This window comes from uncultured Vagococcus sp. (assembly GCF_963518325.1).
Lineage (GTDB): Bacteria > Bacillota > Bacilli > Lactobacillales > Vagococcaceae > Vagococcus_D.
This window is the reverse complement of sequence record NZ_CAUQJB010000037.1, coordinates 1-45681: the sequence shown is the minus strand read 5'-3', so window position 1 is coordinate 45681 and position 45681 is coordinate 1. Positions and strand designations below refer to the sequence as shown.

At 36.0% G+C, this 45681-nt stretch carries 49 protein-coding genes and 1 pseudogene; 44 read left to right on the top strand and 6 right to left on the bottom strand.

From position 1 onward, the window contains the following. Positions 1–824 precede the first annotated feature (824 nt). Positions 825–1520 carry a response regulator transcription factor gene (locus RWN13_RS20570; protein WP_399553706.1) on the top strand — a complete coding sequence of 232 codons (696 nt, stop codon included), beginning with the start codon at positions 825–827 and terminating at the stop codon, positions 1518–1520. After that, the gene (locus tag RWN13_RS20565) at positions 1498–3651 is read left to right on the top strand and encodes a HAMP domain-containing sensor histidine kinase (RefSeq protein WP_314067582.1); all 2154 of its coding nucleotides are present in this window, start codon (positions 1498–1500) and stop codon (positions 3649–3651) included. Before RWN13_RS20570 ends, RWN13_RS20565 begins: the two co-directional genes overlap by 23 nt. Before the next feature lie 48 nt (positions 3652–3699). Here RWN13_RS20565 and RWN13_RS20560 read toward each other — a convergent pair whose 3' ends face one another. The 4 genes from RWN13_RS20560 to RWN13_RS20545 form a co-directional block, all read right to left on the bottom strand. Then, complete coding sequence (locus RWN13_RS20560; protein ID WP_314067584.1) at positions 3700–4560, bottom strand: DegV family protein; 861 nt, start codon at positions 4558–4560, stop codon at positions 3700–3702. Positions 4561–4574: 14 nt separating this feature from the next. Beyond that, on the bottom strand, positions 4575–5114 hold the full coding sequence (locus RWN13_RS20555; protein WP_314067580.1) for a DUF1836 domain-containing protein: 540 nt from the start codon (positions 5112–5114) through the stop codon (positions 4575–4577). Positions 5115–5297: 183 nt separating this feature from the next. Beyond that, positions 5298–5486 carry a hypothetical protein gene (locus tag RWN13_RS20550; protein ID WP_314067579.1) on the bottom strand — a complete coding sequence of 63 codons (189 nt, stop codon included), beginning with the start codon at positions 5484–5486 and terminating at the stop codon, positions 5298–5300. 111 nt (positions 5487–5597) lie between these two features. Beyond that, positions 5598–6365, bottom strand: a complete 768-nt coding sequence (locus tag RWN13_RS20545) for an SDR family NAD(P)-dependent oxidoreductase (protein WP_314067578.1) — start codon at positions 6363–6365, stop codon at positions 5598–5600. Positions 6366–7390: 1025 nt separating this feature from the next. Between RWN13_RS20545 and RWN13_RS20540 the strand changes: the two genes are divergently transcribed. After that, the gene (locus RWN13_RS20540) at positions 7391–8251 is read left to right on the top strand and encodes a helix-turn-helix domain-containing protein (RefSeq protein WP_314067577.1); all 861 of its coding nucleotides are present in this window, start codon (positions 7391–7393) and stop codon (positions 8249–8251) included. Positions 8252–8704: 453 nt separating this feature from the next. On the opposite strand, the gene RWN13_RS20535 is transcribed toward RWN13_RS20540, so the two are convergent. Next, positions 8705–9001 (bottom strand): hypothetical protein, encoded by a 297-nt coding sequence (locus RWN13_RS20535; RefSeq protein ID WP_314067575.1) that lies wholly within the window; start codon positions 8999–9001, stop codon positions 8705–8707. A gap of 109 nt (positions 9002–9110) precedes the next feature. Then, complete coding sequence (locus RWN13_RS20530; protein WP_314067573.1) at positions 9111–9491, bottom strand: hypothetical protein; 381 nt, start codon at positions 9489–9491, stop codon at positions 9111–9113. Positions 9492–9968: 477 nt separating this feature from the next. Here RWN13_RS20530 and RWN13_RS20525 point away from each other — a divergent pair, with 477 nt between their 5' ends. The 41 genes and pseudogenes from RWN13_RS20525 (at position 9969) to RWN13_RS20325 (ending at position 44718) form a co-directional block, all read left to right on the top strand. Further along, positions 9969–10595, top strand: coding sequence for a pentapeptide repeat-containing protein (locus RWN13_RS20525; protein ID WP_314067572.1), 627 nt, complete (start codon positions 9969–9971; stop codon positions 10593–10595). Between the two features lie 486 nt (positions 10596–11081). Beyond that, a complete protein-coding gene (locus RWN13_RS20520; RefSeq protein ID WP_314067570.1) occupies positions 11082–13709 on the top strand; it encodes a MucBP domain-containing protein in 2628 nt (875 codons plus the stop codon). A 124-nt stretch (positions 13710–13833) separates the two neighbouring features. Next, a complete protein-coding gene (locus RWN13_RS20515) occupies positions 13834–14124 on the top strand; it encodes a WXG100 family type VII secretion target (protein WP_314067568.1) in 291 nt (96 codons plus the stop codon). Between the two features lie 69 nt (positions 14125–14193). Next, positions 14194–17448, top strand: a complete 3255-nt coding sequence (gene esaA, locus RWN13_RS20510; protein WP_314067566.1) for a type VII secretion protein EsaA — start codon at positions 14194–14196, stop codon at positions 17446–17448. Continuing rightward, a complete protein-coding gene (locus RWN13_RS20505; RefSeq protein ID WP_314067564.1) occupies positions 17445–17900 on the top strand; it encodes a type VII secretion EssA family protein in 456 nt (151 codons plus the stop codon). Before esaA ends, RWN13_RS20505 begins: the two co-directional genes overlap by 4 nt. A 4-nt stretch (positions 17901–17904) precedes the next feature. Further along, on the top strand, positions 17905–18177 hold the full coding sequence (locus RWN13_RS20500; protein ID WP_314067563.1) for an EsaB/YukD family protein: 273 nt from the start codon (positions 17905–17907) through the stop codon (positions 18175–18177). Then, positions 18167–19369, top strand: a complete 1203-nt coding sequence (gene essB / locus RWN13_RS20495) for a type VII secretion protein EssB (protein WP_314067562.1) — start codon at positions 18167–18169, stop codon at positions 19367–19369. The genes RWN13_RS20500 and essB overlap by 11 nt, the downstream gene beginning before the upstream one ends. A gap of 11 nt (positions 19370–19380) precedes the next feature. Then, entirely contained in the window at positions 19381–23817 is a 4437-nt protein-coding gene (gene essC / locus RWN13_RS20490) for a type VII secretion protein EssC (RefSeq protein WP_399553707.1), read from the top strand. Positions 23818–23841: 24 nt separating this feature from the next. Further along, the gene (locus RWN13_RS20485) at positions 23842–24285 is read left to right on the top strand and encodes a DUF5082 family protein (RefSeq protein WP_314067558.1); all 444 of its coding nucleotides are present in this window, start codon (positions 23842–23844) and stop codon (positions 24283–24285) included. An 11-nt stretch (positions 24286–24296) separates the two neighbouring features. After that, entirely contained in the window at positions 24297–24572 is a 276-nt protein-coding gene (locus RWN13_RS20480; protein WP_314067556.1) for a TIGR04197 family type VII secretion effector, read from the top strand. Positions 24573–24590: 18 nt separating this feature from the next. Further along, on the top strand, positions 24591–26093 hold the full coding sequence (locus tag RWN13_RS20475; RefSeq protein WP_314067554.1) for a T7SS effector LXG polymorphic toxin: 1503 nt from the start codon (positions 24591–24593) through the stop codon (positions 26091–26093). Between the two features lie 7 nt (positions 26094–26100). Next, positions 26101–26868, top strand: a complete 768-nt coding sequence (locus RWN13_RS20470) for a hypothetical protein (RefSeq protein WP_314067553.1) — start codon at positions 26101–26103, stop codon at positions 26866–26868. After that, on the top strand, positions 26852–27298 hold the full coding sequence (locus RWN13_RS20465; RefSeq protein ID WP_314067552.1) for a hypothetical protein: 447 nt from the start codon (positions 26852–26854) through the stop codon (positions 27296–27298). Before RWN13_RS20470 ends, RWN13_RS20465 begins: the two co-directional genes overlap by 17 nt. 4 nt (positions 27299–27302) lie before the next feature. Beyond that, positions 27303–27812, top strand: coding sequence for a DUF5085 family protein (locus tag RWN13_RS20460; RefSeq protein WP_314067551.1), 510 nt, complete (start codon positions 27303–27305; stop codon positions 27810–27812). Positions 27813–28477: 665 nt separating this feature from the next. Next, positions 28478–28783 carry a hypothetical protein gene (locus RWN13_RS20455; RefSeq protein ID WP_314067550.1) on the top strand — a complete coding sequence of 102 codons (306 nt, stop codon included), beginning with the start codon at positions 28478–28480 and terminating at the stop codon, positions 28781–28783. 205 nt (positions 28784–28988) lie between these two features. Beyond that, a pseudogene (locus RWN13_RS20450) lies at positions 28989–30251 on the top strand (FtsK/SpoIIIE domain-containing protein); the annotation flags it as partial. A gap of 90 nt (positions 30252–30341) precedes the next feature. After that, positions 30342–31091: a hypothetical protein gene (locus tag RWN13_RS20445; protein ID WP_314067549.1), complete on the top strand. Its 750-nt coding sequence runs from the start codon at positions 30342–30344 to the stop codon at positions 31089–31091. Positions 31092–31108: 17 nt separating this feature from the next. After that, positions 31109–31567, top strand: coding sequence for a DUF5085 family protein (locus tag RWN13_RS20440; protein ID WP_314067548.1), 459 nt, complete (start codon positions 31109–31111; stop codon positions 31565–31567). Further along, positions 31564–32121 (top strand): DUF5085 family protein, encoded by a 558-nt coding sequence (locus tag RWN13_RS20435; protein WP_314067546.1) that lies wholly within the window; start codon positions 31564–31566, stop codon positions 32119–32121. The genes RWN13_RS20440 and RWN13_RS20435 overlap by 4 nt, the downstream gene beginning before the upstream one ends. Before the next feature lie 373 nt (positions 32122–32494). Continuing rightward, positions 32495–32743, top strand: coding sequence for a hypothetical protein (locus tag RWN13_RS20430; protein ID WP_314067544.1), 249 nt, complete (start codon positions 32495–32497; stop codon positions 32741–32743). Between the two features lie 58 nt (positions 32744–32801). After that, positions 32802–33917, top strand: coding sequence for a hypothetical protein (locus RWN13_RS20425; RefSeq protein WP_314067543.1), 1116 nt, complete (start codon positions 32802–32804; stop codon positions 33915–33917). After that, the gene (locus tag RWN13_RS20420) at positions 33889–34128 is read left to right on the top strand and encodes a hypothetical protein (RefSeq protein ID WP_314067542.1); all 240 of its coding nucleotides are present in this window, start codon (positions 33889–33891) and stop codon (positions 34126–34128) included. Before RWN13_RS20425 ends, RWN13_RS20420 begins: the two co-directional genes overlap by 29 nt. Positions 34129–34149: 21 nt before the next feature. Next, positions 34150–34803, top strand: coding sequence for a hypothetical protein (locus tag RWN13_RS20415; RefSeq protein ID WP_314067540.1), 654 nt, complete (start codon positions 34150–34152; stop codon positions 34801–34803). A 20-nt stretch (positions 34804–34823) separates the two neighbouring features. After that, on the top strand, positions 34824–35333 hold the full coding sequence (locus RWN13_RS20410; RefSeq protein ID WP_314067539.1) for a hypothetical protein: 510 nt from the start codon (positions 34824–34826) through the stop codon (positions 35331–35333). Positions 35334–35422: 89 nt separating this feature from the next. Beyond that, entirely contained in the window at positions 35423–36184 is a 762-nt protein-coding gene (locus tag RWN13_RS20405) for a hypothetical protein (RefSeq protein ID WP_314067538.1), read from the top strand. A gap of 268 nt (positions 36185–36452) precedes the next feature. Further along, positions 36453–36749 (top strand): hypothetical protein, encoded by a 297-nt coding sequence (locus RWN13_RS20400; protein ID WP_314067536.1) that lies wholly within the window; start codon positions 36453–36455, stop codon positions 36747–36749. A gap of 184 nt (positions 36750–36933) precedes the next feature. Beyond that, positions 36934–37410, top strand: coding sequence for a hypothetical protein (locus RWN13_RS20395; RefSeq protein ID WP_209530860.1), 477 nt, complete (start codon positions 36934–36936; stop codon positions 37408–37410). Further along, complete coding sequence (locus RWN13_RS20390) at positions 37397–37777, top strand: hypothetical protein (RefSeq protein WP_314067534.1); 381 nt, start codon at positions 37397–37399, stop codon at positions 37775–37777. The genes RWN13_RS20395 and RWN13_RS20390 overlap by 14 nt, the downstream gene beginning before the upstream one ends. Positions 37778–38036: 259 nt before the next feature. Continuing rightward, complete coding sequence (locus RWN13_RS20385) at positions 38037–38420, top strand: hypothetical protein (protein ID WP_314067533.1); 384 nt, start codon at positions 38037–38039, stop codon at positions 38418–38420. A 14-nt stretch (positions 38421–38434) separates the two neighbouring features. After that, positions 38435–39088, top strand: a complete 654-nt coding sequence (locus RWN13_RS20380) for a hypothetical protein (RefSeq protein ID WP_314067531.1) — start codon at positions 38435–38437, stop codon at positions 39086–39088. A gap of 102 nt (positions 39089–39190) precedes the next feature. After that, positions 39191–39601, top strand: a complete 411-nt coding sequence (locus tag RWN13_RS20375; RefSeq protein WP_314067530.1) for a hypothetical protein — start codon at positions 39191–39193, stop codon at positions 39599–39601. A gap of 37 nt (positions 39602–39638) precedes the next feature. Then, entirely contained in the window at positions 39639–40175 is a 537-nt protein-coding gene (locus tag RWN13_RS20370; protein WP_314067528.1) for a hypothetical protein, read from the top strand. A 145-nt stretch (positions 40176–40320) separates the two neighbouring features. Continuing rightward, positions 40321–40566, top strand: coding sequence for a hypothetical protein (locus tag RWN13_RS20365; protein ID WP_314067527.1), 246 nt, complete (start codon positions 40321–40323; stop codon positions 40564–40566). A gap of 229 nt (positions 40567–40795) precedes the next feature. Then, a complete protein-coding gene (locus tag RWN13_RS20360) occupies positions 40796–41239 on the top strand; it encodes a hypothetical protein (protein WP_314067526.1) in 444 nt (147 codons plus the stop codon). Between the two features lie 4 nt (positions 41240–41243). Continuing rightward, positions 41244–41588 (top strand): endonuclease V, encoded by a 345-nt coding sequence (locus tag RWN13_RS20355; protein WP_314067525.1) that lies wholly within the window; start codon positions 41244–41246, stop codon positions 41586–41588. 64 nt (positions 41589–41652) lie between these two features. Further along, a complete protein-coding gene (locus RWN13_RS20350; protein ID WP_314067524.1) occupies positions 41653–42306 on the top strand; it encodes a hypothetical protein in 654 nt (217 codons plus the stop codon). Positions 42307–42326: 20 nt separating this feature from the next. Continuing rightward, on the top strand, positions 42327–42785 hold the full coding sequence (locus RWN13_RS20345) for a hypothetical protein (protein WP_314067523.1): 459 nt from the start codon (positions 42327–42329) through the stop codon (positions 42783–42785). 3 nt (positions 42786–42788) lie between these two features. Continuing rightward, on the top strand, positions 42789–43205 hold the full coding sequence (locus RWN13_RS20340) for a hypothetical protein (RefSeq protein ID WP_314067522.1): 417 nt from the start codon (positions 42789–42791) through the stop codon (positions 43203–43205). Beyond that, positions 43205–43357 (top strand): type II toxin-antitoxin system HicA family toxin, encoded by a 153-nt coding sequence (locus RWN13_RS20335; protein WP_314067520.1) that lies wholly within the window; start codon positions 43205–43207, stop codon positions 43355–43357. The genes RWN13_RS20340 and RWN13_RS20335 overlap by 1 nt, the downstream gene beginning before the upstream one ends. A 73-nt stretch (positions 43358–43430) precedes the next feature. Continuing rightward, positions 43431–43826, top strand: a complete 396-nt coding sequence (locus tag RWN13_RS20330) for a type II toxin-antitoxin system HicB family antitoxin (RefSeq protein WP_314067519.1) — start codon at positions 43431–43433, stop codon at positions 43824–43826. 586 nt (positions 43827–44412) lie between these two features. After that, positions 44413–44718, top strand: coding sequence for a hypothetical protein (locus RWN13_RS20325; RefSeq protein WP_314067518.1), 306 nt, complete (start codon positions 44413–44415; stop codon positions 44716–44718). The last annotated feature ends 963 nt before the right edge of the window (positions 44719–45681 follow it).

Below are 45681 nucleotides of genomic sequence, written 5' to 3'. Positions count from 1 at the left end.
AGTTGTTTTGTTATGTGGAAAGCTGTCAAACCCTTGATAACTATCAGTCATTCGGTTGAAAGTAATTAATGAAAGGTTGTTTCAATCAATCCCTTTAAAAGCGACATGCCAGCGATTGGGTATAGATGAGTTGTTATTTCTTCAATCGATCAGAGTGTTATGACTAACGAAGCATAGCACGTCTAAAATGTTATCCAAACCACTGTCAAAGAAACGACGATGTCCGTTTAAAGCGTACATTAAAAGAAGTTGTTTTGTTATGTGGAAAGCTGTCAAACCCTTGATAACTATCAGTCATTCGGCTGAAAGTAATTGATGAAAGGTTGTTTCAATCAATCCCTTTAAAGGCGACATGCCAGCGATTGGGTACAGATGAGTGGTTATTTATAAAGTGAGAGTAATAAATTAGGCATACTTACTATTGTTTATACCATACCCCATTGTAGTTGTCGAAATGTTAATTTTCCAAAAAGAGGTTTAACTTTCCAAAAAAGCCCTTTGAGTGGCAACGATTTTTTAAAAATGGCGGTAACTCTAAGCTATACCGACAGAAAACTTTATTTTTCTGGAAAATTAGCAGCAAATCTGGAAAGTTAGAGGCAGTGGTTTATTGGAGGCGTGTTAAGCGTTGGGCCATTAATTTGTCAGTCGGTTGATGATTATAATGAGTTCTACTTTTTTTCAGCTTACAGACGTGATATGTTTAGAAGTGATAAAACCTTCTTTAAGAAAGTTTTAAGAAAATGTCGGAGAAAAACTTAACAGTTAGTCGCTATAATTGCCATAAGATGACCGAGTTTATTAGTAGGAGACATGGAGGAGAAATGATGGAAAAAGTTATTTTAGTCGTAGATGACGACGTTGAAATTAGACAAGCCATTCGCATTTATTTGGAACAGGAGAACTATCAAGTAGTTGAAGCGGGAGACGGGCTAGAAGCGCTGGCAGCCCTAGAGGAAAGAACGGTTCATTTAATTATTTTAGATATTATGATGCCTAACTTAGATGGGATTATTACCACTCATAAAATACGGGAAGAAAACAATGTGCCTATCTTAATGTTAAGTGCCAAGAGTGAAGACATCGATAAAATTCATGGGCTACAAGTAGGGGCCGATGATTATTTAACCAAACCGTTTAGCCCGATGGAATTATTGGCTCGGGTCAAGTCTATGTTACGGCGCTACTTAACATTAGGTGAATTTGAAAAAGGGTCAAAGGATGTATTGCGCTTAAATGGCTTGGAATTGGATAAGGTGGCCAAAAGCATTAAAGTAGAAGGTCAGGAAGTTAAAATGACTAAAACCGAATTTAAAATAACCGAGTTACTGATGAGCCATCCAGGACGTGTCTTTTCGATTGATGAAATCTATGAATCTGTCTGGGAAGAACCTAGCTTTAATTCAGACAATACTGTCTCAGTTCATATCCGAAAAATTCGAGAGAAGATAGAGTTGAATCCTAAGGAACCGAAAAATTTAAAGGTGGTGTGGGGCGTTGGCTATAAAATGGAAAAATAGTTACACACTTTTTGTGGCAACCTTCTTATTAGTCATCGGTAGTATGATGATGTTAAATAACAGAGGAAATAACTACGATAGGGTGAATAAAGATTATCAATTAGAAAATGAGTTAGGGCCTAAATTTGTCTTGAATTATGTGGAAAAATTAGACGAAAAAAAACTGTCTACGGATTTAGTTAGCAGTTATTTGGTGGATAATTATCGTTATGAATATGGAGATCTTGAATCACAAGTCCAAGATATTAACAGTCAATATAAAGGGTTATTAAAAGCGGCTAAAGAAAAAAAGGAAGATAAACTGGTTAATACGCTGACAACAGAGCGGGATGAAAAATTATTAGACATTATATCGAATTATACTAGCAATGAGGCGGTTAAGAAAAAAATCGTTAAACGAGACACGGAACGCTTGCTGAAAGCTCAGCCAAAAGCGATCAAACGATTAAAAAACACAGATACGACCTACGTTGATGATAATTATGTTTATTATTTTACAGGAGACGATGGGTTTGTTGTGACTAATTTAGGGACAAAACCACTTAGCCGTAAAGAGAAAGACATTAAGGCGGCCATCAGTAAAGAAAAAGTCTTAAGTGTGGGTAAAACAGCCATTTGGGCTCCTTTTCCAGAAGAATTATTGGAAGTGACCACGCTTACTGAAAGTGAAGTAGGGGGCGGTTTTTCAATGACTGGTTATGTGGCCACTCGGAAAGGCTCTGATGTGGCTGCTATTAATCAAAAAGCGACTCAAGAGGAAAAAAAGCAAGACCTGATTTTTATGGTTGGTTTGGCTATTTTTGTAGTAGGGGGGATTTTGGCATTGCGCTTTATGTGGGAACCTGTTTACTTTAGTGAACAAGCTGCCTTTATCCAAAGAGTCCCATTAGATGTTCGCTTATTACTATTAGGCTTATTGGGGTTCATTGCCTTAATCACCTGGCAGATCTCACCAGGCCTACCTATTATGTCCATGGGGACCGTATTCTTTTTCCTTTTTGCTTATGGTGCTATTTTTTGCGGCTTATGCTTAAGTAAAAACATCTGGTTAGCGATTAAGAAAACAGAGGGCTACCCAGATTTTCCCACACAAGCAAAACAAAGTTTATTAGTTAGGGGAAACCAAAAAATCCGCCGCTTAATTGGACGCTTACCCGTTACCTTAAAACTATTATTCGTACTAGGTTATGTATTAGTGGTCAGTTTGTTTAGTTTCTTTATTACGGTGATAGGCTCTGCTGGAGAATTTGCTTTGATAATTTGGACGATGATGATGCTCGTTGTGGCAGTCCCTCTCATTATGAGAGAATACCGCTTAAAGAAGCTATTAATACGTCCCCAAGACATTCTGGAACGTAACCAGGAAGAAGCTCAACCGACGGAAATTTGGGAGGATGTTAGCGAAAATTTAGCTCATATCGATCAAATTATCAGCACGACTCACGATAATCGTCAACGAAGTGAAAACCTTAAGACGGAGTTGCTGACCAATGTCAGTCATGATTTGCGCACCCCACTGACATCAATTATTTCTTATGGGGACCTGTTGACAAAAGAGAATCTCAAAGAAGAGGATCGTCAGGAATACACGGCAATTATTAATCGCAAAGCCATGCGGATGAAAAATTTAATTGACGATTTATTCGCTGTCACCAAAATGAATAACGGCGAAATTAAGTTGAGTAAAAAGACCATTAATCTTGGCCAATTACTGCAACAATCGATTGCCGAATATGGTGAAGAGTTCACGGAAAAAAACTTAAAACTGATGTACAGCAAGCCAGAAGAGCCAGTGATGCTGGCGATTGATGGGGATCGGATGTGGCGAGTATTTGATAACTTAATCGGTAATGTCATCAAGTATGCGATGCCTCAGACGCGAGTGTATTTAAAATTAGAAGATCTGGGTCACGAGGTTAAGGTTGAATTGAAAAATGTTTCCCTTCATGAATTAAATGAAAATGCCAGCAGTTTGGTGGAACGCTTTACTCGTGGCGATGAGGCTCGCAATACTGAAGGGTCAGGCTTAGGTCTAGCCATCGCCAACTCGATTATTAATTTACACGGTGGGCGTTTTGATATTGTGGTAGACGGTGACATGTTTAAAATTATCATTTACTTACCGAAATAGAGAAACAAAAAGAAGAGGTTAGGACAAAGGTCCTGCCTCTTCTTTTTATTAGTCTGTTCGTAATTGGACACCCATGCCAATCACCCCAGGGCCGGTATGAATACCGAGAGCGGGGCTGACTTCATCAAAGAAAAAGTCTTTAATATGTGGCAAGCGAGCTTTAACGGCTTCAGCAAACTCACGGGCTTCCTCAATTGAATTCCCATAGGCCACCCCAATATCGTAGGAAGTGTGACTGCCGATAAATTCCTCAGCCACATGGAGCATTTTATCCAAGCTACGTTTCCGTCCACGGGCTTTGCTAACGGTGTGGTAAATACCATCTGGGTTACAAGAAATAACCGGATTTAAGTTAAGAGCTGTGCCGAGGATGGATGAAACAAGGCCAATCCGGCCACCTTTTTTCAAGTATTCTAAGGTTGGGATACTAAAGAAAACCCGAGTGTTGAGTACATTTTTTTCTAGTTTTTCTTTAAGCTCAGGTAAATCTAAGCCTTCGTCAATCAGTCGTTTAGCGTAAACACCTTGGAGACCGCCACCGATTCCGATGTTTTTTGTGTCAATCATCAGAACATCAATTTGAGGGTAATCCTTACTCATCAATTGTAAGATGTTGTGAGTGCCACTTAAACCACTGGAAATCGTGGCAATAACTAATTTTTTATAGCCATCGGCTAAAATTTTCTGAAAAACATCACTAATGGACTGACCATCTGGCAAGGAGGTTGAGGGAATTTCCACGCTGAGACGGTCATAAATTTCTTTTGACGTAATGGTCACTTTATCAATATAGGTTTTATCTTTGTAGATGACATTTAAGGGAATGACGTAGACACCCTCTTTTTCCAATACGGAAGGAGGTACATCCATCCCTGAGTCTACTAATAGTGCAATTTTCTCTGTCATAATTAAGAACTCCTTTTTTATATCGTGTTTGCTTTGTTTTTGGCTAGGGTGTGTAACGTATTTTCAGCGACTAATTTTGAAGTAAGGGCAATGGTTGCCATTTGAATGGGCAGAAAATCAATGTCTACTACATTTAGTTCAAATTTCTCAGTCTGGTCATCTACTAGAAACAGCCGGATGGTCTCTTCCATTTGAGTACAAAATTGATTGTAGGCTTTTTGATAATCACCGCTATCAGTCTGCCAATCAATCCCAAGTTGAACAATGGGCAAGTCAAAGGCTTGCTTTAAAATGGTGATAATGACGAGACGAGCCAAATGACGCTGGTTATATTTTTTCTTTTCAGGTGGTGGGATTAATTTTTGTTTGACATAGTTATTAACCATGGCTGCAGTGAGTAAAGGGTCAGCTTGTTGATCGACTTTAAAGGGACTGGTGTATCGCACTACGAGAGTGACCAGTTGATCCATGTAAATCTCAATATCGGGCAATTCATCCCAGCGAGGTAGATGAATTTCTCTTAGACTATCTTGCCAATTCTTTTGATTATTTTTCATAGACATCTCCTAAACTATTTCATCTAGTCTTCAAAACTATATCACATAATTATCGATAAATAAAGAGCCTCGCTTTCATGATCACAAGGCTTAGTTAAAAGTTAATCTTTATGAATGCTTTTGACGTGTCAGGTAACTAAAAAAAGCAACCACATCGACCTGTGAGTTGCTTTATCAATCAGATTATTTACCGCTAAAAAACCCTTTTACTTTGTCTATCAGTCCGTCAGCATTGTCGCCGAATAGTCCAGATAAATCATGGACTTTATCGCCTAATTCATCTTTGTGATCTTCAATAAATTGTTTAGCTTCTTCAAATTTATCAGAATTAATCAGTTCTTTCACCCTTGCTACTAATTCATCAACATTCATAATGCTCAACTCCTTCTTGATTGTATCTAAATCATAGCATGGTAACGTTTTAATTGACAAATTTATTGCCCGAAAAATCACTTGTTTTTTTTGTAGTTATTTGAAAAGCGGTTATGATGTGGGTTTGCCAACATAATGAAGGAGTGGACCTGTCAGTTCAAGCTCAAAATTATCACGATTAACGCGACCGACAACGGCGGAGCTGTCATATAAAGCCATTAAAAATTCAGCCATTTCCTGGCTGGTATGATAGTGACCAAAGCCTTTTTGATAGTCATAGTTGTCGGTGTCGTTGGCGACATTGGCAAATTCAGTTTCGGTTGCAGAAGGGGCCAAAACTTTAGCTGTTAATGGTGCACCTAAACGCTTGAGCTCTAGAGCAATTCCTTCGGTCAGGGAGCTGACAAAAAATTTAGTGGCACAATAAGTCACCGCGTTAGGAACGATGGTGTAACCGCCAGAAGAAGAGACATTAATCAATTGTGCTCCTGGCACATCTTGATAATCACGAACAAAGAGTGTTGAAAAAAGCGTCAATGCTTCAACGTTTAACTGTAGCATATTGAGTATTTTGTCTAGAGGTTGTTGGGCCATCAGATCATAGTGACCAAATCCGGCATTGTTAATCCAAGTATTAAGGGAATAAGTGGCTAATTCCTGATACAATGCCAAGCAGTTCTCAGTGTTGCTCAAGTCACAAACCTTTAAAATGACTTCAAGCTCTGGCTGAGTTTCGTGTATTTCCTCTTTTAGTAAGTGCAAGCGTTCTTCACGACGGGCGATTAGAATCAATGGCTGTTGACGATCGGCGAAGGCCAGAGCTGTTGCATAGCCAATACCAGAACTGGCGCCGGTAATAACCGTATAGGTTTGTCTCATTGTAAGACTTCCTTTCTTTGTAAGCGACATAGTATTAGCATACAACTTGGAGTTTACTCCAAGTCAAGGGGATATATTAACATTTGTGAATCGTTAGCTTGTTCTTAGTAATTAGCAACAGGAGACGAAGGGAGCTGATATTTTAATAGCGTCATAATTATATTATTTAGGATACTCTAATTGAAAAGTTAGTCACACGTTTTTAATCAGACTATTAATATACCTATAGATGCCTATACTAAAATATATTGTAGTGACAAAGCTTTGTCATACTTATTCAGCATTTAATCACCGTTCATTAATCGTTTTTCACTTATTTTCTTCTTCTGACAAGTATGATAAGAATTATTTACAATCATAAACTTATAGTTCCAGCTTTCTTGATGCATGCTTGAATCAACTTATCTTTGCAATTCTGAAATCTTTTGAAAAGTTTGCACTATCCTTGATTTCCGTATCCACCAAGCCATTAACTATAAAAGGACACAAAGTTTTTCTTAAGCTATCAATGTTAGTACAATAGACAAAACCAAACCACTGATTATCATCCATTGCTAAAGTTTGCTATCAAGCCGGGGTGCTGAATGGCGTTCAGTATGTGGCGATAGCGCCAAAGGAGGAGAAGACTTTATTAGTGGCTATTCTCCAGCAAGGCTGTATAGGCCTTGCAATATAGAGTACCGTTTAAAGTAGAGGGTGAGTATAGCTTGCAACGGATATTTATGCGGTGTAATAGATTCATTGGTAGATTATTAAATAATTAAAAAATAGGAAAAGGGGCTGTCGCAAAATTAGATGACTAATTTTGCGACAGCCCTCTTTTACTTCGTACAAACGAGATTACGTCGACTAGTGCAGATTTTTTATCCGATAACGACTAATCCTCCGCCACGCGGGCTGATAATAATTCCCATGGTTTTCCCTCCTTTCTAAAAAAAGTTGATATACCTTAGATATTACTATACTATGTAAGCATATCGGTCATCAATATTCATTTAAGAATATAATTGAATGGAGGGTGTATTATGTGTTATGGTGAAGTATTTAGAAAGATGAGAATTGAGAAAAAAATGACAATTGTAACTGTAGCAAAAGGTATCTTATCAATTGCTCAACTATCAAAATTTGAACGAGGGGAGAGCAACTTATCTATTACAAAATTTGGGCAATTACTAGAGAGAATCAATATAACTGTAGAAGAATTTGAGTTTCTCAGCAGTAATTACAAAAATAGCTCGTTGAAACAATTAGTAATAGATATAAAGCAGGCATATACCAACAGAGATCCCGAAAAAATGATAGCGCTCGCAGATGAAGAATTCAAGAAGTGGGAACTTTCAGGTAATAAAAATAGTCAATATAATTACATCATGATCTCCATTATGAATGACGAGCTGAATGATTTAAAAAAAACTCAAACCTGTGAAGTAGAACTACTCATCGATTATTTATTTTCCATCGAGGATTGGACGTACTATGAAATTGTTTTATTCGGTAATTCCATATCAGCCATGCCAATACAAACAATAATAGTGTTATCTGAAGAACTTTTTTATAAGACAAAAACCTTTCACACTAATGATAAACACCTGAAATTGGTCCTTCGCATTCTACTTAACGCTAGTCTTATTTGTCTTTTAAGTGATGAAAACGCGAAAAGTCTCCATTTTCAAACATATATTTCCGAATTGATTAATTCAGAAACTTATTTATATGAAAAAAATTTGCTGATGTTCTCGCATGGACTCTATCTTTTAAAAACAAACCATATATCTGAAGGGATAAAAAAAGTAGAAACCGCCTTAGAAATATGTAGAGTTTTGAATTCACATAAATTGGTCGAGAGCTATTCTACGTATTATCATGAAATAATGGCCACGCTGTAATTATATAGGTTGGCTCATTATGATTTCTCATCTGTTAAACAAAGAAATGAAAAATGAGTGACAGGGCATATTGGATTTGAATAAATTCGTTATTGAATTGCGTAATTCGCATAATCAAATTTTAGAGACTGCTTAAATCGATGATCAGTTCTTGGTGGAGAAGCGGGTTTCAGGGTCAGGGGTTAAATCGCTATTGAGAACCGAAATATTACTAAAGAGGAGAGCCTTTGATGCGTGTCAAATTTGTAGGGGATAGCTGTGTTATAACACAGTAAGAGACAAAGCATTTTTTGATTAGGAGCGACTTAATTAATCCTAATGGATCTGGTAAGGCTGGGTGACGGCGACAATTCAGAGACAGGACAGTTATTTCTAGTTCTTGATATAGGAGTTTTTGTCTTTGCTTAAAGAGTTTCGACAGAACGCAACGTTTTCCTAATCGTCTCCTTGCTTTTAATCATCTTTTCTTACCAGTACACAATAACCATTTTTAAATGTACGATCGTAACGAGATAAACAGTGGATGATGTGTTTCTCTGTTTTTGAAATATGATCTTCTTTGTATTGTTTACTCTTTGAACGCCAACTAAATAACCATAAAAGTGGACCTCCCAAAAACCAAAAAAGAGTCTCCGAATTTGTGGCACAATATTTTGATAAGTTATAAATAATATCGGCTTGTTCACCGATAAATACATAGTCTTCTTTATTTTTTTTAAGTTCTGTATACAAGTTCTCTGTGATATTCAACGTAACGCTCACCTTCTGTTTCACTATTTATTTTTTTTCATGGGTTTAACAATGATTCGTTTTCTGTTACATCGTACTCTATTCTCCCTCGCACTATGCGTAATAAGAACTACTCCATACGTGAAAATAAACTAGACGTCTCATTGACAGAATTTTTTAGGCTAAACTCATCGGTATTGTCTATCTTAATCGTTAAAAGATATTTGGTAGGGGGAGTTGGCGTATACTCTAAAATAGCTAGGACCCATCTTTCAATTTGTGGTGTCGATAATTGTGTTTCTAAGAGAGGTTCTTTTGTTTCCGGGAGAGAGCTACTACTTGTTTGCGGTAAAGATGTCTCAGCTGTTTTCACATGTTGATAAGCCTTGGTCCCTTTTTTAGGATCTTTATTGCCTAAAAAAAAGAAGAGTGAAGTAACAAGAATGATCCCAACAAGAATGAAGAAAAAGGATCTTTTTCTGCTTAACCTTTCCTCATTTTCCAATCCCATTAACAGTTTAGTTAGTCCTAATCGAACGTCAGGGTCAGTCGCATGGTTAATTTCTGAATGTAGTAACGCTTTATTATTTTTGTCATGTTAGAGACTCCTACTTCTTTTTTCTCCATGTTTTATTGACTTTAAACGAACCTTTTATAATTAGAGTATCTTACTCAGTACAGTATAGCGATAATCCGTTAAAAGAACAATTGATTTTAAGGAAAGGCTCCCAGCAGATGGATTATCTTGAAGTGACGTTGACTAGAGGGGAAATAAGCAAAGTAAAAGCTGCTACAAAAGGTAGTGGCATGTAGGTATATTCTAAGCCATATTCACTTTTACTCTTAGGGAGAAAATGTCTTTAAAAAGTTAACAAAGACAAAAAAAAAGTCAAAGGAGAAGAGGTTCTTTTTTTTGAAAGAATGATACAATAAACGAGAGGTGGTGAGCCAAATGCCGCATATCAATACATTACAAGGAGGAATCAACATGGATCAACCACGAATTCCCGATAGATTAACCCCTACTAGTTTTGCGACATATCTTGATCTGGAAGACCCTGAAATTTATCAAGGGGAACTGTCCCAAGAAGTGTATGAGTCAATAAGTCTTAAGCAACTGCAAATCGCTCAAAGTCGACTGAGTAATTTAACCCTGCTTAACAGTGATTTGGAAAAAATAGAAGTGATTGATACAATTTTTACAAATTGTGATTTTTCGAATTCAGACTTATCGAAGTGTTATTTTAATCGAGTGGAATTTCATGGCTGTAAGTTTTTAGGCACTAAGTTTCCAGAGTCTTATTTGAACCATACATTGTTTAGAGAATGCAACGTGTCCTTGAGTATGTTTGAAGGCTCTAAGCAACAGCATGTAACCTATGACAGCTGTAATTTAGAGAGCGCAGACTTTTATAAACAAGACTTCAACCAAGTTAAGTTTTTGAGTTGTTCATTGGAACTGACAAACTTTGAAGGAACCCTTTTAAAAGGGGTGGACCTAAGTAGTTGTCATTTCGAACAGCTAACAGTTGATTTGGATCGTCTGAAAGGTGCCACCATAAGTGAAGAACAAATGGCGATTTTTATAAGCAAATTAGGGATAAAAGTGAAATAGTTCTCGGGGAATGGCGACATTAGTTGCCATTTTTTTTTTGGTAGATGAGAGGGCCTGATATTATGAGTTATTTGGACTATTAAATAGTTAGTCTTTTGAGTGTTTTAACGATGCTTTCAGATAATAGGGCAAAAAAGTTAACCATTTTTTATTGATAAAAAAGGGATAAAATCAGAGTTTTTCAATTAACGGGTGATTATTAAATAACTATAAATTTATAAAATGTTTTTGGTTTTTTGTTATTGAATATAGTTTAATTTAATGATTAATACACAGAAGTCGCAATTAAATCAGAGATAGGCTTTATTAAAGGGATTAAGAGTGTTTAAGCCCTCTATTTATGAGTTAATCCTGAAAAAAAATAGCATGAATATCAAAAAAAATGGATGTGTTTGAAAAATTATGTTAAAAACGATTGAAAAACGCTCCATTTTAGATTATTATTAAAATAAGAATAATTACTGTTTGAAAAAAGGAGCAAAAGGTTTGAAAAATAATGGTTTAGCAAAATTGTTTACAGGTTATTTTATTTTAAGCTTGGTGTCTCACCCTGTTTTGACCCTTGCCAGTGAAGTGGCAAGCGATGGAGCGGAGAAAGTCGAAACGGTTGAAACCAGTTCTGCAGTAGAGAGCAGTTCAGAGCAAGAGGTACCAACAGAGGAAAGTTCTCAAACGACGGAGATTCCAGCCAGTAGCGAATTAGAAACAAGTAGTGAGCTTGTTGAGATACCCTTTGTGGAGAGTCAAACAACTGAGAGCAGTGCTGCTCCAGCAAAGAAAAAGAAAAAGAAACAATCATCTGGGGTCTCTTCAGCTACTTATGAAGATGGGATCACCATAGATGAGGCCCATTTCCCAGATCCAATCTTCAGAAGTTGGGTGATTAGTTGGTTAGATAACGGATATAAGGAAGATGATCCGATTGACTTTGACGCTAAAATTAACCCAATTGCCAGAATTGATTTAGCCAATATTAAAAGCTTAAAAGGCATTGAGTATTTTGGTGAGGATATTAAGGAATTGTCTCTCAAAATCTCTGGTTTTAAAGATTTAGACGTGAGTACCTTGCCTAACCTGGAAAAGTTAACTGTGGATAAGGAGACTGACTTAACAACCGTTGTGTTTGGTGAGCAACCTCTTTTAAAAAATGTCGTTATAATGAACTCTAATTTAACTAAAATTGATGTCAGCAGTCTTAAAGGGTTGAAAGTTTTAAACTTAAAAGATTCAAGTGTTTTGTCAGACGTTCAGTTAGGTGAACTAGCAGAGTTGGAAGAATTAGGCTTAACGGGAACCGTGATCAAAACGTTGGATGCCAGTAAAAGCCCTAAATTAAAACAACTAGAACTAGAAGGTGTTGCCAGTTTAGAAACGTTGGATTTAGAATCTAATACCCAAATTGAGCGGCTGGTTTTATCTGGAACGTCTTTAAAAGCTTTAAATGTTGCCAATGCGACGAGCTTAACGTATTTAGATGTATCCAGCACGGAAATAAAAGACCTGAATGTTGAAGCAACTACTAAACTGACCCATTTAAATGTGTCTAAAACGGCACTTACAGAGCTAAATGTGGAAACTGCAATATCCTTAATTGAGTTAAGCGTCTCAGATACGGCACTGACCGAACTAGATGTGACTAAAACAACTAATTTAACAAAATTAGTTGCGAACAATACTAAAATCACGGAATTAAATTTAATTAAAAATAGTAGTTTAGCTGAAGTTCAGGCGGAAAATGCCAAGTTAACAACAGTGGATGTGTCTGGTTTAGCTAGTTTAAAAACCTTAAAGTTAGCTGGCAATCCAAAACTTGCGACGGTGCAGTTTGGTGCTAACAAAGTGTTGGAAACTATTGATTTATCTAAGTCAATTGTAGCGAAAATTAATCTAAAGGATGACACCACACCAAATCTAAAAGAGTTAATCTATAAAGATGGCGGTGCTGGCAGTTTAGTTATTAATGGTTTAAAAAGACTAACATTGATTTCCATGAATGGTAGTAAAGAATTAACTAGTGTAGTGATTGATGGCGCACCATTGTTAAAAGATCTGTTACTGGAAACAGCCAATGGGCTTACTGGTGTGACATTGGATGACGTTCCAAAGTTGGAGACGTTGAAAATCACGAATCATCAAATGAAAAAAATTGATTTAGCGTCAGCTCCTGAGTTAAAAGTACTTAACCTGCGAGGCGGATTGTTGGAAACACTCGATCTCAGTTCGAATGATAAATTAACGGATGTTAATTTAAATGAGAACAAGTTGTCTCATCTGAACACAGAAAAGAATCTTAGTTTGGCAAGTTTCCAAGCGGATAAACAAACACCAGGAATGGTGGTTGAATGGAAGAACAACGCCTGGGAAATTTCCTTTGATGGTAAAATTGACAAGGAAGACTTTAAGAACATTGTGTTAAACACCGACAATTTATCCAACCGTTTAGTTTGGGATCATGAAAATGGCATTGCTCGTTTTAATGGGTTTGGTGACGGTGCCCCAACGGCATTAGTGTATACCTATCAAACCAATAATCCAAAGGATGCAGTGGTCAGTGTTAATGCGAAGTTGACACCAAAAGAACAGTTTGGCAAAATCGTGGTTAATTATTTTGATCAAACGGGCAAAAAAATAACAACGGTAGAATCAGATGAGTATATTGGCAAAGTAGGGACGACTCTGAATCTAAATACAAATCCGCAGAACGAACCTAAAAAAATAGAAGGCTATACCTATGTCAAATATGAGTACATTGAACCTGTTGTACTTTCATTACGCAGTTTGTCTTATCGAGCGGCAGTGGCACCGTCTGCTTTACCATACAAACAAGGTGTTGGAACGGTGAACTTAACTTATCAAGCGACTAATGCCCCAGTTCCCATTGAAGAAGAGGATGATGATAATGGTACCGTTGGAAATAGCAAAGGCACAAATACTGGCTCAGGTCTGTCGACTAAAGGAACGAACAGTGGCTCAAGTAAATTAGGGTCATCAGGCAGTTCCAGTTTACCTAAAACAGGTGAGTTGGTTGCTGAGAGTATGATGTGGTTAGGAACAGGTATCTTAGGTATGATGGTGCTTATGATGCATAAAAAGAGGATTAATGATCAGTTGTAATTAAATGTATTGCTAATTCGTTTAATCATCGAAAAAAAATAGAATCATTTTAAATGTGTATTGTAATGGTTGTTTATATAACGTACAATAAAAAAGTAACTAACTAAAATTCGGAGGTACGAAAATGAGTCAAATTAAATTAACACCAGCAGAACTAGTAGCATCCGCATCAAAGTACAAACAAGGGTCTCAGAATATCACTGAAACACTTCAAATGTTAACACAAGAACAAGAAACAATCAGATCTAACTGGGATGGAGCGGCATTCAGAAGCTTTGATGACCAATTCCAAGCCTTAACTCCAAAAATTCAAGAGTTTTCTCAATTACTTGAAGACATCGATACACAACTTAAGAAAGTTGCTGAAATCGTGGAACAAACAGATAGAGATATTGCTTCACAAATTAATGGCTAGTTAAACCGAAAAAGGGGAGGGAGAATGTTCCCTTCCCTTTTTAATTTTAGTCTTAAAGAGGGATGAAAAGTGAATAAAAAGAAATTTTTTTCTGGTGTGAAAATAATTCTGTCAATTTCGATACTACTTTTTTTATTCATTCAATTGAACCGGGAAGTTCAACAGAGTGAACAGTTACAAGAGAAGAAAGCCAAAGAAGAGATCCGACTTAATGTGGCGCTTGTCAATGAAGATGAAGGTACCCTGCTAGGAGAGAAAGATATTCAACTAGCAGCTAACTATATAAAGAAAATTGAAAAAGATGAGGCTCATAACTATTATGTTGTCAGCCGCGGGATTGCGGAAAATGGCTTAAAAAATGATAAATACCAATTGATGATTATTATTCCAAGTAATTTTTCAGGGAAGTTACTCTCGATTCAAGAAAGTAATCCTGAAAAGCTAAACATTAATTATAAAGTGAATTCAAATGGGAATGCAGAAATCGAAAATGAATCCAATAAAGTGGGAACTAAGATTGTCAGTGACTTGGATAAGCAACTGGTAGATATGTACACCGCCAGTGTCTTGGACAATCTCTATAGCGCCCAAGTAAACATTGGCAAAGTAGCCAAAAATCAAGGCGAATACGTGGCTAACTATAAAAATAACGTGTTTCAGCCAGCCGTCGATTTTCAAAATTACTTGCCAGCGCTAGTCAGTCAATCGTCCAGCGCTAGCGGTTATAATGATGCCTTAACTAAATCATTGGAGTCTTATACCGACAGTTATGGGTCATTTATTGATTCGCAAAAAAGTTATGACACTCAGTTAGAGGAATTATTAGCCAAACGAGCGGAAGATAAAATCACCTATGAGGAATTTTTAGTGGCCTTAAGCGAGATGGATACGACCGTTTTAAGTGACGAAACGAATGCCATGTACGAGGAACTACGTAGTTTGGATATCTTTTATCAAACAAATCTAGGGGATAACTTAACCCAAGATGCCTTTGTGACGCAAATAGGCGATATTAAACAAAATTTTATGGCGATACCCAATGACAAAGATACCCCAACCATGGATGAGTTGTCCTTAGTCAAACAAATCGAAAAAGGCAAACAACGATTAGATGTGGATGAAGCAACCATTAAAGCCCGTTTTTCTGATCAAATGATGATGTACTTTTTTGGGAATGTTGAAGGAGAAAGAGCGAAAGAGTTAAAGCTTAAGGACCTTTTCCAAGAGGATGAAGGGAATAGCATTAAGAGTGCGGAAGCCAATAAAGAAATTCAAGACATTATCAAAGCGTATAAAGAGTTTAAGAGGGAGCAGTACGATAAGGAAATTAGCGCTCGCACACAGAGCTTAGCTGATTTAGAAAACATCTACAAGACCTTACCCTCTAGTGGGATTTCTGACTTGGTTGCACGACAATTGACGGAGAGTGAACAAACTGAACTTAATCTAGCAATGGCACAAATTGATCAAAAGATTAGTGACATTGAAACGAAAACAGGGGAAGAGTTTCCGCGGGCTTATGATGATGAGTATGAAAGTCAATTGGTGAAAGAATTCACCGATTATGAAGAACTTGTGGGACCCAATAGTAGTTTGTTAGGAAAAGAATATGAAGTAATGTTTAAAATTCCGGGATACGAAGATGTGAGGGGAATGATTACTCCTAATGCGAATGTGGTGATTAAACGGGTAGAAATGCCAACTGAAACGTATTCGAAACTCAGCGATTTAACTGATTTTCATTTCGTGTTACGAGAGACAGTTGCCAAACCAATAGACGTTGAGGTTAAGGTGGTTTATGAATTTATTAATATGCCCGCAATCACCAACCATGAGACAGAAACGGCAGATGATATCAGTGTTACTTTCCGCTTGTCCCAATCACTTATCGATCCGGGGTTTGGTTATGAAGGCTTATACTCTGCCGCATTGCCTGTCGATTATGCGTGGCTTCATTCAGACAAATATTTAAACGCCATAGCGGATGCGGCTGCAGCGAAAACCAAACTATTAGAAGTCTACCGTAAAGTTAATTTACTATTCGAAACAGTGGTCGTCGATCAAATTGATGACACCATTAGTGAAGAACTATTTACCGAAGATCTGTTTGAACAAAGTGTTTACAGCATGATGGAAGATTTGATTTATTATTGTTTTAAAGAAGAATTTGCGGAGCAGTTAAAAGTCTTTCAATATTTGGAAATAAAAGCTGGAACCATTGCTCAGCAATTTGGGCCTCTTGAAACCCGCTTAGGTGAGATTAACCAAAATACTTTGGCGCTACAAAAGAATGTGTCCTCTCAATTGGATAGCATTGAGCAAATCAGAAGTTTATTGTCCAATGTGCAATCGAATGAATCGAAAGTTAGTTCAGTCAATGAATCTACCGATATGAGCATCAGTGCCAATAAAGAGACCATGGCCAGCTTGCTGGAAACCAGTCAGGGAATTAAAGAATACTCTGAAAGTAATATTAAAGAATCAGAATCGGTTAAAGAGGTCTTCACCGAATTTAATACCGAAGTCGAATCAGCGGAACAAACAAGTAAAGAACTAGCTGACAACGCCAACAGTGTGTTAGATAAATTTGAAGAAGAGCTAGCCAATAACAATAATTTTTATGGCACATTTGCCACCGTCATGAGCCAAGCTCAACGAGATGGGGTGCCTAATGAGACTTTCTTAAAATTCTTGGCAAATCCAATAACGGCCACACATGAATCCACCGTTAAATCAGCGGAAGTTTACAAGCCTTTTACTTGGATTTTAATGTTGTTTGCTGTGAGTTTATTTACCGCCTATGCCTTTGCCACGCAAAACTTAGGTGTCAGAGTCAAGGAGTTGTTTGAGCGCGATCGTTTGTGGATTTCAGATAATATTCTGAATACGGTCTTTGTGGTCGTTTCAGGTACAATCTTAGGGTTGATTTTTAGTGTTCTAAGTGAGCAAGCCTTAGGGATTTCCCAAGAAGAGAAGTTGCTGTGGGTGGTTGTGATTACCTCCATCATGCTAATCTTTACGTTGATTAATCATTTCTTGATCAAACAATTGAAGATTTTTGGCTTAGCCATTAGTTTATTCTTACTAACGAGCTATGTCTTCTTAACAAGTGCCGTTGGCAAGACCTCCGCTTTAAATGAATTTGGGGCATTTATCAAAAAAATCAACCCACTGTCTCAAAGTGAAACGATTTTAATGAGCTTTTTCTCCAAACAATCCATTAGCGGTTTTACCATGATTTTGTTAGCCTTGGTCATCGTGGTTGGGATCATCCTAAACTTAGTTATTTGGCGCTCGCAAAAAGTCCAGGAGGCAGTCGAATGAAAAAAATAATGATTGCCAGCCTATTTCTGTTCTTGCTAGTCAGTCATCCAGTGCCGGTTCGTGCACTGGATGAGATTGAAGAAAATAATTTGGAATTAAAGGTTGAGCGGATCGAATCTGATGGTGAAGATAAAAAAGTGACCAATCAAAAAAACAATGAGCAATTATTTAATGAGCAGAACATCAAAAAATTAGCAGAAGCCAAAAAGAAAGCGGACCAGGAGGTCTTAGAGACCAAGGAGTCACTTTTCAAACAAAAAGCGATAAAGCTTAAAGCCCACGATAAAAATGACGTGTTTCAAGCTGAAGCGAAAATGTATTATATGGGAGACGCTCAGGACAAATTAAAAGAGAGTAAAGACACGAAGATGAACGTTCCATCCTTATTAGTTGGTTTAGGGATTGTCATAATAGGAACGACGGGTGTCTACTTTTATATGAAAAAGAGGTAAGAAGATGTCAGGGAAAGATGAACATATCAATGTGACGCTAAACTATCAAAATGGCCAATTACCACCAGTTGATCTAAGAATACCGGTTAAAATTAGTATTCATCAGCTGGTGAAAGAAGTCAATAAAATTTTTGGTTTTGATAACAGAGCGCCTAAATATCAAATTAAAGTGAAAAATAAAGGAATCTTGTTGGATGAAAATCAGGTACTAAAGAACTACCCGGTAACAACTGGCGATATTATTGAAATTTTGGAGGAAGCCCCGTATGACAACTAGTGAATTTGAATTTGATAAACACCCCTTTACCATAGAAAAAGAAGCCACCACTTGGGAATTGACCTTAAAACAAAGTGACGTATTGGTTCATGATGAAAAAGATTTGTCGATTTTAACGTTGAGCAATGCCCAATTATTACCATCTAGCTTCCATTGGGAAGAAGATAGAGTCACCTTTACTTATTTTATTGACCCGGAATATGTGAATGCGGATAGGTTAAAAGGTCAAGAGAGACCTCAAAAATTACGAGCCTTGATTAATCTAGGTGAAATGAAAGACTTGTTGGCATTGCCCATTAGCTTTTTTATCCATCCTGAAAATGTCTTATTTGACAGCAACTTAATGCCTAAATTGGCTTATCGGGGGTTAAGCGGCAAGATGCCGCCCAAGGCGATTACCGAAGAGGATTTATTGAGACAATACAAGTGTTTCATCTTGTCTTTGATGGAAGGCAAAAAGAGCTTTTCTGAATTGTATGATGGCAATTTGGATACGTATCGTGGCAGTAAATTTGCCAAAGCGGTGATGGGGGCAGAATCTTTTGAGCCATTGATTGCTTATTTAAAAGAGGCCTACCAACAAGATGTAGCCGACGATCAACGCCGCATGAGAAAAGTACCAAAGCGCAAATACCGGGTGTATCAACAACTGGCTATTTGGTTTGGGGTGCTGGCGATTCTTTTGGCGATTCCCGTTGGTTATTTCCTGTTTTTCAGAGAGCCATTTCAAGCGAAGATTTTGTCCGCTGATACTGCCTTTTTGAAAAATGATTATGAAGCCGTAATTACCACCTTGGAACCGATTGAAACCAACGCCGTTCCTTATTCACAAAAATACACCTTAGCCTATTCCTTTGTTCAAGGGAAAGATTTTTCAGATAAACAGAAGACGATTATCTTAAATAACATTAGCTTAAAATCTGACGAAGATTATTTAGGCTATTGGATTGAAAATGGTCGCGGTAATCTGGATGAAGCCTTGGATATTGCCAAAAAATTAGAAGACTCTGATTTGATTTTATATGGCTTAATGCAAAAAATTGAACAAGTCAGAAATGACTCTGATTTAAGTGGAACCGAGCGTGAAGAACAAATTGATAAATTTGAAGGCGACTATAAAAAATACGACGAAAAACGTGAAAAAAGCTTGAACCCTGAAGAAGCTGCCACTGATACGTCTGGAGGCCAGTAGACATGACAGAAATGATCTTAACCCTCTATTTAGACGGTTACCGCTATCAAAAACACTTGGAGCCAGGTAATACCTATCAGTTGGCCCATGATATTTTAGTCACTGTGGGGAATCAGGAGACTTTGTCTGACTGGGCCCTGTCCTATGAGGACGGCTGGGTTCTAAGGTCGGAGGATCAAACCCTAACCTTATCAGAGGGCCAGCAGGACTTTCCAGCCCTTGGTGACGTGGCTATCTGGTTGACCCCTGCGGCTCCCTTGGAAATTTACGATACCTTAGGGAAAACGGAATTGCGGATTGGCACTGATAAGGGCGCTGATTTAACCGTGACAGCGGATATTCAGGTTGTCCTGACACAAGTCGAAAGAGGCTGGCAGGTTACTAATCTAGGAGGCCCCTTGTATCACAATAACAGTCTGGTTGCGTCAGCCGACTTCCTGTTGGAGATGGGCGACGAACTGGCTGTCGGCAGTCAGTTGATTAAAGTGTTTGAAAAGGAACTGTTGATTTCCAGTCATCTGGTGACTCACAACAGCTTAAGTCAAATTTTTACCTCCCGTTATATCACATACGCTGATTATCCAGACTTTCATCGCTCGCCGCGGATTATTTATCGTGAACCAGAAGGGGAAAAGGCTGTTAATCCACCGCCGGAAGAAATCAAAAAACCAACGGATCAGCTATTAAAAACCTTAATTCCACCAGTGATTATGTTTATTATGACACTGGTCATGGCCTTTATTATGAAACGTGGCATCATGGTGATTGCCACTGCGGCCACAACTTTAGTGACGATTGTTTTCTCCATTACCAGTTTTATTAAAACTCGCAGAGACTATAAGCAAGATGTTATCGATCGTCGTGAAAGCTATGAATTATACTTAACCCTCAAATCAATTGAAATGCATGAATTAAATGAGGAACAAAAAGCAGGGCAATTGTATCATTACCCATCGATTGAAGAGTTAACGGTCTTAGCTAAAACTTATAACCACCGTATTTACGAGAAAACACCCTTGCATTTTGATTTCTTGTATTACCGTTTAGGCTTAGGGGACGTGGCGACTTCAAGTAAAATCAAGTACTCGAATGCTGAGCGTGAGAAAAAAGGCGATGATTTAGAAGAGCGTGGCTTTGAGCTTTATCAAAAGAGCTTGACGATTACCGGCATGCCTTCGACCGCTAATTTAATGAATGGCCCTGTGGGGTATATCGGCCCTCGCCCTCTAGTCATCGAACAGCTGCAACTATTAGTTAACCAGCTGGCGATGTTCCACAGCTACCATGATTTACAGTTGGTGACGATTTTCCCAGAAGAAGAATTACCAGAGTGGGAATGGATGCGCTGGTTGCCACACGCTTCCTTACAGGAGATGAATGTTCGTGGGTTTGTTTACAACCAACGAAGCCGTGACCAAGTGTTAAATAGTTTAAACCAAATCTTAAAAAACCGTCAAAATACCTTAAATGAAGAAAAAAACAAACGAGACAGCACAATTTTTTCTCCTCACTATGTGGTCATGGTGACGGATGAAAAACTGATTCTCGACCATGTCATCATGGAATTCTTTACAGAAGACCCATCTGAATTGGGCTGTAGTGTGATCTTTGTCCAAGACGTCATGAGTAGCTTGTCGGAAAATGTCAAGACGGTCATCGATATTCGCGACCGCAATACTGGGGTACTAGTCTTAGAAGAAGGCAATCTAAAAAGTGACACCTTTGAGCTGGATCATTTCCCAGTGGACTGTGACAAAGAGGAACTGCCACGTTTGTTGGCGCCGTTAAATCATCTGCAAAATCTTAAGAGCAGTATTCCCGAGACCGTGACCTTTATGGAATTATACGGTGTGGAGCGCTTTGAAGAATTAAATGTCCTAAGTCGTTGGGCGGAACACTCGCCCCATAAGAGTTTAGCCGTTCCTTTAGGCTTACGTGGCAAAGACGATATCGTCAACTTAAACCTTCATGAAAAAGCCCACGGGCCTCATGGGTTGGTCGCTGGGACCACTGGTTCTGGTAAATCGGAAATCGTTCAAAGTTACATCATTAGTTTAGCCGTCAATTTCCATCCTTATGACGTGGCGTTCTTGCTGATTGACTACAAAGGTGGGGGCATGGCCAATTTATTCCGTGATCTGCCTCACTTACTGGGAACCATCACCAACTTGGATGGGGCTCAAAGTATGCGTGCCTTGATTTCGATTAATGCCGAACTAAAACGACGTCAGCGTCTCTTCTCAGAAAATGACGTCAACCATATTAATCAGTATCAAAAATTATATAAGAGTGGCGACGTCAAGGAACCGATGCCCCATCTCTTCTTAATCAGTGATGAGTTTGCGGAATTAAAGTCGGAACAGCCTGAATTTATGGCGGAACTAGTGTCCACTGCCCGGATTGGTCGTTCTCTAGGGATTCACTTAATCCTAGCGACTCAAAAACCATCAGGGGTCGTTGATGACCAAATTTGGAGTAACTCGAAATTTAAATTAGCCCTTAAAGTAGCCGATCGTTCCGATTCTATGGAAATGTTAAAAACCGCTGATGCCGCGGAAATTACCCAACCAGGTCGTGCGTACCTACAAGTCGGTAACAATGAGATTTACGAATTGTTCCAAAGCGCTTGGAGTGGTGCGGATTATCAACCGGATAAAGACGATCAACAAATTGAAGATCACACAATTTATCGCATCAATGACTTAGGTCAGTACGAGATTCTCAGTGAGGACTTAAGTGGGTTGGAAGATGTGGAAGACGTGAAACAAATCCCGACTGAATTGGATGCGGTGGTTCAAGGCATTAAAGTCATCGTGGAGGAACAAGCCATTGAGACCTTACCAAGCCCTTGGTTACCCCCATTGCCTGAGCGGGTGTATTTACCTGATTTGCAAGACCTTAACTATCAGGCGAACTGGCAAGGAGAGAAACAACCACTGGTGCCAGTCTTAGGAACGATTGATTTACCAAGCCGTCAAGCCCAGGAAACCCTGGCCATCGACTTAAGTAAAGACGGCCATCTAGCCGTGTATTCAAGCCCAGGTTACGGGAAATCCAGCTTTATTCAAACCATCGTCATGGGACTGGCCCGGATTCACAACCCTGAGCGCCTCCACGTCTATCTACTGGATTTTGGGACCAATGGCCTACTGCCATTAAGAGCCCTGCCTCACACGGCAGACAGTATGACCGTTGACGATGAAGAAAAAATCGGCAAGTTTGTCCGCCGGATGGAAGCCGAAGTCAAACGCCGTAAAAAACTCTTAAGTGAGTACGCCGTGGCCAGCTTAAGCATGTATGAAAAAGCCAGCGGCAACGAAGAACCAATCATCTTCTTACCAGTCGATGGTTACGAAGGCATTAAAGGCAACAAGTTTGAAGAAATACTGGAAAAAATGATTACCTCGATTGCCCGTGAAGGTGCGGCAGTGGGGATTCACTTACTGATTTCGGCTGGTCGTCAATCGGCTATGCGGGTGCAGTTACAAGGGAATATCAAAGTCCAAATTCCGTTAAAACTCAACGATGACAGTGAACCACGTTCCGTCGTTGGTCGAACCGATCTAATCATCGAAGATATGCCAGGACGGGGCCTCTTTAAAACAGAAGACGGCGCTCAATCAATCCAAGTGGCTTTACCTAATCGAGGGGAAGACCCATTGGAAATCATTGAGGGCATTAGACAAGAAGCCCAAGAGATGGCGGAGTATTGGTCTGGTGAGTTACCAGAGGAGATTCCGATGGTGCCGGAAGTGTTGTACTTTGATGAGTTTAGGAAGAAAAAACAAGTTCGTGAACAGGTTGAGATGGGGGCTTTACCACTTGGCGTAGATTTTGAAGAGGTAAGTTCCGTACCTTTTGATTTAAATTATTGTGGAAATTTAGCAGTTTTTGGCGAACAACCTCGAACTTTGTTTCTATTAAAAAAATCTATTCTTCGAGGAATAAGCTTAATGGATTCAAATATCGATACCATGATTATTGATAATGATAAGTTACTTGAACATGTGCCAGGAGAGTTCAATGCAAGTATTGTAAATGAAGAGTTGTTTTCTGAAGTAAAGGAAGACTTGCTTTTTGAAATCCAAAAAAGGCAAAACGCGGATGCACAAACTTTAAATAAATGGTTAGTCTATATAACGAATATGGAAGTTTTTGAAAAGAAAGCACTCCTAACAGAGGAGGAATTTTTGACCTTAATAAATGCAGGGACAGAAGTAGGAATCCACTTCGTTATTGCAGGTGATCATCAATATATGGCCAAAAATCGAATTGGTTTGCCACGACTTATTAAGGATAATATAAAAACAGCTCTATTTAATTTAAAGGTATCTGATCAAATGTACATGGATAAACCATATAACTCTAGAGAACCTGAAATAGAGCATGATGCTGCATATTTTGCTATTGATAAGCAATTTATCAAAGTAAAACTTATGTTAGATTAATTGATTTGAAAAGGAGAGGGCAGAATGAGTTCCGATAATGATTTAGCCAAAGAGATGAAAAAAGCTGCTAAGAGGGTTGAATTAAATTTAAAATTGACTAGTGCTAGAGGTACTTTAATAACTTTAGAAGCAAAAGTAGAAAAATTAAAAAAGAAAATAGCAAGGTTTACAACGGCTCTGACAGAAATTAATACCGGTAATGAATCATTTCAACAGGTGAAAAGTTCTATGGATGGAATAGATATTGACGCATCATCTTGGTCTGGAGAAAAAGCTGATAAAGTTAATGTGGAACTGGCCAATCTGAAGTCAGATATAAGTTCTATAGCAACTAAAGTGGATGATGCTGTCGAAACAATTGAGGCTGAAAAAAAAGAAGCTGAAAATGATTTGATTAGTGCAGAAGCAAAAGTTGCTTCTCAAGCAACAGTGGTCCAAAATTTAATTAACTCGATTAATAGTTTATAAAAGGAGACGTTATGGAGAAAAAAGTAGAACTGAATTATGATGTTTTTATTAATCAAATTAATCAAGTGGAAAGTGCCAATACATCAATTACTTTTTCGATGACTAGTGAACTGTCAACTACAGATATAAACCCGTTTAAGTCTATCTCTACTTTAGTTGAGACGTTAGAAACCAACATAAAAACATATCAATCAACTGTTGCAACAGATGTCTCAAAAGTAAAGCAAATGGGAGATAAGATAAAAGCGACAGATGAAAGTTTAAAAGCTGATATAGATAATAAGTAACGAGAGGGCGTGTAAATAATGCCGAATGTAAATATGGAAGAAGTTAATGATTATTTAAGTGAATTTGAAACCTCGTCTACTAAGTTACGAGATTCGTTGGTTGATGCAAGATCACAAACTCAAAGTTTAGCTAGTCTGGATTCATTTGGTGGTAAAGGTCCAGATGCGGCAAAATCATATCTTAATGATATCCATGTAAATGTTAGTGTAGCTTACCAAGATGTGATAGACTTATTTAATACTGAATTAAAGACAAATGTAGAGATGTTTCATGCAGAGGTAGATTCTTCAGCATCTTGTATCATAAAAAGTGAATATGTAGAGTCATTTGGTAAGAAGATAAAGACAAATAAAGCAAAATTGAAAAGTTCACTAAAAATAATAAACGACTCTATCAAAAAAATTAATGATATTTCTTCAGCCAGTAGTATTTCGATGACAAGTGCTAACCAAGCATACAAAGAAATTTCTAAAGTTAGCGAAAAACTTCTTACTAGTTTGAACAGCTTTTCGAAAATGAACGTGGGATCGTTAGAAAATTCAATAAATGCAACAAACCAAGCCCAATCCCAAATGGATAGCATTTCAGGCAGCTCAGGTGGCATTGCTAAATATGATAAAAAAGATTATAAAACCTTTTTTGATTATTTGAAAATGTTTAGCAAAGGTCGCGAAGGCTTGGTTGAAGCGGGAGAATATGCAGAGGCGTTGTTGACCTTTGTAAAAAATTATAATAAAGTAAAGTTTGTAAAAACTGGTTTATTTTCATATTCCTTGAGTTCAGAAGATAGGAAAGCCTTGGCATATTTTGTATCTCATATGGATGACCCCAAGATTAAAGGAATGAGTGCAAAGGAAACGAGGCAACTTATAAAGAAACTTGGAGAACAAGGGAAAAACTTCTCCTCGAAATTTAGTAATTACAATTTTATGGATATGATGGGAGTATTAGCTAGAGAAAAGTTTAATGGTGGGGATTTTGATGCCAAAATTTTGAAAAAATTACCGCGTGATGCATTTAAGAAAGTGAATTTCAATATTTTTAATGCAAGTACAGCAAAAACAGTAGGAAAAGCGGCTGCTAAAGGGTTTTCTGAATCTTTTGACATGATGAAGCCCTCCTATTACAAAAGTGCCGGAAAACTTGGCAAAGGACTGGGTGTTTTATCCGTCGTTAGCGCGGGAGCTACGGGGATGGATAAATATAAAGATGCTAAGGTACAAGGCCTTAATACAGGGGAATCTGTTGTTGCGGCAGGAGTCAATACAGCTATTGAAATAGGTGCTGACTCTGCAATGACATCAGCATTAACGACTGTAGGAACGGCAATATGTCCTGGGGTCGGTACTGTTGTGGGGTTTGTACTAGGTGTTGGCGCAACATGGGCGAAAGATAACATCAAGTTGGGTGATAAAACAATAAACGAGCATATTACTTCGGGAGTTAACACAGCGGTTCAAAGTGTTAGTAAAGGCGCGCAGGCAGTTGGAAATTGGCTTTTTGGTAAAAAGAAAGGATGAATAAGCTGTGAATAAATTAGACGATAGCTATTTTTACACTTTTAAATTAAATATTCTATCGGGAAGACAAACTCCAGTAGCAATTGGTCATCTGCTTAGAGTAATTATTGTTGGTCAAGGGATATTAGGTAGTATGGCGCTTTTTTTAGCTCCACTAGTAATAATGAATAGTAAAGCAATTCTTTTTTTAAAGTTAGTATTTTTTGGTAATATTGTATTGTTAGCTATATTTAGTTATAGAACTATCTATAAAAAATACCCTAAGAGCCAATATATGCTATTTAATATTAACATCATGTTCTTTTCGTTCTACACTATCTTATTGGGATGTGAAACTTTTTTTAGCGGTACAGATAGTATAAGGTCATTTGATGAATTTCGTTTACCAATTTTCTTTTTTGCCAATATTGTCGGGATAATTAGTTTAATTGTTTCATTTTTCTTTTTTCGAAATAATGCTATAAATGGAAAATATCAAGAAGACAGTGTAGCTTCAGAAAAAATGGTTAAAAATGAACTAGTAGGTAAGATATTAACACCAATATTAATTTTATCCTCAATATCAGTACCCTTCATTATTAAAAATTTAATTCCTAGCAATGGCTTAATGTTTGGATTTATGGGGTCACTATTTATATTTTTAGGATGTATGTGTTATGTTGGAACATCGTGGACATTTATGACGTTTTATTGCAAATTGAGATTTAAAAGTTTTAATCCGGATATTTCTGAATTAATAAAAGATGAAGAGGCGAAAAATGATGAAAATAAATAGACAACCTTTTGTTATGGAAAACCTATTGAGTATAAAAGCTGTAGCAAAAGAAGAAACGTGGTTTAATGGAATAATTGAGTTAAAATCGTATATGCTTGATGAAGGTTTGTATCAAACTGGGCCAGTATTCTTTTCGGTTGAAGAAGTTGAGGGCGAGCCAACTTTAAAAAGCTTTGAATATTATTTGCCGATAAGTTGGGAAATTGGTCTTGAGGAAGCTGAAATTTCATTTGTGAGTAGTCTGGAACTTAAAGATGCTTTAGTTTTGAGACAGGCTGATTCAGCCGGAGAATTTACAGAAGCTATAGAGAAAATAAAAAAATATGCTGAGCTAGAGAAGATCGAGCTAGAAAAAAAAGCCTATTGTGTGTGTACAGAGGTTTACGAAGAGTTTATTATTGATATATTTATGGAAATAAAGGGGGAATAACTAAATGATTATTCCAAATCAAAAAATAATGTATAGAAATGTTGTATCAAAATTTTATAAAGGTTATGCTAATGATATGCAAGAGGCATTTCTTGATTTTACAAGTGAACTCAAGAAAGAAAAACTTACTCAAGCAGCGCCCATGTTTTATTCGGTTTTAAGTAACGTTACACATGAAGAAATGTTAATTGAGATTCATGTACCAATTGAAGAAACATGGCTTAATAAAAAGAGAGCCGACATGTCTTTTCTCTCCTATTTTTTTGTAGATAAATTACTTTTTACAAGAGTGACAGAAGATTTTGAGAAAAATACTCTGTTAGCTTACGAAGAACTGTTAAATATGGTATCGGAAAATGATTTAGAAATACATGCACCTTTTTTCAATGTCCCTAAATTTGACTATGGAAAAGAGTTTGTTGAAATCTATTTAGGTGCTAAACTCACTTCAGAATCGTTGGCTAATAGATACAACCAACCTGAAAAGTCAGGTGAAAGCAACCTTATTTTTTAGTATTAAGACTGTTACAAACGCGTATTGTCTCAACAAATATTCCGAAAATTTTCGCCAGAAATTTAATGTGCCAGAAGAGGTTTGGTATGGAAGTAAATACAGGAAATAATTAAATGGCCAAATTAACGCCATAAACGAGACGGATGACTAACGGTTGAAGTAATTTCAATTGTTAGTCATTTTCACTTGACTAATCTAGTTGTAACCCTTTACAATAAGAGTGTTAAGGTAGTGAAAAACCAACCAAATAAAAAATGGCACTTCTCAGATTGGACCGACCCTTTCTGAGAAGCCCTTAAGCGTCAGTCTCACCTGATACTCAAAGTTGCCAGTTAGTAAGAATTACTAACATATCTATTGTACTTAATTTTTGTGGATTGTGCTAGTCTTTTTCGACAAGCCTCTGGCAAAAAACAGCGGTATGTTAGGTCTATTTGTCTAACTCCAAACGAGCAGTCACAGGTCGCGATGAAGCGTCTGTGGATGACTCGTTTTTATTTTTTATTTGGGCTACCTTTAAATCGAAAGGTTGGTGTGCGTTGGAGGGCTAAGGGAGAAAGGAGGTTAAAATGGACTTACTTATACCGAGAATCAAGGATGATTAGTGATGAGCAGAACCATCATTAAGGATGAAAAAGAAGGCCCAGTCAAAGGAGGACAAAAAAATGGAAGAAAGAGGAAGGGACATACTCACGAAAAACAATCAGCCGACTAAAAGCATCATCTATCAAGATATCTATACCACCAAAGAAACCTTAGAAAAACTACAATCATGGGGAAGCATCTTGGAGTTATTCGCGACGTTTTTTGCTGATCAACGCAAAAAGCCTCTAAATAAAAAAGAAATTATCCAACAATACCATGCTATTTCGCAACTATTTGGCGTCTTTTTTGATGATTTTAAAAAGCAAACAAGTTTTTTGGAAAATCAACTTGAAACGTTAGGAGCACGGAAAAAGGTACAGAACTAATTATTTTGAGTCATTTTATGAGTTCTTCAATAACAAAAGATAGAGAATTTAAAAGGAGTTAATCACGGTGCTATACAAGTTGAATGATTGTCTTCTTTTTTTGAATAAAAGCCCAGAATTCAGTCCTAAAAAGATACTATTTGCAGCTGTTTCACGATATAATGATGTATGTATATTGTCCGTTAAAGTTTCCCCCTTAAGTCGTGAAAGCTATGAATTATACTTAACCCTCAAATCAATTGAAATGCATGAATTAAATGAGGAACAAAAAGCAGGGCAATTGTATCATTACCCATCGATTGAAGAGTTAACGGTCTTAGCTAAAACTTATAACCACCGTATTTACGAGAAAACACCCTTGCATTTTGATTTCTTGTATTACCGTTTAGGCTTAGGGGACGTGGCGACTTCAAGTAAAATCAAGTACTCGAATGCTGAGCGTGAGAAAAAAGGCGATGATTTAGAAGAGCGTGGCTTTGAGCTTTATCAAAAGAGCTTGACGATTACCGGCATGCCTTCGACCGCTAATTTAATGAATGGCCCTGTGGGGTATATCGGCCCTCGCCCTCTAGTCATCGAACAGCTGCAACTATTAGTTAACCAGCTGGCGATGTTCCACAGCTACCATGATTTACAGTTGGTGACGATTTTCCCAGAAGAAGAATTACCAGAGTGGGAATGGATGCGCTGGTTGCCACACGCTTCCTTACAGGAGATGAATGTTCGTGGGTTTGTTTACAACCAACGAAGCCGTGACCAAGTGTTAAATAGTTTAAACCAAATCTTAAAAAACCGTCAAAATACCTTAAATGAAGAAAAAAACAAACGAGACAGCACAATTTTTTCTCCTCACTATGTGGTCATGGTGACGGATGAAAAACTGATTCTCGACCATGTCATCATGGAATTCTTTACAGAAGACCCATCTGAATTGGGCTGTAGTGTGATCTTTGTCCAAGACGTCATGAGTAGCTTGTCGGAAAATGTCAAGACGGTCATCGATATTCGCGACCGCAATACTGGGGTACTAGTCTTAGAAGAAGGCAATCTAAAAAGTGACACCTTTGAGCTGGATCATTTCCCAGTGGACTGTGACAAAGAGGAACTGCCACGTTTGTTGGCGCCGTTAAATCATCTGCAAAATCTTAAGAGCAGTATTCCCGAGACCGTGACCTTTATGGAATTATACGGTGTGGAGCGCTTTGAAGAATTAAATGTCCTAAGTCGTTGGGCGGAACACTCGCCCCATAAGAGTTTAGCCGTTCCTTTAGGCTTACGTGGCAAAGACGATATCGTCAACTTAAACCTTCATGAAAAAGCCCACGGGCCTCATGGGTTGGTCGCTGGGACCACTGGTTCTGGTAAATCGGAAATCGTTCAAAGTTACATCATTAGTTTAGCCGTCAATTTCCATCCTTATGACGTGGCGTTCTTGCTGATTGACTACAAAGGTGGGGGCATTCTAAATAAGTTAGGTGGTAAGAAAATAGAGGATGGCAAGAAGGCGGTGAATAATTGGGCCAAAAAGATTTTTAAATAAAGAAAAGAGGGATTTGAAATGCCTTTAAGTAAATATTCAAGGGAGGACTTCTATCAATATAGCATACCTATTCTAAGTGGACGATATACTTTAGATAAGTTAGCTGTGAATGTTCGTTTGATCATGGTAGGTAATGCTATATTAGTACTATGCTTTAATACATTACTTAGAAATATTAGTGTATACAATAATTATTCAGTAAAGCTTCTTGGATATATCTTATTATTTTTTAGTGTGATACCTATTTTAATCACATTTATCAAGAAATCTAGATTTAAAGAATTTTATGTAGCGTTTCTTTTAGGAGCATCGTCATTTCTTTTAGGAATTCTTATGATTTTAGTTATTACGTTTAAACTAATTGAAGAAAAAATTGGGGATGGGCAAATATTAAACATTACTCAAGTAAATTTTATGCTTTTAATTATGATGACTGCTGTAGCCACTGTATTCATTTTAGGTGGTCACAATTTAGTAAAAAAAATTAGAATCGGACATGCAAGAAAAAACTCAAAGTCAACGTTATTTTATGAGGATGGAGAAATAGTTTATCGAGGTTTAATAAAAAAAATAATCGTACTGGTGCTATTAACAATACTTTTGAATTATATATTACGTTTCTTTTTTGACGATTTTCGAGAGATGTATTATAATGTTGTAATTTATAGCGGCGCTTTACTAGTTATTTATTTAGCTCCAAGAAATTTTATGATTTTTTATTTAAAAAAAAGATTTCCAATAGATTATTTAGAATCTTATCTGGATTAAAAAAGGAAGAGAATACCATGGCAATAGAAAGAACATCATTAGAAATGGTTAATATAGTTAGAGTTAGTGATTTATTGAAAATTGACGAGTGGGAAAGAGGAATAACCTTTTTAAAAGAGTCAGAGCTTAATATAGATACTTATCAAAATGGTCCACTTTTTTTCTCAATAGAGGAAGTAGATGGAGAAAAGGAATATGGGAATTTTGATTTTTACATGCCCGTGAATCAAGTGATTGAAATATTGGATAACGACGATGTTGCGTTTGTTTCTAATATTCTAGTTGAAGACGCCTTTTCGTTAAGGTTCGTAGGTGGAGATTTTGATTTTAAGAGTCGCTATCAAGAAATAAAATTAGTGGCAGAAGAAAATGACTTAAAAGTGAAAAAGATTGCGTACTTCGTTTTAACTGAAGTGTATCATGGAGAATATATCTTTGATATTTTTGTGCCTATTATAAATGGAAGTGATGAATGATGATTGTTGAAAATAAAAAATTAGCGTATAGAAATGTTTATATGGAGACCTATTCTTTTTATCCTAAAGAAATAGGTGAGGCGTTAAAAATTTATGAAAGTAAACTTGAACAAGCTAATTTAACACCTATTGGTCCTTTCTTTTTTGAGATTATCAGCGATATTCACGATGAAATTATGGATGCGACTTTTTATACACCAATTAAGGAAAACAAGCTACCTGAAAATTTTGATGATGATTATGTTAGATTTTCATCATATTTATATATTGATCAAATGATTATGACCCGAGTAATGGGAGATTTCGATAAAGAGTCTCAGGTCAAATATAATGAGATGCTGAGATATGCTGGAGAGCAAGACTTAACTATAATAACTCCATTTTTTAATGTATTTAAATCAATAGGTGATCAAACGTATGTTGAAATATATTTAGGAGCAACGAGAGTTTTCGAGACACCAGAAGAAGAAGTACATCATTTACTTTCCGACATAGAAGAGCGTAAAGGTGAAGAAAAGATACCTTTCTATAAGAGGTTTTTCAATAGAAAATAGCACAGTGGTGTATTGGAATACTCAAATTACAATTAACTCCTAGATATGGGATAAATTGATTCAGAAAAGGATATTTCAAAATGTTTAATTATTGATTGCTTATACTAAGCACAATGATTTGAATGGGATTATTCTCTTGTGTGTGGTTGCGGCTCGGGTTAAAGCAAATGATAAAGAAGAGTCATGTAAATGAAATGAGACTCTCTAACAATCAAGCTTAAGTTTATTTAGCTAACAATGCTATCATAGATTGTTGGCTAAATTAAGGTTAAGATATTGTTTTTTTAAGGATGGAAAAATGTTGAGAAATATAATCGCTTTTGTCAGCTGAATGGGTGGAAATAAGTTAGAACAAAATAAAGGAAGTGATCCATTGATAAAAAGGAAGAAAAGACTAGTTATCATCATAGCAATGATGGTGGTTGTACTTATTTTAGGTGGACTCTATTATAAAATCAAAAAAAACGAGTTACTAGTGGATGCTTTACCTGATTGGGAATATGTAACACCTGCTCCAATTGTTAATTTTGAGAAGTTTGGTAAAAATAAAAAAAATGTGTTATTGGAAACTCGATATTTAACAAAAGAAGAAAGTAATAGGTGCTGGTTTTGTGTAAGCTAAGTCATAACCTTTAACAAGTGATTTTTGATAATGATGAACTTACAGAGAGGAAAAAGAATTGAAAAAAATCAAAAGTAAGCTATTTATTGGTATGTTAATATTTTTTCTGGCAAGGTACCAAAGCGCTAATATTAATCAACTAAAGGTAAGTAATCAAGAACAAATAAAAAAAGAAACAGAGGTTGTCGCAAAATCCTTTAGCGATGAGCTTTCGATAGGTTCTAGAACAGACGTTGAATTGGAGCAAGGTAAGACAGGAAATTTATTAGAGTTTATTGCCAAAGATGCTAATGCTGAGACCTTAGCTAACTATATTAATACTCTAGGCAATAATTCGGATAAGTTGACACAAGAGATAGATAGACTGATAAAAAGTATATCAGATATGGGTTCCTATGGTGAACTCGATTTTCTAGAGAAAGAGTTCTATAAAAAATCGATGTCATATCTTCAGTTATTAAATTATTATCAGGATGCAACAAGTTTTATCGATAAGGGGTATGCGCATTTTAGTGATTTATCTTATGAAGACGGAATAATAGATGGTAAAGTTGATATTCTTTCACCAGAGTATGTAAAAAAATATGATACGACCTACCAATCACCAGATCTACCTTCAATCGGAAAACTAGTGAATGGTATGCCATTCACTATTATATACTTTGCCCACTTAGGTCAATGGACCGACTATGAATATAACAATAACCTTCCTCGGGTTGATGTTGGTCAACATGTACTGAATCAGTTAGATAGGGTGACTGTTGAAGAAGAGACATCTATAGTTCCCAGCTACATGTTAAGTGGTCCTTTTAGCGGGATTAAAGTAGATGAGGGATATTATATAGCAAGAAATAAAAGAACGTTTGTTGAAATTAGAATAAGAACCCTTTTTTATGTCAGCATGTTTAACTATCAGATTGGTATAAGACAATCTAGTAATAATTCTCTTTTATTTATCTGTTTTCCGACGAAAGAAACTGCGAAAAAAAGTAAATGGCTCTTAGAACATGCAGAAGAATTAGGTATTAAAATGGATTTTCATATAAACAATGAGGGTGAAATAAAGCCTGATGAGGTTTATGGAATGTATGAAAAAGTTAAAGAAGTGATTGATAATTCTAAAGAAGATTTAGGCGACATAGAAGATGAGTTTTCAACCATGTTTAATCAATAGAATTAATGCTAGTGCCAATTTAGCTTCGGTAACCATACCGGTTATCATTCGTGAAGATGATTTATATCGTTATGGAGCGGAATTATCTGTATCTTTAGTATCCGCTGACTTGTCAATGAAGGGCATAGAGTTAGGTGCTGGAGCTGGATTAATTGGTATTAATATTTCAGGAGGACGTACAGAGTTAATTGATATTAATGTGGGTATGTAATTATTGTAAGGGGGAAGGTAATTGAAAATTAAAAAAGTAAATATATGGATTACGAGTCTATTATTAATGGTAATGTCAATGAGTGCATGTGGAAAACAAAACAATAGAGAAAGTGAAAAATACGAAACCACAATCACGAGCAGCGATGAATCTAGTAGTCTAACTGAAAATCAAAAAAATGTGATAGAAAATGGTTACCAGGTTGGTGATTATACAATTTATTTGACTGAGGAAAATAAGCAATCGCCACAAGATGTTAACATGTTCTTAGAAAATGAATTTTTTGAAAAGAACTTATTAGAAGTAAAAGAAAGTATTAATAAGGATTTAAAAATCAATATATTAACATATTCAATGCACTATTCTCCAGAAGAGCAAAGGTATACATTAGGTGTATTTTTCATAAACACATCTCAAGATACTATGGAAGAGCTAGCAATGACTGTTAGACCGATTTTTAAGAATGTACCTCAGACAGGAGATGCTACACCGATACACTTAGAAGGAGATAATTTTGTAGAACTACCACCGAATGGAACCATTATAAGAAGCTTTTCTGCAGACGCCCCAATTGAATTTTTAGATCAATTGAAGCAAAATAAAGGCGAAGATATAACTTTTGAAATCAAAGATTTAGAAATTAACGGTGAGAAAGTTAATAATAGTAATGAGTAACAATAGGAATGGAGATCGCGATGGCTATTAAAATAGAGTGGGCTAAATACTTGGTAGAGTCAACTAACTACCAACAAATAGTAACGGATGAGAAGTATTTAAGCAGTTGGCGAGAGTATTTAGAAAAAAAAGAGAATGAACTACCAATGAATGAATTAGTTGTTATTCCTAATAAATTAGTGATTAATGATCAATCGATGGTGTTGGATTATGTTTTGATTAATAGAACCGATAGCCCAATTAAAGACGTAGAGATGAATGTAACATTGTCACTATTGGAAAAAGATTATTTTACAGGGTTTTTAAGGACGACTAAGGATGCTTATGATGAGCTCAGCGTGAATCATGGGCGTCTTGACCTTATTGATTTTGGAAATGATCGATACGAAAATCAAGAAGCATTTAATATGAAATCCCCATCTCCGTACGATGACTATTTTGATTTGCTGAAGGAAAATCAAGTAACTGACTTATCGTTTGAAATTGAAGAATTAGCAATCAATGGAGTAAAAGTTGACACTATCAATTGAAATCAAGAAAGCAGTGTACGGTGCTTAGTTACAGATTACTTGGATATCAGATAGGTGGCTATTTTGGAAAAAGAAAGGATGAAGAAACTATGAATAAATTAGACGATAGTTATTTTTATACATTTAAATTAAATATTCTATCAGGTAGACAAACTCCAGTAGCTTTGGGAAGTTTATTCAGAGGAATTATTTTTGCCCAATTTGTTGCTGGGGGAATGTCCCTATTCATGGCGCCAGCATTGATTCTTAATGAGCAAATAATTCACATATTGGCAATCGGTATTGTTAGTAATATTGTCATAGTTACATTATTTAGCTTCAAATGGCTGTACACGAAATTTCCTAAAATACAGTACCTCATTTTTAATATTAATACTTTATTATTTTCATTTTGTTTTATTATAATGGGGGGAGCAACATTTTTTAGTAGTACGGATGGCATTAAATCATATGATGAGTATCGTACCTTAGTTTTTGGAATATCTAATACAGTAGGCGTAATCGCATTATTTATCTCATTTTTTATTTTTCGAAATAATGCGATAAAAGGAAACTATCAAGAAGATAGCAGGGCTTCAGAAAAAATGATTAAAAATGAACTAGTCGGCAAGATATTAACACCAATATTAATTTTATCCTCAATATCAGTCCCTTTTATTATTAAAAGTTTAATCCCTAGTAATAGCTTAATGTTTGGATTTATGGGGTCACTACTTATATTTTTGGGGTGTGTGAGTTATGTCGGAACATCGTGGACATTTATGACGTTTTATTGCAAATTGAGATTTAAAAGTTTTAATCTGGATATTTCTGAATTAATAAAAGATGGAGAGAATGAAAGATTAGTTTAAGAAATAGTGTCAACCTATTCTAAAGCTGCTGAAAAGTAAGAACTATTAAAAAAACAATTAGTACCTTTTATTTGGGGTTATCAGCATCAGCCACGACATATTTCAGCTATAAAAAGAGAGGTAAAACTAGTTGGATGCTTATCTTGAGTATTCTGTCATAAACAACTATTCATCTTTTAATTTTTCTGTGATTACTTTAATTCTAATTTGAGTTAATTAGTTCACTAATAATTTGTTATAGAAGCTAATGAGAAAGACTAACTATATAATGGGACTACTAGAAGAATTAAATAAGAGTCTTCGAAATTATAGAAAAAACTTAGAAGTTGAAAGAGGAAAAGTAACAGAGTATCAAAAAAAAGTTGACGATATTGCCGAAATTTATGAAGCAATGAAAGAAAAAAAGAAGTTAATGACAGAACAAAAAAAAACCGTCAAAACATTTGTATCTGAAAATCATGTTTATTGGAAAGGTAATTTATTAACAGACGATTATCAAAAACCAGTAAAAAGTGGATTAGTTAACAGACGATTATCAAAAACCAGTAAAAAGTGGATTAGTTAACAGTGGCTATACAACAATAATTACAGATATAGATAACAATTTGGATGAGTTGAGAAATAAAAAAACTGAGTATGAAAATAAAATATTATCATCTAAAGGAATTATGGGGAGCATAGAGTCGAGTATAAATTCTTTAGGTAACTCTATTGCCAAATTATTAAATTAAATAAAGGGGTGCTGGGTTATGAAAAAAGAAATTAAGATAGGTCTATTTGACTCTCATAAAGAACAACTAAATATTCAAGCAGTTGTAGATGAAGTAAAAGAGATACAAGACTTTTTTGATGATGTAAAATTTGATTATGAAGAGAATACGATCAATTTTGTTTTTCTGAACGGTCAGTATTGTCATGTGAAAAGGACTATTTTAGTAAGGGGAGTCATAGTGAATCCAACAGTTGAGGATATAATTGGAATTCAAGCCAAGTTGAAATTAAAATTCAAGTATGAAGATGCACAAATTGCAGTAGCAACTCTTGATTTTCCGCAAGAATTTATTGGTCGACTTAAAAGCGGCACAGGAAGTTTATTCCATTTAGAGATACCTGTTAGGGGGTTAGAGAGTGATAAAAACTTTAAATATAGTGATATTGAAGGGCGATTAGAAGATGTTGAGTTGTTGAAAATAAATTCAATAGGAGAAGTTGATGAAAAAGAATAAAGTATATATATACGTAGCATCATTGATAGTACTGGCACTTTTTTTAGTAGGCTGCAGCGTTTCAGATGATTATCAAGGAGAATGGTTTGCCTTGGATGGAACTAATAGTGAGGTAATAATAACTATTGATGAAAAAAACTTAATCTATGAGAAGACGAAGCATCCGCTAAAACAAGTCGGTGTAGGGACTGAAAATGGAATGAAGTATTATAAAATTAAACTTGACGATGAAAATTTTATTTTGGTTTACCCTGAAAAAGAAAATGAAAATGAAGCCGTAATTATTAAGCCAAATGATGAAGATAGGCCGTTAGAAGGGAAAATTTTATTTAAAATGAATCGAAAAGAGTATCCAAAACAAAATTAACTGACGCTGATGTCTATAGGTTGTATGTTTCAATTTTACCTAGCTTTCAACTAAATAGTGTGTTGAAGGTTGGACTAAGATTGAACTTTTTCTTTTTAGATTAAAAAGAAAATTTTCGAAAGATGGAGTGATTAAACAATCGTGAAGTACTTAAGAGACTAACGTTGCATGCTATTCATGTTATGAGAATTGGGGATCAAGTATTAAAGATGTAGCTAGTGCCAGCTATTCGGGAAGTGCAGCGATTGAATTTATTGCGATGCAATTACTTCAGTCTAATGCTGATGGAACGATAACAGGTATTAGTAATACTGAAGTCAGTATTGGAAAAGTGGATAGTGAGATATCAGCAACAGGCTCAATTCAAGAGGTGCGTATCAAAGGGAGTGTGGAAATGTCTGCTAATTTCAATTTCATTGATGTTAAAAGTGATATAGTACGAGTTGAGATTCCGAGTATTGATAAAACTGTATCTGTAAAAGCCGAGGCTAATATAGGCGTTGGTGTAACAGCTAATGCAGAGATAAGTAAGAATAAAGTTACTGTAGAAGCGGGGATATCCGCTGGAGTTGGCGGAAAAATAAGTGGTAATGTTGAAACGACTAGTTTAGAGTCATCCTCATTACAAGATTTTGAATTTTAGAGAGGATTAAAAAAATGATGAAATATACATTATTATTTGCTGCGGTTATAGCGTTAGTGGGTTGCGATAATAAAATGTCCCAAGATGTCCCCAGTGCAAATGAGGATTTCGAACGAAGTAGTAATACAATGAGTAGTAGTGTAGAGGGGGTGGAGAAAATGAGTTCAACAGAAGAAAAAGAAACGATTAAAAGAAATGTTAGTGAATTTGATTTTAATTTTCCCGAAATCTATAAAAATGACGAAATCCATGCAGGAATTGTAGAGTATCAAAAAGAGCATTACTATAGACAAATTGGAGAAATAGAGAGTAGTATCGGTGATGAAATAAATTTTACTTTAACAGGTGGATATACAGACACAGTAGCGAATAGAATTATTTTATTTTATTTTATTTCAAATAACACTGATAAGAGTATTGAGTCCATTAGTTTCACACAAGATTTTACTTTTGAAACCGCGGGAATTAAAGAGGATTTCACTAATTCAATTAGCATTACTAAAGATGAGCTAGGAGTAATCCCAGCTAAAACCATTACTCCATTATTTGTTGATATTTATCCGAAAACAAAACTATCAAAAGAGGTAGAAAATTTTTATAACGGGGAACATTTCAAAAGTTTAGAGATCAAGAATATCATTGTTCACTATTCCGAGAAAAATAAGTAAATAATAACTAGTTTATTTTAAGTATCAGTTAGGGATATTTTTGCTAACTTGTTATGGCTATTTAAGATAATAAATCATGATTAACTAAGAAAGAGGTAAGGAATGGGAAAGGCTTATATTGAAAAAATAACGACGCCAATTATTGTACTCCAAATTATGTCAACGTTACTGAATGTTTATCAAGGTGTGCGTCAAGAGAACCTCTATTTTTTTAGTGGAAGCGAACAACTTATTTTCTGGGTGTTGCTGACAGCTCAATTTATAGTGACTATGTTTGTCACAATCAAGCAAAGTAATAGGCCCAAAAAAAGATGGGCGTGGTTAGTGGCAATTGGGACTATTTCCGTTGGTTTTACAGCGAAAAAGGTTATAACAACGGATACTCTCTACAGTATTGGCACTATTAATATACTGTTAATAGTAGCAGCCTTACTCTTACTTTTTCGTCAATACAAATACGATTATGTTTGGAAAGAAATTGAGAACAAAAAACGAGAAGAGCGTTCAAATTAGCTAATCCCTAAATAGGCCTGGAAAAGGAGCGTTAGCTTTGGCAGATAAATATGATTTAATGAGTGAGGAAGAGTTTAAAAATATGACAGATAAAGAATTTGAAGAATATCTTCAATTTGAAAAAGATGATTTTCCTAGGCACTATCAACGTATCAAGGATATAAAAGTTGAGACGATATTAACACCAGAAGAAGTCATCAAAGTTGCCAAAGAGTACCATAAAAAATCAAAGTCTGACGGAATTGTTAATGAGGACATAGAAAATAGATTGTTTTATGATGAAGCGTACACTTTTGAAATAAATAAAGAAGACAGAAGTAAAGATATTATCAAACCTGCTTGGCGAGTACAAGTAGATTTGCCCCCAAATCCATTTTTGATGGAAGATTTCACGTTTATTGTCTCTGATCAAGATAAAAAAGTGATGGATATGTTAGATCCAAATGGTCATCCAGTGTCTCATGGTAGCCCACTTACAGACGAAGATATAGATTATATTATGTCTGAAGAGTATCAAGAAGGTGATGAAAACAGAGATGACGAGATGAGGGAATCAAAAAAGAGTGAAAATTAATTGTTTTATTCTGCCATCAATATCGTCATTGATGGCAGAAATAAGATTGTCAAGAACTTCAAAAAAAATAGTTGTCTTTGGCGGATAGATTTACGTTTTTTTCTATCTAGCAGTCATTAAAGATGTATAGAAAGGCATGGATAATATGAACGAAGAACACGCAAGAGAAACCATTGAAATTGAAGGACTGAAAAGAGTAAATCTATTTAGAGAAGGAGCTCTTTCAGAAAGAGAAATGGTTATTAGGTATAATCAAGCTTCTGGCCGATATGATGTTTTTGGGACAGACGAGCGTGCAGTGCCAGTGTTTATAAGTGGATTTGAGTCTAAGGAAGAAGCTTTGGATAATTTTATTTCTAGGGCAAAAGTTGGAAAAGAAATTTGGAAATAACGCTCTGTTAGTCGAGAAAGTCTAGCACATTTAATCAGATAGTTAAGAACTTTCAAATATCTAGAATAAAGCCGTTAGTTTTAAGCGTAGAGGTTTGGTGTCTAAAAATTCTGAGAAAAATAGTAGAGAAGTGGAAGCGATAAACTTCCAGCAGGGGTATGGTTTGAAGAGTGTTTACACTATTCATATTTGCTGAATGGATTTGAAATGATATCGGAGGTAGTCAAACATGCAAAATAGCATATTATCAAAAAGTTATGTGCTTCAAAATGGTGTTAATTTCGAAAAATGTTTAACATATGGTGGTTTACATGGTTTGTCGATAGTCAGATACGGTGAAAATGGAGAAGAAATAGAATTTACAGGTTTGGCATATGAAGTTTATGGAAATGGTAACATAGAATCTTATATGTTCGTATCTGAAGGGATAAAACAAGGAGAAGTAGTGGATTTTTATCCTAATGGTGATGTGAAAAGTATCAGTAATCTGGATAATGGTGCTGCTCAAGGTAAACAATACAGTTATTATGAAAATGGACAATTAGAAGTGGAAGAAGAAAGAATTGCTGGTTTTCTAATGACTTATACAAAATACGATGAAAAGGGAACTATTATTGATGAAAAAAAAGAGCCGACTGAGTTTGATTTATTGATGGCAAAAAAATTTGGATAATAATATGGAATTAGAAATTAAGAGATACAAACAAGAACAGGAACGATGGCGCACTCAAATATCTTTGAATACTCACTTTGATCTAAAAGAAGTTAAGCTACTCACAGGTGTCGATTTGGCATATTGGTCTGAGGAAAACAAGGATTATGGCGTTTGCTCAATTGTTGTCATTAATTATTTGACTAAGGAAGTTATTGAAAAAGTATCGGTTGCTGATCGAATAACTGTCCCATACTATCCGGGGTACTTGGCTTTTAGAGAACTTCCCTTAATATTGAAGGCTGTCGAATGTTTGAAAAACCAACTGGATATTTACATGTTTGATGGAAATGGTTTTTTCACCCTTTAAACATGGGAATTGCAACATATTGATATTAATGTGGATATGTAATCATTTGTAAGGGGGAAGTTAATTGAAAATTAAAAAAGTAAATATATGGATGACGAGTCTATTATTAATGGTACTGTTAATGAGTGCATGTGGAAAACTAGATAATAAAGAAAGTGAAAAATACGAAACTACAATCACAAATAGCAGTGAGATAACTGGTTTAACTGAAAAACAAGAAGATGCCATAGAGAATGGGTTCCAAGTGGATGAGTACACTGTGTATTTAACGGAAGAGAATAAACAATCTCAACAAGACATTGAAAATTTTATAGAAAGTAACTTTTATGAAAAAAATGTTCTACAAGTTAAGGATAGAATAGACAAATCATTAAAGGTTAATATACTAACATACGCAATGAACTATTCCCCAGAGGAGGAAAGATATACGTTAGGGGTATTTTTCATAAATACATCTCAAGAAACTATGGAAGAGTTAGCAATGACTGTTAGACCGATATTTAAGAATGTACCTCAGACAGGTGAATTCGGAACCATTCATTTAAAAGGAGAGAATTTTGTAGCACTACCAACGAATGGAATCATTGTAAGAAGCTTTTCTGCAGATGCGCCAATTGAATTTTTAGATCAATTGAAGCAAAATAAAGGCGAAGATATAACTTTTGAAATCAAAGATTTAGAAATTAACGGTGAGAAAGTTAATAATAGTAATGAGTAACAATAGGAATGGAGATCGCGATGGCTATTAAAATAGAGTGGGCTAAATACTTGGTAGAGTCAACTAACTACCAACAAATAGTAACGGATGAGAAGTATTTAAGCAGTTGGCGAGAGTATTTAGAAAAAAAAGAGAATGAACTACCAATGAATGAATTAGTTGTTATTCCTAATAAATTAGTGATTAATGATCAATCGATGGTGTTGGATTATGTTTTGATTAATAGAACCGATAGCCCAATTAAAGACGTAGAGATGAATGTAACATTGTCACTATTGGAAAAAGATTATTTTACAGGGTTTTTAAGGACGACTAAGGATGCTTATGATGAGCTCAGCGTGAATCATGGGCGTCTTGACCTTATTGATTTTGGAAATGATCGATACGAAAATCAAGAGATGTCTCCAGGTAACTATGAGTTGAAGATTCATAGCTGTAGAGCGATTGAATATACTGGGAAAAAAAGAAAGGATCTATAGAGTATGCGAAAACCTGTCGAAGAAAATTCATCTTTGCAACAAATGATTAAAAGGGTAGCGGTGGTTCAGCTTGGTTCAACCATATTCCTAAGTTTATTAGCACTATTTTTAAGAGTCTCAACCGTGACTTATAACGGAGCGTGGGTGAGTACCAAAACATCTATGTTGGTGCTGCTTATCCAATGTGTCTGCTCCCTTCTATTACTGAAGAGCTTGTCAAAAAGTGTATTAAGAAGAAAAGCATGGTTAATTTGGTTTGCTAGTTGGGGGATTGGGCAAATAAATGTCATTAGTTACGGGAGTTATATGAATGTCAAACTCGCATTGTCCATTTTTCAAATTCCCCTAGCTTTAGTCAGTTTTATCTTAATTATCATGACTCATAGTTATATTAAACGGGTAAGAACGGTGTGGGATTAATGGAATGGATTGTGGATCCAAACGATAAGATAAAATACCGATGGAAGTATGCTGTGAAAAAGAAAGGATTTAGACCTATCGTAGTTCCGTTTCATAAGGAATTGAAAAAAGGGACAGAACGCAGCATTCTAAAAAGCGCCGGTTTAAAATAGTTTTTCTCACTCGATTTACACGTGTAGCACGTGTATTATAAAGGCATGAAACTATTCTAAATGAGGGGGGATAATGATGCTTAAGACATATGTGGCTGTCATACAAGAAGCAGAAGAAGGCGGTTATACGGTCCATTTTCCAGATGTAGAAAATGCCTATACAGAGGGAGATAATATTGAAGAAACCATGATAAATGCTCAAGAAGTGTTAGGCGTAATGTTGGCTTATCGGATTGAGGATGAAGAGCCTTTCCCTAAACAATCGTCTATTTCAGATATTAATAACACGTTGAAGTACAATCAGTTTGCCGCATTAATTCAAGTTGATTATACCCAGTACATTCGAGATTCTAAAGTGATAAAAAAGACATTGACAATGCCTGACTGGTTAAATAAAATGGCAGAAAAAGAAGGGATTGCTTTTTCGGCTACTCTAGTTGAGGCATTAAAAGAAAAATTAGGTGTTTAGCTGTGAACCTTTTCTTCATTGTAAGAGAAGGTTTTTTAGTGTTAAAAAATTATGAGGGCTATATTAACCTCTAATTTAAAATAATGTCAATTGTTCGTCATTTTCACTTGACTAATCTAGTTGTAACCCTTTACAATGGGAGTGTTAAGGTAGTGAAAAACCAACCAAATAAAAAATGGCACTTCTCAGATTGGACCGACCCTTTCTGAGAAGCCCTTAAGCGTCAGTCTCACCTGATACTCAAAGTTGCCAGTTAGTAAGAATTACTAACATATCTATTGTACTTAATTTTTGTGGATTGTGCTAGTCTTTTTCGACAAGCCTCTGGCAAAAAACAGCGGTATGTTAGGTCTATTTGTCTAACTCCAAACGAGCAGTCACAGGTCGCGATGAAGCGTCTGTGGATGACTCGTTTTTATTTTTTATTTGGGCTACCTTTAAATCGAAAGGTTGGTGTGCGTTGGAGGGCTAAGGGAGAAAGGAGGTTAAAATGGACTTACTTATACCGAGAATCAAGGATGATTAGTGATGAGCAGAACCATCATTAAGGATGAAAAAGAAGGCCCAGTCAAAGGAGGACAAAAAAATGGAAGAAAGAGGAAGGGACATACTCACGAAAAACAATCAGCCGACTAAAAGCATCATCTATCAAGATATCTATACCACCAAAGAAACCTTAGAAAAACTACAATCATGGGGAAGCATCTTGGAGTTATTCGCGACGTTTTTTGCTGATCAACGCAAAAAGCCTCTAAATAAAAAAGAAATTATCCAACAATACCATGCTATTTCGCAACTATTTGGCGTCTTTTTTGATGATTTTAAAAAGCAAACAAGTTTTTTGGAAAGTCAACTTGAAACGTTAGGAGCACGGAAAAAGGTACAGAACTAATAGATTAGTGCCGCTTATCCAGATGTGTAACTTATAATGAGGAAGAGCAATTCTGACAGGAGGAATTACCGTAAAAGAGGTCGCTGATGTTCATTTTAAGAAGAGTTAGAGTACAACGACCGTAGAATAAGCTGCGGTCGTTTGTTATTAAAAGAGCCCGAAAAAAACAATTCTAAGAGTTTACTCATAATCCACTATTGACCCTTGTTCTTAATGTATACATAAGGTAAAAGGTAAGTCAAAAACAGGTGTGTAAATTTAAAAAAATGCCAAGAAAAATTAACGCAAAGAGGTTGATACCAGACTTATTCTTCACTAAGCAATGGGAGTAGGAGAAGTTAAACTACTAATATTTTTGTGAGGGAATCGCGTTATTTAAATCAAAAAAAAGTTTTTTTGAAAAAGTTCCGATTTCAGGGTAAGAGTTATTTTTGTTATTTTATCAAACTATCTCAAGGGTTAGGGGAGTGTTAAGCAAGAGAAAAAAGAAAGGCGGAGGTCAGAATGGTCAAAGAGCGATACCAAAAGGACTAGAGTCAGCCTCTCAGTTGATAGTCCAGGTCAGACGGGATAACAGGTTGACTCAAAAAATCTGGTGGAAAAAAATGGGACTATACAATTTTGGAAGTAGAAGGAGTCATTAACAGAAAGTATGAACATCGCGACCGATAAGAGGATAGGGTCCCTAAAAGGGTTGATAACGTATCAAAGCCTGTCACGTTTAATACGACGATGTACTGATCAATAAGAGAAGGCCGTATGTAGAATAGAAAAATCAGAATGCTGTTGTATCGATGACTAGGGTTGCAATAAAACAATCAAAGGTATCAAAAGTTGTCACTTTTAAGAAAATAGCCAACAATTTAAAATAAGAAAGCAAAATAATCGAAAAATGTGAAATTGCTTTATAGCAAGGCTTGGAGTGGTAATAAATTATTGTGAGGTATCAAAAAGTGTGACTTT

Coding starts and splice junctions, on each gene's coding strand:
- RWN13_RS20460 (WP_314067551.1), top strand. CDS start 27,303: ATGATTATTCCAAATCAAAAAATAATGTATAGAAATGTTGTATCAAAA.
- RWN13_RS20570 (WP_399553706.1), top strand. CDS start 825: ATGATGGAAAAAGTTATTTTAGTCGTAGATGACGACGTTGAAATTAGA.
- RWN13_RS20435 (WP_314067546.1), top strand. CDS start 31,564: ATGATGATTGTTGAAAATAAAAAATTAGCGTATAGAAATGTTTATATG.
- RWN13_RS20515 (WP_314067568.1), top strand. CDS start 13,834: ATGAGTCAAATTAAATTAACACCAGCAGAACTAGTAGCATCCGCATCA.
- essB (WP_314067562.1), top strand. CDS start 18,167: ATGACAACTAGTGAATTTGAATTTGATAAACACCCCTTTACCATAGAA.
- RWN13_RS20405 (WP_314067538.1), top strand. CDS start 35,423: ATGAATAAATTAGACGATAGTTATTTTTATACATTTAAATTAAATATT.
- RWN13_RS20410 (WP_314067539.1), top strand. CDS start 34,824: ATGGCTATTAAAATAGAGTGGGCTAAATACTTGGTAGAGTCAACTAAC.
- RWN13_RS20440 (WP_314067548.1), top strand. CDS start 31,109: ATGGCAATAGAAAGAACATCATTAGAAATGGTTAATATAGTTAGAGTT.
- RWN13_RS20525 (WP_314067572.1), top strand. CDS start 9,969: ATGGATCAACCACGAATTCCCGATAGATTAACCCCTACTAGTTTTGCG.
- RWN13_RS20445 (WP_314067549.1), top strand. CDS start 30,342: ATGCCTTTAAGTAAATATTCAAGGGAGGACTTCTATCAATATAGCATA.
- RWN13_RS20400 (WP_314067536.1), top strand. CDS start 36,453: ATGGGACTACTAGAAGAATTAAATAAGAGTCTTCGAAATTATAGAAAA.
- RWN13_RS20385 (WP_314067533.1), top strand. CDS start 38,037: ATGCAATTACTTCAGTCTAATGCTGATGGAACGATAACAGGTATTAGT.
- RWN13_RS20465 (WP_314067552.1), top strand. CDS start 26,852: ATGATGAAAATAAATAGACAACCTTTTGTTATGGAAAACCTATTGAGT.
- RWN13_RS20455 (WP_314067550.1), top strand. CDS start 28,478: ATGGAAGAAAGAGGAAGGGACATACTCACGAAAAACAATCAGCCGACT.
- RWN13_RS20390 (WP_314067534.1), top strand. CDS start 37,397: ATGAAAAAGAATAAAGTATATATATACGTAGCATCATTGATAGTACTG.
- RWN13_RS20550 (WP_314067579.1), bottom strand. CDS start 5,486: ATGAATGTTGATGAATTAGTAGCAAGGGTGAAAGAACTGATTAATTCT.
- RWN13_RS20375 (WP_314067530.1), top strand. CDS start 39,191: ATGGGAAAGGCTTATATTGAAAAAATAACGACGCCAATTATTGTACTC.
- RWN13_RS20485 (WP_314067558.1), top strand. CDS start 23,842: ATGAGTTCCGATAATGATTTAGCCAAAGAGATGAAAAAAGCTGCTAAG.
- RWN13_RS20325 (WP_314067518.1), top strand. CDS start 44,413: ATGGAAGAAAGAGGAAGGGACATACTCACGAAAAACAATCAGCCGACT.
- RWN13_RS20335 (WP_314067520.1), top strand. CDS start 43,205: ATGGAATGGATTGTGGATCCAAACGATAAGATAAAATACCGATGGAAG.
- RWN13_RS20530 (WP_314067573.1), bottom strand. CDS start 9,491: ATGGGATTGGAAAATGAGGAAAGGTTAAGCAGAAAAAGATCCTTTTTC.
- RWN13_RS20340 (WP_314067522.1), top strand. CDS start 42,789: ATGCGAAAACCTGTCGAAGAAAATTCATCTTTGCAACAAATGATTAAA.
- RWN13_RS20505 (WP_314067564.1), top strand. CDS start 17,445: ATGAAAAAAATAATGATTGCCAGCCTATTTCTGTTCTTGCTAGTCAGT.
- RWN13_RS20545 (WP_314067578.1), bottom strand. CDS start 6,365: ATGAGACAAACCTATACGGTTATTACCGGCGCCAGTTCTGGTATTGGC.
- RWN13_RS20380 (WP_314067531.1), top strand. CDS start 38,435: ATGATGAAATATACATTATTATTTGCTGCGGTTATAGCGTTAGTGGGT.
- RWN13_RS20355 (WP_314067525.1), top strand. CDS start 41,244: ATGGAATTAGAAATTAAGAGATACAAACAAGAACAGGAACGATGGCGC.
- RWN13_RS20420 (WP_314067542.1), top strand. CDS start 33,889: ATGAGTTTTCAACCATGTTTAATCAATAGAATTAATGCTAGTGCCAAT.
- RWN13_RS20365 (WP_314067527.1), top strand. CDS start 40,321: ATGAACGAAGAACACGCAAGAGAAACCATTGAAATTGAAGGACTGAAA.
- RWN13_RS20540 (WP_314067577.1), top strand. CDS start 7,391: ATGTGTTATGGTGAAGTATTTAGAAAGATGAGAATTGAGAAAAAAATG.
- RWN13_RS20345 (WP_314067523.1), top strand. CDS start 42,327: ATGGCTATTAAAATAGAGTGGGCTAAATACTTGGTAGAGTCAACTAAC.
- RWN13_RS20500 (WP_314067563.1), top strand. CDS start 17,905: ATGTCAGGGAAAGATGAACATATCAATGTGACGCTAAACTATCAAAAT.
- RWN13_RS20330 (WP_314067519.1), top strand. CDS start 43,431: ATGATGCTTAAGACATATGTGGCTGTCATACAAGAAGCAGAAGAAGGC.
- RWN13_RS20555 (WP_314067580.1), bottom strand. CDS start 5,114: ATGAAAAATAATCAAAAGAATTGGCAAGATAGTCTAAGAGAAATTCAT.
- RWN13_RS20360 (WP_314067526.1), top strand. CDS start 40,796: ATGCAAAATAGCATATTATCAAAAAGTTATGTGCTTCAAAATGGTGTT.
- RWN13_RS20480 (WP_314067556.1), top strand. CDS start 24,297: ATGGAGAAAAAAGTAGAACTGAATTATGATGTTTTTATTAATCAAATT.
- essC (WP_399553707.1), top strand. CDS start 19,381: ATGATCTTAACCCTCTATTTAGACGGTTACCGCTATCAAAAACACTTG.
- RWN13_RS20475 (WP_314067554.1), top strand. CDS start 24,591: ATGCCGAATGTAAATATGGAAGAAGTTAATGATTATTTAAGTGAATTT.
- RWN13_RS20395 (WP_209530860.1), top strand. CDS start 36,934: ATGAAAAAAGAAATTAAGATAGGTCTATTTGACTCTCATAAAGAACAA.